The organism is Imperialibacter sp. EC-SDR9 (assembly GCF_902498805.1).
GTDB lineage: Bacteria > Bacteroidota > Bacteroidia > Cytophagales > Cyclobacteriaceae > Imperialibacter.
In genome coordinates, this window is record NZ_LR701587.1 from 57,672 (window position 1) to 115,342 (window position 57,671).

Annotated in this window: 54 protein-coding genes (2 of these 54 cut by a window edge); 10 read left to right on the plus strand and 44 right to left on the minus strand. The window is 46.8% G+C overall.

What is annotated here, in order from left to right; translation table 11 throughout:
* Nucleotides 1-351, plus strand: the 3' end of a protein-coding gene (locus GC130_RS15435; protein WP_151999289.1) for a Gfo/Idh/MocA family protein. The gene continues 948 nt to the left of window position 1, outside the view; 351 of the gene's 1,299 nt are visible here — the last part of the coding sequence; the start codon falls outside the window, past its left edge; it ends in the stop codon at nt 349-351.
* A 188-nt stretch (nt 352-539) separates the two neighbouring features.
* On the opposite strand, the gene GC130_RS15440 is transcribed toward GC130_RS15435, so the two are convergent.
* The 15 genes from GC130_RS15440 to GC130_RS15505 all read right to left on the minus strand — a co-directional run bounded on the left by GC130_RS15440 (nt 540) and on the right by GC130_RS15505 (nt 23,553).
* Nucleotides 540-2,057 (minus strand): carbon-nitrogen hydrolase family protein, encoded by a 1,518-nt coding sequence (locus tag GC130_RS15440; protein WP_151999233.1) that lies wholly within the window; start codon nt 2,055-2,057, stop codon nt 540-542.
* Nucleotides 2,058-2,119: 62 nt separating this feature from the next.
* A complete protein-coding gene (locus tag GC130_RS15445; protein ID WP_151999234.1) occupies nt 2,120-3,304 on the minus strand; it encodes an aspartate aminotransferase family protein in 1,185 nt (394 codons plus the stop codon).
* A gap of 1,194 nt (nt 3,305-4,498) precedes the next feature.
* The gene (locus tag GC130_RS15450; protein WP_151999235.1) at nt 4,499-6,532 is read right to left on the minus strand and encodes an OmpA family protein; all 2,034 of its coding nucleotides are present in this window, start codon (nt 6,530-6,532) and stop codon (nt 4,499-4,501) included.
* A gap of 307 nt (nt 6,533-6,839) precedes the next feature.
* Complete coding sequence (locus GC130_RS15455; protein ID WP_151999236.1) at nt 6,840-7,802, minus strand: transketolase family protein; 963 nt, start codon at nt 7,800-7,802, stop codon at nt 6,840-6,842.
* Nucleotides 7,799-9,199, minus strand: coding sequence for a VWA domain-containing protein (locus GC130_RS15460; protein ID WP_226940510.1), 1,401 nt, complete (start codon nt 9,197-9,199; stop codon nt 7,799-7,801). The genes GC130_RS15455 and GC130_RS15460 overlap by 4 nt, the downstream gene beginning before the upstream one ends.
* A gap of 12 nt (nt 9,200-9,211) precedes the next feature.
* On the minus strand, nt 9,212-10,063 hold the full coding sequence (locus tag GC130_RS15465) for a transketolase (RefSeq protein ID WP_151999237.1): 852 nt from the start codon (nt 10,061-10,063) through the stop codon (nt 9,212-9,214).
* Between the two features lie 170 nt (nt 10,064-10,233).
* Nucleotides 10,234-11,124, minus strand: a complete 891-nt coding sequence (locus GC130_RS15470) for a hypothetical protein (RefSeq protein ID WP_151999238.1) — start codon at nt 11,122-11,124, stop codon at nt 10,234-10,236.
* On the minus strand, nt 11,121-12,293 hold the full coding sequence (locus GC130_RS15475) for an AAA family ATPase (RefSeq protein WP_151999239.1): 1,173 nt from the start codon (nt 12,291-12,293) through the stop codon (nt 11,121-11,123). The genes GC130_RS15470 and GC130_RS15475 overlap by 4 nt, the downstream gene beginning before the upstream one ends.
* Before the next feature lie 98 nt (nt 12,294-12,391).
* Complete coding sequence (locus tag GC130_RS15480) at nt 12,392-15,259, minus strand: hypothetical protein (RefSeq protein WP_151999240.1); 2,868 nt, start codon at nt 15,257-15,259, stop codon at nt 12,392-12,394.
* A 68-nt stretch (nt 15,260-15,327) separates the two neighbouring features.
* Nucleotides 15,328-15,816 (minus strand): hypothetical protein, encoded by a 489-nt coding sequence (locus GC130_RS15485; RefSeq protein WP_151999241.1) that lies wholly within the window; start codon nt 15,814-15,816, stop codon nt 15,328-15,330.
* Between the two features lie 11 nt (nt 15,817-15,827).
* On the minus strand, nt 15,828-15,992 hold the full coding sequence (locus GC130_RS28625; protein ID WP_193217876.1) for a hypothetical protein: 165 nt from the start codon (nt 15,990-15,992) through the stop codon (nt 15,828-15,830).
* A complete protein-coding gene (locus tag GC130_RS15490) occupies nt 15,989-17,074 on the minus strand; it encodes a DUF6544 family protein (protein WP_151999242.1) in 1,086 nt (361 codons plus the stop codon). Before GC130_RS15490 ends, GC130_RS28625 begins: the two co-directional genes overlap by 4 nt.
* A 402-nt stretch (nt 17,075-17,476) precedes the next feature.
* Nucleotides 17,477-18,043, minus strand: a complete 567-nt coding sequence (locus GC130_RS15495; RefSeq protein ID WP_151999243.1) for a hypothetical protein — start codon at nt 18,041-18,043, stop codon at nt 17,477-17,479.
* Nucleotides 18,044-18,088: 45 nt separating this feature from the next.
* Nucleotides 18,089-21,031, minus strand: coding sequence for a DEAD/DEAH box helicase (locus GC130_RS15500; RefSeq protein WP_151999244.1), 2,943 nt, complete (start codon nt 21,029-21,031; stop codon nt 18,089-18,091).
* A gap of 77 nt (nt 21,032-21,108) precedes the next feature.
* The gene (locus GC130_RS15505; protein WP_151999245.1) at nt 21,109-23,553 is read right to left on the minus strand and encodes an outer membrane beta-barrel protein; all 2,445 of its coding nucleotides are present in this window, start codon (nt 23,551-23,553) and stop codon (nt 21,109-21,111) included.
* A gap of 548 nt (nt 23,554-24,101) precedes the next feature.
* Here GC130_RS15505 and GC130_RS15510 point away from each other — a divergent pair.
* The 4 genes from GC130_RS15510 (at nt 24,102) to GC130_RS15525 (ending at nt 27,799) form a co-directional block, all read left to right on the plus strand.
* A complete protein-coding gene (locus GC130_RS15510; RefSeq protein WP_226940511.1) occupies nt 24,102-25,202 on the plus strand; it encodes a sensor histidine kinase in 1,101 nt (366 codons plus the stop codon).
* 16 nt (nt 25,203-25,218) lie between these two features.
* Nucleotides 25,219-25,953, plus strand: a complete 735-nt coding sequence (locus tag GC130_RS15515) for a LytTR family DNA-binding domain-containing protein (protein ID WP_151999247.1) — start codon at nt 25,219-25,221, stop codon at nt 25,951-25,953.
* Between the two features lie 126 nt (nt 25,954-26,079).
* Nucleotides 26,080-27,024: a hypothetical protein gene (locus GC130_RS15520; RefSeq protein WP_151999248.1), complete on the plus strand. Its 945-nt coding sequence runs from the start codon at nt 26,080-26,082 to the stop codon at nt 27,022-27,024.
* A 16-nt stretch (nt 27,025-27,040) separates the two neighbouring features.
* Nucleotides 27,041-27,799 (plus strand): prolyl oligopeptidase family serine peptidase, encoded by a 759-nt coding sequence (locus tag GC130_RS15525; protein WP_151999249.1) that lies wholly within the window; start codon nt 27,041-27,043, stop codon nt 27,797-27,799.
* A 14-nt stretch (nt 27,800-27,813) separates the two neighbouring features.
* Here the strand turns inward: GC130_RS15525 and GC130_RS15530 are convergent, their stop codons facing one another.
* Nucleotides 27,814-28,743: a hypothetical protein gene (locus tag GC130_RS15530; RefSeq protein WP_151999250.1), complete on the minus strand. Its 930-nt coding sequence runs from the start codon at nt 28,741-28,743 to the stop codon at nt 27,814-27,816.
* Between the two features lie 162 nt (nt 28,744-28,905).
* Nucleotides 28,906-31,128, minus strand: coding sequence for an alpha-galactosidase (locus GC130_RS15535; protein WP_151999251.1), 2,223 nt, complete (start codon nt 31,126-31,128; stop codon nt 28,906-28,908).
* Between the two features lie 176 nt (nt 31,129-31,304).
* On the opposite strand from GC130_RS15535, the gene GC130_RS15540 reads away from it, so the two are divergent.
* Nucleotides 31,305-32,123, plus strand: a complete 819-nt coding sequence (locus tag GC130_RS15540; protein ID WP_201568357.1) for a helix-turn-helix domain-containing protein — start codon at nt 31,305-31,307, stop codon at nt 32,121-32,123.
* Nucleotides 32,120-32,536 (plus strand): nuclear transport factor 2 family protein, encoded by a 417-nt coding sequence (locus GC130_RS15545; protein ID WP_151999252.1) that lies wholly within the window; start codon nt 32,120-32,122, stop codon nt 32,534-32,536. Before GC130_RS15540 ends, GC130_RS15545 begins: the two co-directional genes overlap by 4 nt.
* Nucleotides 32,537-32,560: 24 nt before the next feature.
* Here the strand turns inward: GC130_RS15545 and GC130_RS15550 are convergent, their stop codons facing one another.
* The 18 genes from GC130_RS15550 to GC130_RS15635 all read right to left on the minus strand — a co-directional run bounded on the left by GC130_RS15550 (nt 32,561) and on the right by GC130_RS15635 (nt 49,492).
* Entirely contained in the window at nt 32,561-33,040 is a 480-nt protein-coding gene (locus GC130_RS15550; protein WP_151999253.1) for a GNAT family N-acetyltransferase, read from the minus strand.
* Nucleotides 33,041-33,074: 34 nt separating this feature from the next.
* Complete coding sequence (locus tag GC130_RS15555) at nt 33,075-33,437, minus strand: DUF1801 domain-containing protein (RefSeq protein WP_193217877.1); 363 nt, start codon at nt 33,435-33,437, stop codon at nt 33,075-33,077.
* 73 nt (nt 33,438-33,510) lie between these two features.
* Nucleotides 33,511-33,975: a hypothetical protein gene (locus GC130_RS15560; RefSeq protein WP_151999255.1), complete on the minus strand. Its 465-nt coding sequence runs from the start codon at nt 33,973-33,975 to the stop codon at nt 33,511-33,513.
* Between the two features lie 137 nt (nt 33,976-34,112).
* Nucleotides 34,113-34,577 (minus strand): hypothetical protein, encoded by a 465-nt coding sequence (locus GC130_RS15565; protein WP_151999256.1) that lies wholly within the window; start codon nt 34,575-34,577, stop codon nt 34,113-34,115.
* An 85-nt stretch (nt 34,578-34,662) separates the two neighbouring features.
* Nucleotides 34,663-36,996, minus strand: coding sequence for a GH92 family glycosyl hydrolase (locus tag GC130_RS15570; protein WP_151999257.1), 2,334 nt, complete (start codon nt 36,994-36,996; stop codon nt 34,663-34,665).
* A gap of 197 nt (nt 36,997-37,193) precedes the next feature.
* On the minus strand, nt 37,194-37,976 hold the full coding sequence (locus tag GC130_RS15575) for an ABC transporter permease (protein ID WP_151999258.1): 783 nt from the start codon (nt 37,974-37,976) through the stop codon (nt 37,194-37,196).
* A gap of 5 nt (nt 37,977-37,981) precedes the next feature.
* Entirely contained in the window at nt 37,982-38,881 is a 900-nt protein-coding gene (locus GC130_RS15580; RefSeq protein ID WP_151999259.1) for an ABC transporter ATP-binding protein, read from the minus strand.
* A complete protein-coding gene (locus GC130_RS15585; RefSeq protein WP_151999260.1) occupies nt 38,878-39,540 on the minus strand; it encodes a TetR/AcrR family transcriptional regulator in 663 nt (220 codons plus the stop codon). The genes GC130_RS15580 and GC130_RS15585 overlap by 4 nt, the downstream gene beginning before the upstream one ends.
* Before the next feature lie 382 nt (nt 39,541-39,922).
* Nucleotides 39,923-40,786, minus strand: coding sequence for a reverse transcriptase family protein (locus GC130_RS15590; protein ID WP_151999261.1), 864 nt, complete (start codon nt 40,784-40,786; stop codon nt 39,923-39,925).
* Nucleotides 40,767-41,132 (minus strand): helix-turn-helix domain-containing protein, encoded by a 366-nt coding sequence (locus tag GC130_RS29260; RefSeq protein ID WP_151999262.1) that lies wholly within the window; start codon nt 41,130-41,132, stop codon nt 40,767-40,769. Before GC130_RS29260 ends, GC130_RS15590 begins: the two co-directional genes overlap by 20 nt.
* On the minus strand, nt 41,129-41,347 hold the full coding sequence (locus GC130_RS15600) for a hypothetical protein (protein WP_151999263.1): 219 nt from the start codon (nt 41,345-41,347) through the stop codon (nt 41,129-41,131). Before GC130_RS15600 ends, GC130_RS29260 begins: the two co-directional genes overlap by 4 nt.
* A gap of 560 nt (nt 41,348-41,907) precedes the next feature.
* Nucleotides 41,908-42,402, minus strand: a complete 495-nt coding sequence (locus GC130_RS15605; protein ID WP_151999264.1) for a DUF4265 domain-containing protein — start codon at nt 42,400-42,402, stop codon at nt 41,908-41,910.
* A 216-nt stretch (nt 42,403-42,618) separates the two neighbouring features.
* Nucleotides 42,619-42,987, minus strand: coding sequence for a DUF1801 domain-containing protein (locus GC130_RS15610; protein WP_151999265.1), 369 nt, complete (start codon nt 42,985-42,987; stop codon nt 42,619-42,621).
* Nucleotides 42,988-43,064: 77 nt separating this feature from the next.
* Nucleotides 43,065-43,457, minus strand: coding sequence for a GyrI-like domain-containing protein (locus tag GC130_RS15615; RefSeq protein WP_226940512.1), 393 nt, complete (start codon nt 43,455-43,457; stop codon nt 43,065-43,067).
* 39 nt (nt 43,458-43,496) lie between these two features.
* The gene (locus tag GC130_RS15620; RefSeq protein WP_151999266.1) at nt 43,497-44,222 is read right to left on the minus strand and encodes a YafY family protein; all 726 of its coding nucleotides are present in this window, start codon (nt 44,220-44,222) and stop codon (nt 43,497-43,499) included.
* 157 nt (nt 44,223-44,379) lie between these two features.
* The gene (locus GC130_RS15625) at nt 44,380-47,628 is read right to left on the minus strand and encodes a fatty acyl-AMP ligase (protein WP_151999267.1); all 3,249 of its coding nucleotides are present in this window, start codon (nt 47,626-47,628) and stop codon (nt 44,380-44,382) included.
* Between the two features lie 128 nt (nt 47,629-47,756).
* Nucleotides 47,757-48,803 carry a fatty acid desaturase gene (locus GC130_RS15630; protein ID WP_151999268.1) on the minus strand — a complete coding sequence of 349 codons (1,047 nt, stop codon included), beginning with the start codon at nt 48,801-48,803 and terminating at the stop codon, nt 47,757-47,759.
* Nucleotides 48,804-49,108: 305 nt separating this feature from the next.
* Nucleotides 49,109-49,492 carry a DoxX family protein gene (locus tag GC130_RS15635; RefSeq protein WP_151999269.1) on the minus strand — a complete coding sequence of 128 codons (384 nt, stop codon included), beginning with the start codon at nt 49,490-49,492 and terminating at the stop codon, nt 49,109-49,111.
* A gap of 121 nt (nt 49,493-49,613) precedes the next feature.
* Between GC130_RS15635 and GC130_RS15640 the strand changes: the two genes are divergently transcribed.
* Together GC130_RS15640 and GC130_RS15645 are read left to right on the plus strand one after the other, a co-directional pair.
* Entirely contained in the window at nt 49,614-49,988 is a 375-nt protein-coding gene (locus GC130_RS15640) for a helix-turn-helix domain-containing protein (RefSeq protein ID WP_151999270.1), read from the plus strand.
* Nucleotides 49,989-50,076: 88 nt separating this feature from the next.
* Nucleotides 50,077-50,928 (plus strand): PD40 domain-containing protein, encoded by an 852-nt coding sequence (locus GC130_RS15645; protein WP_151999271.1) that lies wholly within the window; start codon nt 50,077-50,079, stop codon nt 50,926-50,928.
* Nucleotides 50,929-51,001: 73 nt separating this feature from the next.
* Here GC130_RS15645 and GC130_RS28885 read toward each other — a convergent pair whose 3' ends face one another.
* The 4 genes from GC130_RS28885 to GC130_RS15670 all read right to left on the minus strand — a co-directional run bounded on the left by GC130_RS28885 (nt 51,002) and on the right by GC130_RS15670 (nt 53,437).
* On the minus strand, nt 51,002-51,940 hold the full coding sequence (locus tag GC130_RS28885) for an SRPBCC domain-containing protein (RefSeq protein WP_201568355.1): 939 nt from the start codon (nt 51,938-51,940) through the stop codon (nt 51,002-51,004).
* A gap of 100 nt (nt 51,941-52,040) precedes the next feature.
* A complete protein-coding gene (locus GC130_RS15660) occupies nt 52,041-52,622 on the minus strand; it encodes a dihydrofolate reductase family protein (protein WP_151999272.1) in 582 nt (193 codons plus the stop codon).
* Between the two features lie 43 nt (nt 52,623-52,665).
* Nucleotides 52,666-53,115: an SRPBCC family protein gene (locus GC130_RS15665; protein WP_151999273.1), complete on the minus strand. Its 450-nt coding sequence runs from the start codon at nt 53,113-53,115 to the stop codon at nt 52,666-52,668.
* Nucleotides 53,099-53,437 carry a helix-turn-helix transcriptional regulator gene (locus GC130_RS15670; protein WP_151999274.1) on the minus strand — a complete coding sequence of 113 codons (339 nt, stop codon included), beginning with the start codon at nt 53,435-53,437 and terminating at the stop codon, nt 53,099-53,101. Before GC130_RS15670 ends, GC130_RS15665 begins: the two co-directional genes overlap by 17 nt.
* Before the next feature lie 39 nt (nt 53,438-53,476).
* On the opposite strand from GC130_RS15670, the gene GC130_RS15675 reads away from it, so the two are divergent.
* The gene (locus tag GC130_RS15675; RefSeq protein WP_151999275.1) at nt 53,477-53,923 is read left to right on the plus strand and encodes a hypothetical protein; all 447 of its coding nucleotides are present in this window, start codon (nt 53,477-53,479) and stop codon (nt 53,921-53,923) included.
* Nucleotides 53,924-53,987: 64 nt separating this feature from the next.
* Here the strand turns inward: GC130_RS15675 and GC130_RS15680 are convergent, their stop codons facing one another.
* From GC130_RS15680 to GC130_RS15700, 5 genes are all read right to left on the minus strand, one after another.
* Nucleotides 53,988-55,073 carry a peptidase M42 gene (locus GC130_RS15680; protein ID WP_151999276.1) on the minus strand — a complete coding sequence of 362 codons (1,086 nt, stop codon included), beginning with the start codon at nt 55,071-55,073 and terminating at the stop codon, nt 53,988-53,990.
* 1,101 nt (nt 55,074-56,174) lie between these two features.
* Nucleotides 56,175-56,540 carry a DUF1801 domain-containing protein gene (locus GC130_RS15685; RefSeq protein WP_151999277.1) on the minus strand — a complete coding sequence of 122 codons (366 nt, stop codon included), beginning with the start codon at nt 56,538-56,540 and terminating at the stop codon, nt 56,175-56,177.
* Between the two features lie 14 nt (nt 56,541-56,554).
* A complete protein-coding gene (locus GC130_RS15690) occupies nt 56,555-56,977 on the minus strand; it encodes a VOC family protein (RefSeq protein WP_151999278.1) in 423 nt (140 codons plus the stop codon).
* A gap of 55 nt (nt 56,978-57,032) precedes the next feature.
* Nucleotides 57,033-57,293: a hypothetical protein gene (locus GC130_RS15695; RefSeq protein WP_151999279.1), complete on the minus strand. Its 261-nt coding sequence runs from the start codon at nt 57,291-57,293 to the stop codon at nt 57,033-57,035.
* On the minus strand, nt 57,294-57,671 hold the 3' portion of the coding sequence (locus GC130_RS15700) for a VOC family protein (RefSeq protein ID WP_151999280.1). It continues 3 nt past the right edge of the window; the window shows 378 of its 381 coding nt (coding positions 4-381); its start codon lies beyond the right edge, outside the window — the gene reads right to left on this strand; it ends in the stop codon at nt 57,294-57,296.

The following is a 57,671-nucleotide window of genomic DNA, read 5'->3' on the forward strand; positions in this document are numbered from 1 at the left end:
TATGGCACGGAAGGTGTGCTGCACCTTGGCTGGACTGACGGATGGACGTTTTACCCCGTTGATAAAAACAAGGAGATTGTGCACGTAGACCCCGTACTACACGAACCCGACCAGCAGAATATTAAAGAGCTGTGGACTGACTTCCTTAAGGTGATTGAGAGCAAAGGGCAAACCATCAACCCGATGATCAATGGGCAGCTGGCTACTAATATCAGCCTGCTGGCCATGGTGTCAGCGAAGGCGGGTCGCAGCATTGAGTGGGACGGCGATAAGCAGGAGGTGATCAACGACCCTGAGGCAAATAAGCTGCTTTCGAGGGAGTATAGGAAGGGGTACGAGTATCCGGTATGACATCTGAGGCCGCCGAAACAACGTCATGCCGATTCCGAGGAACGAGGGAGGCATCCCCCTGCTGATGACAGTAAGCCGTTCTGAAAACTCTGCCATCATCAAGGAGATTCCGTTCCGGCGTCGGGTTCCACGTTGCCTCCGTTTCGCTACGAATGACGTTATATTTCCAGATTTTTTTTGAAGCTTCCTTACCTCTTAATCACATCATAAATATCAGTCCTTCTGTCCTTCAGGTTGCGCACTGAGCCAAAGTTGTGCAGCTCCTTCAGCAGGTCGAGGTCAACATCCGCTACGAGGATCATCTCTGTGTTGGGTGTTGCTTCCGCCTTGATGCCGTTAGTAGGGAAGGAGAAGTCGCTGGGCGTAAACACAGCCGACTGTGCGAATTGGATGTCCATGTTCGACACCTTAGGAAGGTTGCCTACGCTGCCGGCAATAGCCACATAACATTCGTTTTCAATCGCCCTGGCACGACAGCAGTAGCGGACCCTGCCGTAGCCATTCTGGGTGTCGGTAAGGAAAGGAACGAAAAGTATTTTCATCCCCTGAGCGGCCAGTATTCTCGAAAGCTCAGGAAACTCAGAGTCGTAGCAGATAAGCACACCAATAGGGCCGCAGTCGGTTTCAAAAACTTCTACTTTCTTCCCGCCGGTTAAGCCCCAGAACTTCGCCTCATCTGGTGTAACATGTATTTTTTCGTAGCTATCGTATGTGCCATTTCTCCTGCAAACAAAACCTTCATTAAAGAGCTTGTCGCCCCGCATGGAGGGCATGCTACCTGTGATAATATTAACATTGTAGCTTATGGCCAGCTGAATAAACCGGTCTCTGATTTCGTCGGTATGCTCGGCAAGTTTTCTTATTGCCGCCGCTTCGCTGAGGTTGTTGTGTGCTGCCATCAGCGGGGCATTAAAGAACTCCGGGAAGAGGGCGAAATCACTTTTGTACGCTGATGTGGCGTCGACAAAAAACTCTACTTGCTCAAAAAGGTCGTCGATGTCTTTGTAAAGCCTCATTTGCCATTGCACGAGGCCAAGTCTTACGATTGATTTGTCCAGGAGCTTCCTGGCACCTTTTTCGTAGTAAATATTGTCCCATTGCAGCAACACTGCATAGTCTTTCGACTCTTTGTCGCCAGGCAGGTAGTTAACCAGCACTTTCTTTACGTGGAAGTCATTGGAGAGCTGGAAGGTCAGCGTTGGGTCGTAGATCTCTTTGAACTTCACCTTTTGGATGTACTCCTTGGGGCTCAAATCCTTGGCATACTCGTGGTATTTGGGTATTCTTCCGCCAAAAATGATCGCTTTCAGGTTGAGGTCTTCGCAAAGTGACTTGCGGGCATCATAAAGCCTTCTTCCGAGCCGTAGCCCTCTGTATTCCGGCTTAATAAACAGATCAATACCATAAAGAACGTCACCCTTAGGAGTGTGGGTATTGAAAGTGTAGTTGCCCGTTATTTCCTGGTAGGTGTGCGAATCGCCGAAGTGTTCATAGGTCACAATAAGTGACAGGGCGCATCCAGCCAGCTCATCGTCAACAAAAATAGCTATCTGACCCTTTGGGAATATCCTCAGCAGAGTTTCAATGTGCTGCTCTCCCCAGAATGCTCCCGGCCAATTTGGATAGGCAGCTATCATAGAATCTTTTAATCCTTGATAGTCAGATGATTTTAGCGCACGGAGTTCTACTTTTCCTATATCTTCCATAAATAGACGAGCCTTAATGGCCAGTAATATCATTTAATGTATTGATGATAACAACACCCGGATTAGGCGTCTTTGATTGCACCCAATATTATTTCACAGGCCTCCTCGATCTGTGTGGTGTTTATGGTAAGTGGTGGAGCAATTCGCATGGCACTGTTGTTAAAAAGGAACCAGTCTGAAAGCACGCCTCGCTCGAGGCAAAGATCGAGAATTGGTTTAAGTATATCAAAACTTTCGAACTGAACCGCCATCATTAGCCCGTTGTTTCTAATTTCCTGAATAGAAGAATGCTTCAGGAGTTTTTTAAAAAGGGTTGCTTTCTTTTCAGCTTCAGTAAACAGTTTTTGTTCCTGAATTACCCCGAGGGTGGCCAGCGAAGCTGCCGCTGAAACAGGGTGCCCGCCAAAAGTGGTGATGTGCCCAAGTACGGGGTTGTCGGTAAGCACATGCATGATCTTTTTGGACGATATGAAGGCACCTATTGGCATTCCGCCTCCCATGCCTTTTGCCGCCACTACAATGTCAGGTACAATGCCGTACTGCTCAAATGCCCAGAAGCTGCCGGTTCTGCCAAAGCCGCACTGAATTTCGTCTAGTATGAGTAAAGTGCCGGTTTCGTTGCACCGCTGTCTTAAGGCTTTGAAATACTCCCGGGTAGCGGATTTTACGCCAGCCTCGCCTTGTACGGTTTCTATGATGACGGCAGCTGTCTGCTCATCGATCACCATTAGGTCTGGTATATGGTCAAACCTAATATGCTTAACGCCAGGAAGCAGTGGTCTGAATTTTTGTTTGAAAACTTCATCGCCAGTCACAGATAATGCGCCGTGGCTGCTGCCATGGTAGGAAGAGAAGCAGGAAACCAGGTTGGGTTTACCTGTGAAGCGCTTGGCCAGTTTGAGAGCACCTTCCACTGCCTCGCTACCGGAGTTGACTAAGAAGATGTTGTCGAGAGGGTCGGGGAGGGTGTCTGACAAAGCTTTGGCCAGTTTCACCTGTGGGCTTTCGACAAACTCTCCATAGACCATTACGTGGAGGTATTTGTCGACTTGATCTTTGATGGCGGCAACCACTTTTGGGTGTCGGTGCCCAATGTTGCTGACGCCGATTCCGGAAATCAGGTCAATGATTCTTTTTCCCTCTGGAGTATAGAGGTAAATGCCTTCGGCTTTTTCCACTTCGGTCATCAAAGGAAACTCTGAAGTTTGGGCGAGATGCTGCTGAAAGAGTTGTCTGTTGGAAAGCATTCGGCAAAGGTAGGGAGAATTGGGGCAATTCCGCAGGCTTACTGTCAGTCCAGGCGTCGGTACGGCGAGGAGGGATAATGCGCTGGGGCCATCAGCGCCGGGTTGCTGGTGTGAAGGCCATTATCCAGAACTTGCTCAGGGGGTAGTCCATTCGGTGTCTGACCGCTTGGGGCGGTACCGACACTGCTGATGATCGGGCCTCTGACGCTGCCAGGCGTCGGTACGGCCAGAAGAACAAAGCGTCGGGGCCGTCAGCCGCCGGGTTAATGCAAACAAGTTGCCGAGAATTTCTTATTTTAACCTACATGAAGCTGGAGCCGAATCACTTGTATCACGTTTATAATCAGGGTAATGATAGGCAGCAAATATTCTTCAGTCGAGAGGATTATCTTTTCTTCTTGAAGAAGGTGCGGAAACACATTTTGCCTGAAGCCAATGTGCTCGCTTATTGCTTAATGCCAAATCATTATCATTTTTTGATATATACTTCGGAACAATCATGCGTCAGCATAAAAGCTGGCAATATCGAAGTGCAGAGGTTGACAAGTGCAGTAAGAGTGATATCCAGCAGCTACACTAATTTCATTAATAAGAGAGATGGACGTTCAGGTTCATTATTTAGGCAACGAACAAAATTTAAGCTTCTCACCTCCAAGTAGCAGCCGCCAAACCTTGGGTCTGTATGCTTCCATTATATACATCAAAATCCTTTAAAAGCTAGAATGGTGAAAGCGATGGAAGACTGGGAATTCTCTTCGTTCCGAGACTACGCAGGGCTTCGGAATGGTACCCTTTGTGATTTTAGGTTGGCGGAGAGTATTCTTGGATTGAAGATAGAAGGCTTTATCGAGGAATCTCGAATGATAATGCGAGATGATGTTCAAAAACTGATTCATTAATAGCTTGGGGTTATGAGGTGTCGGTGTCTCACCGCTTAGGGCGGTACCGACACTGCTGATGATCGGGGGTGAGCTGTTTTCAGGCGTCGGTACGGCGAGTAGGCCATAAGAGCTGGAGCCGTCAGCCGCCGGGTTGCATGCACCAAGCCATTGGTAAAAACTTTTTCAAGCGGATGGTCGAATCGTGTCTGATCGTTAGGGGCGGTGCCGAAACTGCCTCACTGCACACAAAAAAAGAACCCCGACACTGCCGGGATCCTTTCTAGTAAACTACTCTCTTTCCATCACTGGATCTTTAATTCTTTAATACTTTAACTTCCACTCGTCGGTTAAGCTGTCTCGATTCTTCGGTGGCGTTGCTGGCTACCGGCTGACTGCCTCCGTAGCCTTTTGCCTGCAATCTTCTTGCGTCAATGCCTCTCATAGTCAGGTAGTTTTTCACTACGTCTACACGCTCCTGCGACAATTTGAAGTTTTTACTTAGATCACCCCAGCTGTCTGTATGCCCAGCCAATTCAATCACCATATTTGGGTTCTCTCTCAGCAGTGTTTCCAGCATGGCAAGGTCTGTGCCCGACTCAGGTAACAGTTCCGGTGTGGATTTGTTGAATAATATATTGTTGAATGTGATCAGGTCGCCAAGCGCTATTGGATCGAGGTAAATATCCTTGTAGAGTTCAGAATAAGTGTCGAACGACTGCACGTCAATACCAATGTCTAGCGGCATATAGCCCTCTGCGTAGGCCAGAATTCTGTATTTGTTACCACGGCTCAAAATAGCTTTGTATTCCATGGTCTTGCTGTCAGGGCTGGCCATGCCTTCCTTTTTGCCATCAAAGTAGGTTTCGAAGACAATGTCGGCCATAATAGGCTCGTTGGTTTTGCTGTTGAAGACTTTGCCTCTTACTAACATCACTGGCTCAGGCTTCAGCTCGTTTTCCAATGAAATCGAGTAGATGTCTCTAGCTCCTACGCTACTCTCGTCTCTCGACGTGAAAAACGCCTTGCTGCCATCGGCTGAGATGGAGTAGTAGGCATCCCATTCCGGTGTGTTGATGTTAGACCCCATGTTGACCGGCGTGCTCCATTTCGTCCAGCTGTCGTCCAGTCTTTTTGTGTAGAAGATGTCGCTACCACCCATGCCACCATGCCCGTTGCTGGCGAAGTACAATGTCTTGTTGTCAGGTGCAAGGAAGGGGCTGAACTCGGCTTTGTTTGTATTAAGAATTTTTCCAAGGTTCCTTGGCCTGGCGTAGGTGTTGTTGCCTTGTTTGATGCTGACATATAAGTCCTGGTCACCATATCCGCCATCTTTTGCCTGATAGGCCATGATCAACGCCTCTTCACTAGCGCTCATAAAGAAGTCTAGATATTTTCCTTTGGGCTCGAAGTTGTTTATAACTACCGGCTCTGGTGCTTCCCAGCCGTAGGGCGTTTTTCTTGAGATGGACACGCCCCGCTCGGTAGCACCCGCCTGGCTGTAGGAATTCATAAGCAGGAGAGTGTTACCATCTGGGCTAACACTACACACACCATTCGCAAACCTGTCGTTCAAAGGCTCGCCGATATTTTCGGCTTCTGTCCAGGCTCCGTTTTCAAAGTACGACACATAAATATCCTGATCGTCCGACTGGCCGCCAACATTTCCATCGCTGTTTTGTCTGGCGAAGTAGAGCGTCTTTCCATCGGCAGAAATGATTGGTTTGGCTTCAGGGAAAAGCGAGTTAACAGTGCCGCCAAGGTTTTCTTTCGCAGCAGTGAAAAAAATCTCGTCTTTAAAATTAAGCCTGCCGTATTTTTCTTGTAATGATTTTTTGATGTCTGATACCGATGCTGTGTTAGATATACCTACAGCGTCTATTTGTGCCCATCCTTCTCTCGACTCTGTGTCCACCACTATCTCAACTCTTTTTACAGCATAGTAGGTTACTGGTATGCTGATAAGCAGGGTGCGGAATCTTTCGTCAACCTCAGCTGCCTCTTTATTATAAATAGGGTACTTGTTACCAACCTCGTCCAAAAGAGCAATCTTGGTTACTCTACCTGGCATGTGGCTTTCTATTATTAATAGCTGCTGAACCGCCTGTGGCTTGTCGAACTCAAGCATCAATGAGCCGAAAGCCCTTTCGTTCTTTAATCTGAATGCTTTTGGACTTAAAAAGCCCAGAGGAAATGCATCAGGCTCTCCAGTAGCAGTGTGACCGGAATATTCTGCTTCGGCAAACTGGTTGTACTGGTAGTCAACAGTTGACGCCCATTGTATTTGTTGAGCGACTGTCGTGCTGACCGTGAGAAGAAGAATTGCAAGTGATGTAAAAAAACGATTCATATATCTGAGAGATTTGATGTCTCAAAGGTATGTCGCTCAATGGCCCTAAAAGTTGGCTTTAGGGAACCCTCCTTACTTGTGTCGGATGACTTTGGTCTTTGCTCTCACATGGCAGGTTTCTCACGTAAGAAATTAAGTGGACTTGAAAGAAAAAGTCAATGTGGAAGCAAAAGCTTGCCTTAAATCCGGTTTACGTGAAGGCTGCGGATGTAAGGTTAAGTTGGTCATGAAACGAAAAGGGCTCCAATTGGAGCCCTCTTTTGTTTCAAATAGTGAACGGAAAATTCAAAAAAGTTGATTTTACCTTCTATTTCTTACGCTTTCGGTCTATCGCTTTCAGCGCTGCTTCCACTATATGGGCTGCATTTAAGCCGTATTTTTCCATCAATTGTTCCGGTACACCGCTTTCACCAAAGCTATCTTTCACAGCAACATATTCCTGTGGAAGCGGGCTGTGTGTTGCAAGGGTTTGAGCAATACTGTCTCCGAGGCCACCATTCATTTGGTGCTCTTCGGCGGACACTGCGCAACCGGTTTTGGCCACCGAGTCAAGGATCGCTTTCTCATCCAGTGGTTTAATGGTGTGAATGTTAATGATTTCGGCGCTAATACCCTTCTCTCTTAGTATTTCTTCTGCCAGAACAGCCTCCCAAACAAGGTGACCAGTGGCAAAAATACTGACGTCGTTTCCTTCAACCAGCTTCAATGCCTTCCCAATTACGAAGGGCATGTCCTCTTTAATAAAGATTGGGACTTTCGGTCTTCCAAAGCGGAGGTATACAGGCCCTTCATATTTGGCAATAGCCACGGTAGCCTGTCTGGTTTGGTTGTAGTCACAAGGATTGATGACTGTCATTCCTGGCAGCATCTTCATCATACCAATATCTTCGAGGATCTGGTGTGTAGCACCGTCTTCTCCGAGGGTTACGCCTGCATGTGAGGCGCATATCTTCACGTTTTTCCCTGAATAGGCAATTGACTGACGAATCTGATCATAGACCCTTCCTGTAGAAAAGTTAGCGAAAGTACCGGTGAAGGGAATCTTGCCTCCGATGGTAAGGCCAGCAGCAATGCCCATCATGTTGGCTTCGGCAATGCCTACCTGAAAAAATCGTTCTGGAAACTCCTTAATAAAGGCATCCATTTTTAATGAGCCGATAAGGTCGGCACAAAGGGCAACAACATTGGGGTTTTGCTGGCCAGCCTCTAGCAAGCCTACTCCGAAGCCAGAGCGGGTGTCGTTTTTTCCGAGTATTTCAAATTTCGTCATCTACCGTATAGTTTGATGGTTTCTGTGGAACCAGTTCTTATGCTGAATTTCTTTATTTCTGTAAACTTACTGCCGTTTGCGCTTTGTGCACGAAACACAAATTTATACTCTCCGGGCTGAATAGCGCTAACAAATGAGGTGATATTTCCGGGAAAGTTACAAACCCACTCCTGCGACCCATCGGGGTTGATTTTGTAGAGACTCCCAATGCCCCGCACGCCCATAGTCAGGTTGAGAACTCCCGGCCCCGGAAGGGTAATGGAATTGTCCTGAGAAGGCTTTATAGTATAGCCCCTTATAAAGGTGCGGGGAAAAGTTTGCACTTCAATGTCGTAGGTGCCGGCCAGGTAAAGAAAGGGCTCAGTTAGTTTTTGGATATTGAGACTCTGTGTTTGACCCGGCAAGCGTACCGATGCCTGCACCGGATTACTGTACTCTGAGGCACCGGGCATTTGAAAAACCAAGTTGCCCTGGGGGGTAGGGATGTCGATTATATTGTGGATGCCACCTACAAGTGCCACATTTCTTTTTACCACAGGGGGTACTGTATTGGCCACCACGTCATAAGTGAGCACCGCATCGAGGATTACCGAGTCGGGACGTCCCAGTTTGTCCCTGTAGTGTACAAAGTCGTAAACGGACTGCCGTGTGACTGTATTAATAAAACTGACGTTCACATCGGTGACGATTGGGGCATTGTTTTCATTGAGTAGCTCCACACTGGCCGTGGTTTCCATGAGGGTTTGCCTCAGCACTTCGTTGAGAGACTTTTTGAACCTGGGTACATCGGTGGCGTCGAAGTATTTACCCAGACATTCGAAGTTCTTCTCGTATTCTAACCCCAGGCCCAGGCCAATAACGAAGGGCTTCAGGAAGATATTCTTCGACTGCAGCGCTTTGGAAACGGCACACGGATCACCTTCGCAGCTCTCAATTCCATCGGTGATAATAATGACGACATTTCTATAACCGTCGACTTTGGGGAAGTCGTTGGCGGTTTGCTCCAGCGAATAAGCAATGGGCGTGTTGCCTTGCGGTGTGAGCTGATATAGCTTGGCCCGGATGTCACGATGGTTCTTTGCTGAAAAACCCACTTCCAGCTTGGTGTCTGTGCAGTTATTATAAGCCCGGGCATATTGGTGGCCATACACTCTCAGCGCCAGTTCCACATTGGGGTTGACGCTCAATGAGTCAACAAGATCCGACAGCAGCTTTGTGGCTACATCAATTCGACGCACGCTTCCAAGCTTTGCCAGCATACTGCCGGAGGCATCAAGCAAAAACAAGATGCGTGTTTTTTCCGGCGGCTTTTGCTTGTACAACTGAGCGAACACAGGAAAGCTGAAAAGACTTAGCAGTCCCGCAATAACGGTAGCTTTCCTGAGTAGGTTTTTCAAAATGAGTTGGGTTTAGTAATCCCCTAAGGTCTCTTCGAGCTGCCCCAGAGCCTCTGCCAGTTGCTCGTCGTTGGGAGCTACACCATGCCATTTGTGGCTGCCCATCATAAAGTCGACACCGGCGCCCATTTCCGTTTTCATCAGGTTCATAACCGGCTTGCCTTTGCCAGCCAGACTTTTCGCTTTCTGAAGAGCAGCTAAAATGCCCTCCATATCGTTGCCGTTCGACTCTATTACTTCCCAGCCGAATGCCTCATATTTGGCACGCAGGTCACGCAGGTCGTTGATTTTGGCAGTGGGGCCGTCAATCTGCTGACCATTCCAGTCGATGGTAGCGATAAGGTGATCCAGCTTATGGTTAGGAGCGTACATGGCGGCTTCCCATACCTGGCCTTCCTGCTGCTCGCCATCACCCATGAGCACATAAACAAAGCTATCGTCTTTATTAAGTCTTTTTGCTTCGGCTGCACCAATGGCCACAGACATTCCCTGGCCCAGTGAGCCCGAAGCAATTCTGATACCTGGCAGGTGCTCGTGTGTGGCAGGGTGCCCTTGCAGACGAGAGTTGATCTTACGGAAAGTGGCCAGCTCTTTTACAGGAAAATAACCGCTATGAGCAAGTACGCTGTAGAAAACAGGAGAAATATGCCCGTTTGAAAGGAAAAATAAGTCTTCGCCTTTCGCATCCATGTTGAATTTTGGATCGTGGTTCATCTCATGGAAGTAGAGGGCTACAAAGAAGTCGGTGCAGCCAAGAGAACCACCAGGGTGGCCTGACTGACATGAGTGTACCATACGAACAATGTCACGACGCACTTGCGACGCTATAGCTTTCAATTCTGCAACTGATTTCTTCTCTGCCATGGATGTTTGGTCTTAAAAATGATTACGGATTCAAAGGTAATGAATGTCAGAAAATATGGAGGGATAAAGTGGGGGAAAGTTGTGGCCGTCTACGATCAGACTTCCAATTACAACAGTTAGCTTATTTCAATTCGGTTATCTGGAACGCTTTCTCACTGTGGGGCCAAAGACTAAAGTTGATAGGTAATAAGAAACTCGTCGAAGGCATTGTTTGTAAATGTCTTTTGAATAGTAGTAGCCAACAACGGTGTTATAACAAGGCCGAAATTATTGAATGCAAAAATGCTGAGAAGTGAGAATGGCTTCTCGGGATTGCAGTTGTCTTTCATTTCCTGGAAAACTTGATGTAGTGCCGCATTTAGGTGAGGCTCAGACTGATCTATCATAAAGTATACAGTAAAAGCATCGTTTATTCTAACAACGATTCTATCAACTATGCTTTGCCTTCGATACTTCAAGTTGTCTCGATTCAAGTTGCAAATTGAGATAGTGTTTGATCCTCTTTTGATTGGATCGACACCTTTTATTTTCCCCTTATTGTCAAATGAAAAGCAATTTTCTGGCCTATCTATGTCAGGGTGCAGTAAATACGGCTGCTCACCAAGAAGGTATTGTGAGTCGGCTCTACACGACGTTTTTTCAAGAGAGCCGCTGTCGAAGATTGGCAAATGAACCCGGTGTCCGATTACAGGGAATTTATTTCCTTTGCCGCCTTCCGTGTTACAGTATCTGCATGATGGAATCAAATTAGTCCATTCATAACACAACCAGTAATAGCCAGGGTGGCTCTTGACGCCAGTGACGCTTTTCTTCGGTCGGTAATGCTCAATTTCGGGTTTAAATTCGATTGACTCGCAATACACGCATTTGTTGTAATAGATTTTCTTTAGCAAATCCCTTACGATGTAAGTCTTTTTTCCATTTATTGTTTGCGTAGCATTGTAAATACTAGTGGAAATTTTTTCTGAATTGCCAGTTCTGGCAATTTCTTCCCACTCATTATTGGCGTTTGTTAGTGGAAGAGGGGGTTGGTATAAAAACCTTCTTCGGTTACCTATCATTTATTCTTTTCAGATAACGATTTTAGTAAATCTTCCTCCAGAGAAGAGCCTTTGAACTTTTTGAGCCTTTTTTGAAGCTCTTTGTTAACAACAATTTCATTGAAGGAGTCTTCCGTTCGTATTCTTGATTTTCCAGTATGAGAGGTTGGGAATATATCCTGAAGACCAAAAATTGGAGATGTTAGGATGGCGTTAGGCAAAAAGTCTTTCATCTGGCTTTCAAACTCTTCTAGTCTTTCAAGCGTAATTCCGTCGGAGGTGTTCCTATTAACTTTCAAGAAAACACTTCCAACTGGTGCCCCCAAGAGCGGAATCGGACTGTGTGTGGATGATATAAACTGTATGCCTGGAAATATCTTAGTTAAAAGACTAGGAAGTTTTTTTTGCCATTTAGGGTGGAAATGAAGGTCAAGCTCATCAATTATCACGATTCCCTTAAGCTCCGATGGTGTGTGTACTTCAGGCTGACGTTTGAAGAGCTTTAATACCATATCTCCAACCATGGAAATAATACTCCGGTAGCCAGAGGCCAATTCCTGTAAGGACATTTTCTCGTAAGGATTTCCTTCATTGTCTTGTTCAATATATAAGACCTTGTCAGTTTTGAAATCAACCTCAATGTCTTTCAGTCCCAACAGATCAATAAGTAGTTTTTTGACGGAAGTATATTTTGCCTTGAATTCAGAATCTTCTTGTTTGGAATACCACCTAGTGAATTGGTATTCAATATTTTCTAAAAGTGACTGTGAAGAATAAAGGCTAATTGTGGGTGATGATTTTACGTGAGAGCTTTCGATATATGTGTCAAGCCGTGAAGATCCATAGCATGCTAGATATCTGAAATCGGCAGACGACCATCTTTCTTTAGAAAGAAATAAATTTCCAGATATATTTTCGTTCGCAATCCCCCACTTCTCCGAGGATCCAAAAAGCTCAGATTCAATAGAGAACTCAATTTGATTGATCTTAAAAGAGGAAATATGCTCTTCCCATCCCGCAAGTGAAGAAGCAATTGCCTGTAAAATGGAAGTTTTCCCAAAACCGTTTTCTCCAGTAAGGAAAATCCAAGGTGCACCTTCTGGAAGGCCATCAAGACTAATTTCCTTAATTCCCTTGAAGTTTTGGAAGTGGATTTTCTTAAGTGAATATTTCCTTTGCGTTTCTATCATACCTATTGCTAAGATAACACAAGATTTGTTAACTGTGATGATGTTGATTACAGAGAACAGCCTTTATTGCTCAATTATGTTCTTTTTAAAACCATTTTCTATTTTATCAAATACCACACATACCCATTCGCCGGGACATCCACTTCCAACCTGATGCCATACTCCCTGTCGAGATCATAAGTCTTGGCCACTCCATCCCTTTCGCTGACAACCGCCTTTTGTGACAAGCCTGTATAATACAAAGGCACATAAATCTCTTTCTTGACGGGCACGTCCAATGGATTGTAAACCGACAGCAGCCCTTTTTCCTCACCACCTGGGTTCACATTCAGCCAGTAGTCGATGTCCCGTCCATCGGGCCGCCGCATGTGGATAATGTCTCCCTCCAGCACACTGCGATGCGCTTTGTACCAGTCCACCCAGCCTTTTACCATGACTTTGGTTTCCTCCGTGTCATAGAGCCTGGGGCCACGGTAGCAGGCTTGCACGCCGCCGCCAAGGTTGCTGGTGATCATGCCCTCATAATGATCAAGGTGTTCATTCATCGGTTCGATGGTGGCAGCGGCTCCACCGCCATGGTACTCCGTCAGCGGCACAAACATCCAGCCCATCGCTGACTGCTTGGTCCATGAACCGTCGTAAATGTTTTGTCGGGTGTGGACGAGCTGCTGAGCACGGGGAAGGCTCCAGTTGACCTCCCGGTAGCCCATCCCCAATTTGTTAGACCCGGCGAGGTAATAATAGTCGGGCACATTGAGATAAATGCCCTGGCTGCGGCACCATTGGTAGAACTCAGAGATCACCTGGTATTGGTTCCATTGCGAATCCTCGTAGCCACGATGGCCAGGATGATCGTGAGAAGTGCAGACATCGCCAGGATAGGAGCCGTCGTGCTCCAACAAGGTGAACCCGGTTTGCTGGTAGAAGTTGTAGAGTTTTTGGAAGTAGGCCTCTCCCCACTCACTGCCAATGCAGGGGGAGTTACCAAAGGTCGGTGTCATTCCCTCAGGCATCACCACATCTTGCCCGTTGCCGATTTTTCTGGAAGCGAGCAGAGAATAGCCGCCAATTTCCACGCCTTTACTTTTGGCATAGTCGGCATACTTTTTCATTTCGGCCAGGTATTCCGGGCTGTTGTTTTCAATATCGAAGCCGCTGCCGAACGTCAGGATCACCATTTCAAACCCGACCTCAGCTGCCTGATCAATAGCCACTTTCACCCGATCCCAGTCTGCAAAGCGGGCGTGCATCATCAGAGGATTCTCTGTCGTCCATGGCGCCAGTGTCCGGTACATTTTTCGCTGTGCAAGGCCTTTTCGCTCTCTGTCGTAACTGTCGAACGGCATAACGAAGGTGCGGAAAGAAGTGAAGCTCTTGCCTGGTGCGATCAACTGACCTGGCCCGACTTCCGGACTCACCTTCAACAGGCAGGGCGTCAGCTTGAGGTAGTTGACCTGGGTATTATATTCCTGATCGGGGCCCCAGTGCACCACATGATGGTTGGCATCGTCCGCATCGAAGCTGGCAAAGGCCATGTCTGTTTCCACATGGATATTGGGTGTATGTGGTAGGTATTTTCGTGCTTCGACTGCTGAGCCATCCTCCACAGCAGCAATAATTTCGCTGGTGAACCGATCCAGCGTGACTGCGGATTTGGATTGATTGTCAATGGTGATCCATTTCGCCATCACGGGAATGCCGTCGTAGAGCTCGTAGTGTACCGATACTTTGATGGCCTGGCTGGCTTCTTTTGGGGCAGCGTCAGTAGCCGTTTGGTTGTAGTCGCCGTAGGCAGCAAAGTGGGTGACATGCAGTCTCACCAACTCTCCTAAGTCATCTTTATTGTCTGTTGCCTGCCCTTTGGCATCCATCTTTCCAATTCGGACGCTTGTAGGTTTTCCCTTTTGCGGTGCCAGCTTCTCTACCAATCGCCACGTTTCGTTGGGAAGTTTGGCTTCACAATAGATACCCGACATATCCCATCTGATGCGCAAGCTGACTGCACCGCTAAACTCAGGGTTGACTCTTTCGCCAGCCGTCTTGGTCTGTTTCTCACCATCCCAAACAGAGAATAGTGACCTTCCCTGGTCGTTAACATGACCGCCGGGTGTCAAAGAAAATTTAATAATTCGGTCAGGGTAAATCAGGGCCAGACCGGGTGCCCAGTCACCACTTTGGTCTGTACCCGGGTCAATCGTTGTCTCCACCAGACGCACATCTCCCGTGAGACTTCGTTCTACAGCAACACCGGTGTTCTGCGGTGTGTAGATTTCGCCGACTTTTCCTTCGTTGATAAAAGAGCTTCTGGAGTGAGCCTTCGAAACAGTCGTTTTCCATGCTGCATCCAGCGCTTTGAAATCAGTTGCCATCAATTGCTTTCTACCATAGTCGCTGGGCAACGACTTTCCCGATTGAACCAGCTCCTCAGGTAAGGGCATGCGGTAATCCATTCGGAGATGCACGCCTTTCGGAGGCCAGTCGAGGTTTGCCGCATGATGTCGGAACTGCTTCCATTCAAAAGGTGCTTTGGGCTCGCTTACCTCATAGCCGGTAAATTGCAGAGAAGCTTGATCATTGGTCAGCTGGTCGATCCATTCCGTGCGCAGGTAAGCATAGTTTGGCTGACCTTTGAGGCCACCCACTGTGTAGGGAATGCCGTCAATGGTGATTTCAGCCTCTGGTTTTACGCCTCGCAGAAGGCTCTCGCCTGTCATCAGGTTGTCGAGGCCTACCGTGGCTGCGTTGGGAGCCAGGCGAAAGGTTCGCCGGATGAGGCCGTTGGAAAGAGCGATTTCTTTCGGCGACTGCCCCTGATATATTTCTGCTTTGAAAGCTGAATTGTCCAGCAGCCAGTCTGCGGCCGGTTTGGGTGGGTGAGGAGGCTCTGTCAGGAGGTGGGATTGTGCAGCTGCCGGAGCGAGGGAGATACATGCAAGAACTAAGAAGGCGAGGCGACCAATGAGCATAAACAGGCGTTGTTTTTTGCACTTAAATTACACAATCTACCTCCTTAAACAGCAAAGCTTCAATTTTTTCAACCGCTATTTGGAGAAGTGCCCGGAGACCGAAATTTCCAGAGATAATCCAAATTATCCTTTTTCAGAATAAACCAAGCAGATAAAGATACGGTGACAGAGAATGGAAAGGCTGAGTAGATGCCAAATGGTGCAATACATGCGAGAAACAAGATGATGCCTGAACTTGCCAACTTTATCCACCAGTTGTTAAGTAGCATGCCGATAGCAATCATTGCCTGACCAATAGCGATAATGCTGACAACTGCAGTAATGTGTTGACTGAACCATCCTGTGATGAAAACCTTGTAACACTCCAACACAGATGGTTCTGCGTACATCAGGTAGGCTTCCGGAGTAGTGTGACAGGTAAAGTAATTGAACCAGCTTGCCCCGGCAAATAATAAAACGAATAGCAATCGGGCCAGTTTGGGCCATTTTATCGCCACTAGCAAGAAGAACAAGCCCACGACATTTGAAATAGTGTAAGCTATGTAAATTGCTTCCATGGGGATTTAAGTTATTTAACTTCAATCCCCTTTCGTTTCATCTCTTCGGCCAGCCTGGCGGGGAAGCCACGGCAGGGGCAGTTTTTAATATGTTCGAGATGCCATGCCGCCCGCTGTTCAAATGTTGGTTTTGTTGGCATTGGGTTGGCGAGGTGCCATTGTTTGTTGAGCTTCATCGCTTTGTTGGGTTATATTCTACATTGATGGTGCGAAAGTTTCCATAGCAAAACTCTTTGTTGGGATACTGGTAAACCGCATCAGCATAAGCTGCCACTCTGTGACCATTAAAATCCTGATAGTCTTTCAATGGCGTTGACCATTGTCGCCTTTCCATAGAGCCATCCTCCTCACGGGCATACCGATCGTCGGATATGAAGTTGATCAGTTGTCCATCTTCATTAAAATACAGCCATGCGGAAACGGTGATATCGTCAGTGGTGAAAGACGCCTGAACATGGTTTCCCTTAACTGCCAGCCATTTTACCCGGCTGTCGATAAGTGTGGCTGGTGCCATCACGCACATATCATTGAAGAAGGTAACTGTTTCGGAAACGCCCATTTCCCATCCTGTTTCATAGGCCACCCTGATCATTGATATCAGACGGATATCCATGAAAGCCTCACCGTTTGTATACCGATGATAGCCGGCCACAGGCAGGTGCTTCATGGTGGCATTTAAAAAAAACAAACGAGTTGGCGTGTTCATAAAATTTGTTTGTTCCGAGTGGAATGACATCCAATCAGCTGTATCACTTTCCCTCAGCACACCTTCGAACGCTACTTTGAAATGAGTCACCTTAGGTTTTCCAATTGCCCCGGAATACCTGATATATTTTTGAACCGGCAAGGGTAGGCCCTCAATGTCAGTGTTGCTCAAGGTCTCTTGGGGTGCTGGTGTTAACGAGGCCATACCTTCCTTTATGTCTCTTTTATATTGATCTTCGAAATTTGATGCAGCAAGGCTCAAGAATAACCAGGGTAGAATCACCACATTCACAATGGTTCCATACTTCGCATCTTTCCAGTATTTGAAGATTAGAATTTGAGAGAAAAAAACAGACGTCATACCAAATACCCACCAGTAGAGCCAGTTTGAGAAGAGTAACCCAGAGGTAACTGACCACATGACCGCCATCGCCAGCCAGAAGACACCTGGCGACTTGACGAAATTGGAAGAGACAGCAGGTGTATTGACCCTGAAGCCAGCAAGATGAATGGCTCCATGAAGCAAGATGATTATCGCCAGAAAGTATCTCATAGTCTCTGTCTCTTTTACTAAAACTAGTAGCCTTGGAAATGTAAGACCATGACGAGCGACATGAAATGACAATGATTGTGGTCAGTGTAAAACGGGAAGGACTTGGCACTATTCTTCTAAGTCTTAAGTCTCACTTTGTTTCCAATATACTTCCTCTCACCAAAAATCTTCCGTTTATGGTGAAAGGCATTCCCTTTCCATTTAAAATAGTTCTGAGGTAAGTGCTAACCAGCCCCTGCCTTGCTGAGCCCATAGGAGCAAGATAGCCAATCCGAAGGCAAGGGTATTTAACAACCAAATCAGCATGTTGCGGTGCCAGCGAAATACCACAAGGGAAATGAGAATTGTTGGTGCTACTAAATAGAAGAGCCCTGTTAGCAGCATGGCGTCATTGGTAATGGTCTAAATTTTCTTTTCGCAAAATATCTTCCAGGTTGGATATGAAAACGATTCGCTCTTGTCCACCCATTCCCCCACCCAGTTATATCCTTTGTCGCTGATGTCAGAAAAAGTCAGCCTATAGAAGCCTGGATTGCCCTGGGGCGATGGCTGCTCACTATACAAAATGATTTTATCTTCTTTTCTGTTGCCGTACCAGGCACGCAATGAGGGAGTGGCGACGGTGGAGTAGTAATGAACATTCCATCTGGCACTGTCGGTGCTATACTGCCTGATGCTACCGGAATGAAGCCCGTCTGCTTTAATGGTTTCGTCCTGCACGGCCAGTCCATTCATGATGTATTTAAACACCCAGGTCATCTGAACTGTGTCGGCCCAGGTGTTTTGATCAATGCGGCTGACTGACTTACAATCGCACGATCCAATTAATTCTTTAAAGTCCCTGATTTCTTTCGGAGCCTTAGGATCCGGTAACCCATAAGGATTTGCGGCTGTTGGGAGATAGTCAAATTGCTGCGCCTGCAATTGAAAGCCGCCAATCGATAAAGCGATGAGTAAGAGTTTTTTCATGCTCCAAACAAGGCAGAATTGTGGGAACCACGATGTTTAATGCAGTTAAGGGCTGGGATTTTGCAGTAAGCCAAGCCAGTCTCCCTTCGTCATCGACTGAAGGAAGCCATTGCCTTCCTTCACCAGATCGCTGGCTAGCTTTGCTTTGGTTTGTTGCAACTGCTGTATTTTCTCTTCCACGGTGTTTCTGCAAATCAGCCGAATCGCAATTACCCGTTTGTCCTGCCCAATGCGGTAGCTGCGGTCAATGGCCTGGTCTTCTACTGCCGGGTTCCACCACGGGTCGACCAGAAACACATAGTCGGCTTCGGTGAGGTTGAGGCCGGTGCCGCCTGCTTTCAGGCTGATCAGAAATACCCTTGCATGTACGTCGTTCTGAAACTGGCTTACCACTTCCTCCCGGTTGGTCGTGCTGCCTGTGAGCATGGTGTAGCCAATGTGCTCTTTGGCAAGTTCTTTCTCGATCAGGTTCAACATCGAAACAAACTGCGAGAACACCAGCACCTTATGGTCACCTGTGATATTGCGGAGCTGTTCCATTAGCGTGTCAATTTTCGCTGAACTGTCTCCATATTCTTTTTCCTCGCCAAGCAGCAAAGGCGAGTTACAAATCTGACGAAGCTGGGTAATGCCTCTGAGGGCGTACATGGGTGTTTTCAGCAACTGTTCATTGTTGGTTGATTCAATCAGATCCCGAAGTTCTTTCTCACGGGCATCGTAGGTTTTTCGTTGCTCGGCTTCCATGTCGCAGTAGAGTACCATTTCTGTTTTTTCAGGTAGCTCTGTTGCCACTTCTTTCTTAGTCCGGCGGAGTATGAAAGGGCTGATGCGCTGCTGTAAGTCGAGAATGCTGTGTTTATGCTGGAATTTGTCGATGGCCATGGCATAGGTGTTGCGAAAGTAGGTGCGGGAGCCAAGCAGCCCTGGGCAAGCAAACGATAATTGGGCGTACAAATCGAAGCTGTGGTTTTCGAGTGGTGTGCCTGTAAGAATGACCCTGTTTTTTGACTTCAGCATGCGGGCGGCCTTGTTGCGCTGCGAAGCCAGGTTCTTAATGTTGTGCGACTCATCGAGAAAGGCGTAGTGAAACTGGTACTTTCTCAGGTAGGTAATGTCATTGACGAGCGTATGGTAAGTGGTGATGACGAGGTCATAGTCTTTGAATTTTGGAATTATCCGAAGCCGGTGAGGGCCATGGAACGAGACGGTTTTCAGGGTGGGGGCAAAGCGCTCGATTTCATTGTGCCAGTTGTGAATCACCGAGGTAGGGGCCACAAGAATATGGGTGGAGGAGCCATGCTTTTCTTTCAAAGCCAGGATAAAGGCAATGATCTGGATGGTTTTTCCCAGCCCCATGTCGTCAGCCAGGCAACCACCGAAGTTGAACTCATCGAGGACATTGAGCCACGTCAGACCCTGAAGCTGATAGGGTCTTAATGTGGCTTTGAGAGCAGTTGAAGGCTTTGCCGGCGTGATCTTGCCAATGCTTGAGAGCTTCTGCCGGTAGCCGCTTACTTCCTGCTGGGTTTCTTCGTCCAGCATAAACCTTTCAAAAAGCTGATTAACAGATTCGAAGTTGATTTTTGGCACCTGCACCACGTCGTCGACAATGGTACCTGCCGCAAAGTAGCCTTCGAACTTTTGCAGCCATTCTTCGGGAATCACCCCTAGTGTCCCGTCGCCCAGCGTTACGTATCGGTTCTGGTTCTTTACGGCCTTGTGGATTTGCTTGAGTGATGCTTTCTTTCTGCCAAACTTTGCTTCTATCCGGGCATTGAACCAATTGAGTCCGCTGCTGACCTGTATTGAAATATTGACTGGCTCGGGGTTGACGTCGATCCCTTTGAGCTGGCTGAAGCCAAGCACTTCCAGCCCTTCCGCCTTCCATTCTTCGTAGGCCTTCAGAAACCAGCCGTTTTGTACAAACCTGGTTTTGTGTATGTAAAAATAGAGTAGGGGATTGTTTACCTGCTCTTTAAAATGCGGGTGCTGTCGGATGAGGCGGGAAAGAAACGCCTCTTCCATTTCAGTGTCCCGCTCCAGCATTGCGGGCTCTCCCTTTAAATCTTCGATGTAGATTTGTTTGGTGGTAAGCACCGGTATTTCAGTCTTTCCATATCTTACCACGGGGTCAATCACAATATAGTCGCCGAAGTCGGACAGGTAGATCAGCCGGGTGGACTGGCTCTCATCTTCCGTCGTTGCCCTGGCTGTTTCCATGTATTCGTGCACTACCTCAACGTGGTTTTCCATTTGAGAGAGCACATCTTTCTGAAAGCGAACAAACTCTCCATGAGGCAGGCGCAGACCGTCTTCGTATTTCCTGAAGTACGACAGCACTTTTAAGGCGTCAGTTTTTTCTGCCATCAACCACTGCTCGTCAATAGTGACGAACCTATCGAACCTAACAGCCACCCTGGCAGCCGGAGTGAAGGCTCCTTCGATATACACCTCGGCTCTTACGTGGTAGACATCATTTTCCATCGAAATCCTGACCAGCACCCGGACGTCGGCTTCACGTAAAGCGATTTTGGACACTGACTTAGCACTCACCTTTTCCGAAACCGAAGCATCGTGCTGGTAAAAGGAGTAGTGCAGGGGATTGCTCACGATGGCCCGGATGGCTTCAAGGTCAGTGAGGGTGGGCTCATAAAATGCCTGAAAACGGGCAATGGCCGCATAAAACCTGAGTACTTCCGGATTTTGCGATTGCCACATGCTGTCAAGTGGATTGAGCACAGTGAGCGGATTTTTCAGCTCTCTGTTCTGGGTGAGGCCACCACGCACCAGCTGCGCACTGAACAGGTTGTAGTACCTGTGAGAACCCAGCACGACGATGGTTTTAGAGCCGCTAGTTTCCCCGGTGCCCGACTGCTCCGCCGACAGGTACTTGTCGAGAGCAACCCCGCCGGGCCTGCTTTCCCCCTTGAAGTCTTCAAAGGGTTTGCTGCTCGTTGCAACCTTATTTTCGTCTGGCTTTTTTTCCATGTGCTCTTGGGCACACAATATGCCACAACGGCCGGAAAAATGCTCAATGCTTTAGTTAAAGTTTTGTTGCGAACAGCTTACCTTCTTATCCGGTTTCGTTCTTCGTCAGCGCTGGTGTTTCTTTGCCGCAACCCGGCATCACCACCAAACGACCAGGTGTAAGTGACTTTAACAATCCGTTTCCAGGCAGATTCTGATCGATACAGCACAACGCTCGTGAGATCATAAGCCTCCCTTGTGATGGCACCAAAACCTGATCTTATTTTCATCGTTTTCAGCAAGTCGGTAACACTTAGCTGGAGAGTGCTATTGTTGTCAAATGCTTTGCTTAAACCCAGATTGAGCATTCCGAACCCCGCAACCTTTTTTGAGCCATCGTAGGATTGGGCGTTGTACCAGCCCGAAAGCTCGACAGCATAACCCCGCTTGAGGGAGAAGGTTTGTGAGCCATTGACCGACCACGTGGCATAAGTTTTAACCAGCTTTTCGTCGGTGTGGAGCAACTGAAATTTACGCCAGCCTCCCAGCATGGTGAGGTTGGTAGTCCACCAATCGGCTATTTTAAACGGCAGCGTGGCCTGAAAGGTCATATTGTCCTGATAAGAAAGGTTTACTGGCTGCACGAACATGAGATCCCTTTGGGTGTTTTCCAGCAGTTGATACCTGGCGATAGGGAATTCGTCGTGGCTCAGTAATGCTGAAAAAGTGTATCCCTGGTAGACAACCCCTGCCTTCAGGTTGGTTGTAATTGTTGGGCGAAGTGCCGGATTGCCTGTGAAAACTGAGGACGGGTCGTTGTAGCGCAGGCTGGAGGCCAGGTCGTTGTACGAAGGGCGGCTGATCCTTTTGTTGAACGAGAGCTGCACCTCGGTATCATGGCCAAGGTGTCTGGAATAGAAGAAGGTGGGGAAGAATTTGCTTATTTTCCTGCGAACCCTGTTTTCTTCACGGTCGGCGTCAATACGGGTGTCTGAATATTCGTATCTGAGCCCAGCTTGCAGCGAGTTGGCTTCATTTGGTTGCCAATGAAACGACAAGTAGATAGCCCCGATGGTTTCTTTCATATCGATACAGTTGGCTTGCTGGGCGGTATCCTGCAGCGCATCCTCTCTCAGCGTTTCAATGGACGAATTGCTGGTATTGTAGGTATGGGTAGCCTTTGCTCCTCCTTCCAGTTTGAAGGTAGAATTGAATTGATTTGTATAATCTGTTTTGGCGACAACAACCTCTATAGGAGTACTCGAACGGCCTTTTTGCTGAGAAGAGAATGCTGCCGCTGGAGGGATTACCTCTATGCCCGCACTGTCGTAAAAGACGGCGGAAGCGTCAATAGGAGAATTGTTTCGGTAGGCAAGGTAATCCAGGTCGGCGTTTAGCTTTTGCCGATCCGACAATTCCTTTTCCAGAAATAGATTGGCGACTGTGCTCTCCCAATTATTTTTGCTTACTGCCCTTAGCTGCATTCGGATGATTGAATCTGGCAATAAGCGGTAGGTTGCTTCGTTCGACGTGTTGAAGGTTGATTTACTGTTGTTGTAGGCAATGTTTCCTCTGAGAGTGGTCGTGCCCAGGTGGGTGTCAAAACCTCCGGTCAGGTTGTGATTGTTGTCAAGCCGGTCGCTGGAACTGAGAAAGTCTACGGCCAGTTTACCGCCAATAGCTGGCATGTTTTGTCCTCCGGTGGCGAACCAATTGCTATGCGAGTTGTCGTGCGAGAAGGTGTAATTGCCGTAAAAATTGGTGCGGCCTGTTCCGTGAGACAGGTCCAGGGTGCTAGTGGCTTTTTCCGCCCATCCATACCCGGCCGTAGCCGAAACTGAGCCGTGGGTTCCCACAGTACTGTTTTTCTTCAAAACGATATTGATAATGCCGGCGTTACCCTCTGCGTCGTAGCGGGCTGGTGGGCTGGTGATAAGCTCAATCTTTTCAATATTGTTGGCGCTCATGCCATTCAGCATTTGAACGACTTGGGCGACCGGTAACCTCATCAGCTTGCCATTGAGCATGATGGTGACGCCGCTTTTTCCGTAAAAGGAAATGTTGTTATCCCGCCGGTCTACTATCACACCCGGCGACCGTTCCAGTACCTGAAGAGCCGAGCTACCTTTTGTCATGATACTGCTCTCAACATTCACAATTGTTCGATCCGTTTCCTGCTGATAAAGTGGTTTTTCGGCTCTGACAACAACATATTCAAGCTGAACATCGTCGGTTAACAACGTGATGGCGCCGAGGTTGAGAGCTTCTCGGTTGCCAATGTCAATCGGCTGAGTTTCGAGTGTTTTAAATCCCACGGCGCTGAAGCGGAGAAAGTATTGCCCTCGGGGTATGCCACCTACATTGAATTTTCCAGACTCATCGGACACCGCTCCCTTGATCAGGCTGGAGTCAGCGGTGTGGAGCAGCAATACGTTAGCAAAGGGAATTCCTTCCTCATTCGCATCAATTAGTTTACCGGAAAGCTGACAAAATGCTGTGACCGAAATGTGCAGCGCCACGGCAGTGGCAATCATTTTTTTCATAAACACCCTTGATATTTGTTTGACCTGCCTGCAAACAAATGAGGGGATGTGGTGTGTTAAAATTTACTTGCCAAGAGGTTGGCTATTTTTGACGTCATGTCGATAGTGGCTGTTTTGTTGCGGGAGAGAGCAAAAAGTGCAGGACGTCAATTTTTTGTAACATGTTGTCAAGTATTCAAGGCTGCTTAGGTAGTAGCGAGGTCATTCAGGCGATTTTTACGTAATTTAACGTGGGTTCGTTCGATATAAAAATGTAGCAAAACATCACCAAAGGGCGTCATTGCGGAAATTTTCTTCAGATATTTTTCTCATCTGAAGAAAATTATCCGCAATCTCCGCCTCAAAACATTTGAGATTCCGGGCTGCCCGCCTGGGATAAATATTAGCCCATTTTTATTTTAGGCCAATATTTTCCGGAATGACGACATTTTTATATCGAACTCACGTTAATTTAGTTGTAACTCTGATCCTTAACCTTCCATATTCAAAGTCAGTTGTTAGCCGATCAATCAAAATACGCCTGGTTCTTCAAGTACAAAATCTACCATTTGCCCTTTTGGTTCGCTTACCACTGTGCATGGTGGACATTGCTCACGGGCAGTGTGCAGGATGTTGCTCATAGTATTTTGTATGCTCCTTTTGGAGTAAAGTTTTCCTTTTACGTCATTTTTCAGGCGATTGCGGTTTATTTTAACCTGTATTTTCTGATGCCTCGTTACTTTGAAAAGGGGAGGTATGCCGTCTATTTCGTTTCGCTGGCGGTCACGGTGGTGCTGGCGGCGATGGCTGTTAATTTTGGGTATTTTGTCAATGCGTGGGCGTACGACACCACGGTGCAGAAGCTGTTCAATATAGAATCGACGGATCCCTTTTACTTCTTCAAAAGAAACACCATGCCCTCGACAGTTGCCAGCACCACCCTGGGCATGAGTGTGAAGCTTGCCAAAAACTGGATCAGAGACAAAAGGAGGCAACAAGAGCTTGAAAAGGAGAAGCTGGAAACAGAATTGAAGTTTCTCAAATCACAGTTCAATCCTCATTTCCTGTTCAATACGATCAACTCCATTTTTGTACTGATCAAAAAGAACCCTGATGTGGCGTCGGAGTCGTTGGCTAAGTTTTCAGAGCTTTTGCGTTATCAGCTTTACGAATGCAATGAGCATAGGATACCGTTGGGGCAGGAGCTTGCCTACCTCGACAACTTTATTGAACTGGCCAGGCTTAGGCTTGATGTCGGGAAATTCGACTTGCAGCTTGACTTTGAAAGGGACCTCGGAGGAAATGCCATGATTGCTCCTTTCGTGCTGATGCCCTTTGTTGAAAATGCGTTCAAGCATGTAAGTCAACAAGAGGGCCGTCCCAACTGGATTCGCATGCAGCTTTCACTGAGTGATTACCTTCTCAACTTCAGCATTGCTAACAGTGTGGAGCCCGAGCAGGCCAGGGCCAAGGAGGCGGTATCTTTTGGCGGATTGGGATTGAAAAATGTGCAAAGGCGGCTTGATCTTGTTTACCCCGACAGCTACAGTTTGAGCATCGATAAAGGGAATGATGAGTTCAAAGTGTCGTTGAAGATAGATCTGACTGCGGAGCTTGTAGAGAAAACAGAAACGGTGCTGCCAGGTAAGCTTGTAGCAGCTATTGGTTAGGTTAATAACAAAAAGGATGACGCCTCTCAAATGTGTGGTTATTGACGATGAGCCTCTTGCCAGGGAATGTATTACCGGGTATGTGAACCAGGTGGATTTTATGGACCTCGCCGGTGAAGGGAACAACCCGCTTGAGCTCGACAAAATGATGAGCGCCCATAAAATCGATCTGGTGTTTCTGGATATACAGACGCCTGTTATCAACGGTATCGATTTTCTGAAAATGGCCAAAAACCCTCCCATGGTAGTTATCACCACGGCGTACCCCAGCTACGCCCTTGATGGTTATCAACTCGATGTGCTCGACTACCTGCTTAAGCCGATTACCTTCGGTAGATTTTTTAAAGCGGCTACGAAAGCGAAGGAACACCAGCTGCTCCGGGGCAAACCAGCGGTGCCCGAGGGTGGCATTGCCGTCCAGAGCCCCGATCATTTTTTTATCAAATGTGACAGTAAGTTCGAGCGCATTTACTTCGACGACATTCTTTATGTGCAAGCCCTTCAGAACTATGTGACCATTTTTACGACCAAGGGTAAATTCATCACGCTGCTGTACCTCAAGAACGTCGAGGAAAACCTTGATAGGCAGTCCTTTCTCAGGGTTCACAAGTCCTTTATCGTCTCTATTCCCAAAATTCAATCCATCGAAAACAACGAAATCATTATTGACAACTTCCGAATTCCCATCAGTCGCAATTACCGGGAGCAGGTGCTCGAAAGGGTGGTAAATGACAAGCTTTGGAAAAAATAAAAACGGCATGTAACCAAATTGCTGCCTGTCATATAGCTGACACTGCACGTCGTCAATCTAATTTCTTCATTATTGGCGACCAGGCTACCTTCAATGCATTCAAAACGATGCGTAGACAGTTATCCAATGAAAAAGACTACATTCTCTTACCTGTTATTGTCGGCCGCTCTGTTTGCCTCTTGTTCGAACCGTCAGGGAGTTGAGGATACACCGAAGACCAGCAAAGAACAGATCCAGTCCCTGACAAGCGAAATGGTTAAAGCGGAGATTACCGATAATCTGCATGCCTTTCTTTTATTTTATAATTCTGACGCTATTTCGATGCCCGAATATCAGCCTACGCTCGATGGTCTGCATCAAATCGAAGCATTTTATTCTATAATATTTCGTCGACAGGACATCGTTTCCTTTACCAAGACCACCGAAGAGATTTTCGATATAGACAATCTTATAATTGAAATAGGGTTGCTGGACAAATCATACAGGGCAGCGGTGACGGATACAATAATTAATCAGCATGGAAAATACTGGCATGTATGGCAAAGGCAACCGGACGGCAGCTTGAAAATTGAGGGGGAAGCGTTTGGCTTTTTTCATCACGTAGCCAATCCAGAGCCGCTCACGGTCACCTTCGAAGAAGTGGAATGGAACCAACAACACAATGGAACGAGACTGGGCGTAGAGTATCCCTTCGAACTCCGGGCTTATAATTCAATGATGGAAAAGGGAGTGCAAACCCGTGACGGCGAATTCAGATCCAATTACTTTACTGAAGATGGCTCTTTCAAGCCCTTTGCTGAACCGACCGTTACGGGAATGGCAGAAATCAAGCCTTATCTGATTGCCTACAGCGGAAGAGGGCAGGTGAAAATCGATTCGGTGGCAGTATTTACTTACGACTCCCGCTACCTCGATGGCTATGTACTCGAGTATGACATGTTTCGGGTACGGTGGACCAACAACGATATGCAGGGCCGAACGGAAGGCAAAGGGATTCGGCTTTGGAGGCGCATGGACGATCACTCGCTGCGGCTGTTTAGAGAAATAGGCACTCACAACTATCTGAGATAACTCAAATTTAACGTCAATGAAGAAGCCATTCAAATCAATATACCACTTTTGCTGCGTCAGCTTCCTTATCTGCCTGGTTACTTCGGCATTCCACGAAGCTGCCGCCCAACATCCTTCCGAAAAATATAAAAACTACGGAGAAGGTTATTTCAATGACCTCAGATACGGATTCTTTATACCAGCCAATTACGAATCGCAAAAGCGCTATCCTTTACTGGTGTATCTGCACGGTGCCAACGACACTGTTTCCAGAGACAGTAAATGGTACCAGCCTGCGATTCAAAACAAGCAACCCATGTTTGTGCTCACTCCCAAATGCACGGTAGCTGACCAGGGCTGGGGCAATACCTGGACTGAGGGGCATACCGAGGCCACTGCCAAAACCCTGGCGCTGATAGACTCTCTTATCAAAGTTTATCCAATAGATGTGAATCGCCTCTATATCTATGGTATTTCCATGGGTGGATTTGGCACCCTCTCAGTTCTCCAAAAAGAGCCGGGCAAGTTTGCCGCCGCCTATGTGGTTTGTGGGGGTGGTAGTGAGGAGGCCGTTAGCAACTTGCTGGATATCCCCTTGTGGATTTTCCATGGCGAAGAAGACGATATTGTCTTGATGCGGTACTCAAAGCAAGTGTACGATGAAATCGTAAAGCTGGGGGGAAAGAATGCAAGGTTTACCAGCTATCCTGGTGTGAAGCACAATAGCTGGGAAAACGTTGATAAAGAGGAGGCATTACCTGGATGGCTGTTGTCGCAAAGGAAAGGAAGTCGCTAGATGTTGAAGCTTACTTAGTTTTCCGACCAACCGGAGCTTGCGGCAACAAGAATGTCACCAAAAGTAGCCAGCTCTGTTACCGGGAATTTTTCGGGCAGTCCATTATTCGAAGGCTTCCAGCCAAGGAGGCTGTCTTTAACATAAGCGCCATCCCATTGCCCTAGAACCGCCGTGTTATCCATTTCTACCAGGCTGAAGGAGTACAAGCCCTTTGGTAGCCCCACCTGGGCGCTCAGCCACGAGTTGCCTTTGTCGGGCGATACAAATAACTCGTTGTAGGCAAGGGCGTAAATGTTGGTTCCAGCTGCGCTTATGTTGTGCAGGGAGCGGTCCTTCATCACTTTTCTCCATAATCCCTCTTTTTTATCGGCTTTGTAGATTCCCCGATTGGTGCCAATGTAAAAGTCACTGCCTAACTCTTTCATGGCATTGACTTGTAACATTTTCTCGCCATACACCAGCCCCCAACTATTTGTGATTTCGTTCAGAACAAACAGCCCTTCGTTGGTGCCTGCATAGAGTCTGTTTTCAACAGCCAAAAGCCTTCGGATGGTCAAACTGCTCAAGCCATTGTTGATGCGAGTCCATGTGTTTCCTTTGTCTGTGGAAACAAAAACTCCTTCATACTGGCTGCCAGCGAATATTTTCCCACGCAAAAAATAGAGGGCATCGATGCTGGCTGTTGAAGACGGGGTTGCCGGAAGCGGATACCACTGTTCGTTTTGGAAGTCAAAAAAGAAAATACCCTTCTGCTTTGTCGACACACCAAGAAGGTTGTCTCCAGTAGCAATATCTGTGATTCCCAGGTCGCTGGGTATACCTTTGCTAGTGTTTCTCCAGGTAGCTCCTTTGTCTGTAGAAAAGTAGATGATGCCTTTGTTGTCGTCGTCAGGTTGTACAGACATGGCAAAAAAGAAGAGTACTATCGCTATGATTGCAGGCACTGGTTTTCGTGTTTTTTCTCTATGCCCAAAATTATTATAAGTAACAGGACCAATGCAGCATCATGTGTAAAAACAGTGTAAACGGATTGTAAATTAACTGACAGCCCCAGTTTGCAACGACGAGGTGCAAGACCTGCGATTTCTTCGCAGACCAATAATGCCCTACCTCACCTCATTCACCTCCAGTACCACGCTTGTTCGGTTCAGGTTCACCAGCGGATTGAAGCCCACTTTCATCAGAAAGTCACCCGAATACGCATTTTCCGGGTTGAGCCAGGATCTGGCGCCCGGATACAGGTTGATCTCTTTCACCTGATACTTTTTGTTTGGGTCCAGGCCGTTGAGCTTGATGGGCTCCACACTGGTTTGGAGCCGCTGGCGGTAGTTGACCAAATAGTTGAAAATGATCGCTCTGGTTTTGTCAGGCTTCACATACATGATGGAGGCCATGTCATTTTCATGTGGGTTCATCAGGCGATACTGGTCGCCGTGCCACACAATGTCTTTGAAACCGTGGTAGTTGGCCACAGCCTCTTTGGCAAACTGCATGTCTTTTTCGTTCAGCTCACCTGCCACGATGTCGAAGCCTAGCTTACCCATGCTGGCTACATCCGTTCGGAACTTGAGCGGCTGCTTGCCCCAGTCTGTTACGTGGTTGTCGACGGCGATGGCAGGGAAAAAGTAGGAGTAGTCCCACTGCATGAAGATTCTTTCCAGGGGATCAGTGTCGTCGCTGGGCCAGAACTCAGTGAAATATTTCAGGAGTTCATAATCACCACGTCCACCGCCGCCCGAGCAGAGCATCATCGGTACTTTCGGGTATTTGGCCCGGATACGTTCCAGTACCTTGTAGAGGCCGTGCACGTACTCCACATAAAGATGCGACTGGGGAAGTCCCTTTTTGTTAAGATAGGCTGAGTAAGCGTTGTAGATCACAGCATTGCAATCCCACTTGATAAAGGCCAGGTCATGGTTTTTAGTAAAGAGCCCATCAACTACGCCATACACGAAGTCTTGCACTTCCGGGTTCGACAGGTCGAGCACTAGCTGATTGCGGTAGTACACCTCTGGTCTGTCCGGCTGCCGGATCACCCAGTCGAGATGGTTCTCGTAGAGCTCGCTTTTGGGGCTCACCATTTCAGGCTCTATCCAAATGCCGAACTTCACACCCTCTTTGGTTGCCTCCTCTACCAGATGCCCAATGCCATGAGGTAGTTTCTTGGTATTCTCCTGCCAGTCGCCCAGCCCGGTTTTGTCATTGCTGCGGGGGTATTTGTTGGCAAACCAACCATCGTCGAGCAGAAACAGATCAACGCCCAGGTTCCTGGCATCTTTGAAAAGTGAGGTGATTTTGTCTTCGTCAAAGTCAAAGTAGGTGGCCTCCCAGTTGTTGAGCAAGGTTAGACGCTCTCCCTGGCCATCAAGCACCCGGTATTTTCTTGCCCAGCTGTGCAGGTTGCGGCTAGCTTCACCAGTGCCGTTGTTGGAAACGGCATAGATGAGAGAGGCTGTTTTGAATGTCTGATTGGGAACCAGCGAATACTCAGATGCATAGGGATTGATGCCGGAAATGAACCGCAGGTTTTCATAGGGATCTACTTCAAACTCCATCTTAAAGTTGCCGCTCCAGGCGAGCTGACCGAGCATCACAAGCCCTTCATTTTCCGAAGCTGGTTGTCCAAACGATAAAATGAAATTGGGTGATTGCAACAGCATCGCCCTTGCACCCAGCTTGGTCTCTATCGACCGCATGCCCCGCTCCAATTTAGTTTCAGTCGGCTGCATTTCTTTTGCCCATTGGCCCTGATAGGTAGTGAGGTAGAAGTCTTTGTTAGAGAAATAGAGATCGGCTGAGGCATACTTCTCCAGAAGCACTGGTTTTTTCTCCGTGTGTCTGATCTCTGTCCATTGCTCAACCACATTTTCTTTTCTCCAGACTTTGTAGAACAATGTTACATTGAACGGGTACTTCGGATCTCTTAGTTGAATGCTTGTGACCGAAGTGTTGTCGTCAACCCGTTCCTTTTTGTGTGTCACATATTTCAACTCAAGGGCGGCATTGCCATCGCCATGTTTCACCTGAATGGCCGGCTCCACAAGGTTCCACGTCCCGGCTGGCGTATAAGCTGCATTGTGGATGCCAATATTGTCATCATCCAGCCGGGTAAGATTGGAAATGGTTGCATAGTCGATTTCGTTGGTCAGTGGCTCTCCAAAGTAAATAGTTCTTAGCCTGCTCTCGCTATCCGTTTGTAGCACGATAACGTTGCTGGCGGTTTCTATGGGAATGGTGACAGTTTGCGCCGAAAGGCTGATGACTGCCAGCATCGAACCAATGGTCAGGAATGCCTTATGAATAGCAGGTAGGGGGTGTGTTTTTTTCATTTCTTCAACTTTCTGGAATAAAGGATAAGATTAAAAAATAGTTGGAGGTAAGTCAAAGCAAAGTGTGATTTAGTGGACATTGAGGTTATGCAATGCAACACTCACGGGCTTGGATATCAAATGATATTCGATTATGTTTACATGTTACTATTTAGTAACATAATATTAAACTACTTTTGGAAACTCAAGCAACTGATAAAGAAACCGAAATCTGGAAAGCCCTTGCTGACCCTGCCCGTCGTCGGCTGATGGATTTGGTGAGGGAGTCACCAAAGACAACGGGCGAACTCGTGGAGGAGTTTGAAACCATTGGAAGGTGTGCTGTAATGAAGCACCTTTCGGTTTTGGAAGACGCCAAACTTATCTTACCGAAGAAGCAGGGGAAGTTTCGCTGGAACTTTATCAACGCCATTCCCTTGCAGGAGATTTATGAACGCTGGGTGAAAAAGTACGAAGCTCAGTGGGCTACTAATTTGCTTCAGTTGCGTGAACTGGCTGAATGCAAAGAGCATTTTGATGATTTAACTAACGACTTACTTATGAATGAGCCGACCAAGCCTGTCAATATCAGACTAGAGGTGCCGATTGATGCCAGCATTAACAACGTGTGGGAATGCCTGATCAAAGACGTTGGACTCTGGTGGAGAAAGGACTTCTACACCAGCCAAAAAACAAAAGCGTTTATCCTTGAACCCAAAGTGGGAGGGAGGATGTACGAAGACTATGGAAATGATGAGGGGCTGCTTTGGTACACAGTAATTGTGCTCAACGCTCCCCATCATCTGGAGTTGCAGGGGCACCTTACGCCGGATTATGGCGGGCCAGCCATTACGTTCCTCAAGATTACGCTGAAGGAAGACGGCAGTAAGACCATCCTGACCTTGTCGGATACGCTGATGGGCGACGTATCAGCGAAAGCAAAGGGACAAATTACCGAAGGCTGGAAGCTGCTTTTCGAGGAGGGATTCAAAAACTATATAGACAACAAGTCATGAAAAGCATTCTACTAAGCATCTCCGTATTTGTATGCGTGTCGGCTGCAAATGGACAAAATGAAGAACTTTTGAGGGTTTTCAATGATCAGGTGGCAGCTTTCAACGATGGTGACGTTGATCGGCTGACCGCAAATGTTACCGACGATTTTAAGTGGTTTTCACTCACAGCTGATACCCTTTTGCTCGAAGTGGAGGGAAAAGAGAATTTCAGGCAAAGTATGAAGTATTACTTTTCTACAGGGAAAAAATCAGTCTCGGCCATTGAACAATATGTGATCGACGGCGAAAGGATTAGTTTCAGGGAAGTAGTGAGCCACAAGAACAAAGCAGGCGAAACAGTCTCCTCTTCTGCCATGGGCATCTATCAGATTCAAAATGGCAAGATTTGCCGGGCCTGGTATTTTATTGACTGAGGCGCACAGGGTGTCGTCCAGAGGTTAGGTCGGGTTCAATTGTTTTGTCATCACTGCCGTTTTATGACTCTTATAGTCCACCTGTCCAATTTCCTTCCAACCAAGCCTTTTGTACAAAGACTCAGCCGTAAATGTGTGCAGGTATAATTGTTCGTACCCCCATTTGAGACTTTCGGCCTCGATGCGCTCCAGGAGCTGCCTGCCAAGCCCCTGATTTCTATAATCTTCCGTGGTGTACAGCAACGACACCCATGGCTTGTAAATTTGCAGGTGGGGATATGCCTCAAGCAGTCCCACGTGGTTGCTAAGACCTCCTGTGGCTGCGGGTTTGTCGCCGACCAAAAGCAGAAACTGAAAAAGCACGTCGTTATTGCCTGGATGTGTTTCGAGGCGTTTTGTTGTTCTCTCAACAGGAATCTCCCACTCGGCCAAATACCACTCAGCAATCTGCTGAATCAACCCCTGGTCGGTGGCTTGCAGTTGAAGTATTTTCTCTTGATGCATTTTATTGTTCACCCAGCTTTTTTGCAGTCGTCAGTTATTTTTTGTCCTGCATCCTTACCCATTCAATGACTATGTTTTCAAGGTCTTGCTTGCGATGCATGATTTCATCAATAGTCACAAACTTGGCCACTCGTCCTTCCTTGCCGTCGCCTTCCAGCAGACCGGATTTGTCCCTGATAAATGCTCCTTTGTGAAACATAAGGCTTACATGCTTCTTAGCATTCATAAAGTAGGAGGCCATATTTCCTTTGTATAAGAATGTCGGGCTGTTCCACTTGATAGTTTCCTCTATACCAGGATGTGCGGAGAGAATAATTTCCCTTACTTTTTCGATTTCAGCGGTCATTGGATGGGCCAGTTTGGCCAGGTATTCGTCCACTTGTGAGTTTTTGTTCATAGCCTTCATAGCCTTCAAAGCCTTGGTGCTATCCTAAATTTAGCGAAATAACCTTGTGGGCGAAAACGCCGCTCTAAAATGCGATACCAACGCTAAGATAGCCACCTTCGGGAGCTCCAATACCTGCTCTGAAAAGAAAATTGCCATCCGGTTTCTGGTACCGATAGCCCACATTGAGCGCACCCCACAGCTTGGGAACACGAGTGGGCGAAGCAACTGTAAAGCCAATACCAGCTTCGGCGTGGTGATTCCCGGACCCAAATACCAGTGTTGGCATAGCTGCAAGATAGTTCTGCCAATCACTGTCAAATAAGCCTTGATATCTTCCGCCAATTAATCGAATGTAGGGCTTGATGTTTTCCTTTTTGTGATTTAGCATTCGCTCGTAGGCGATGCTGAAAGACGGAATGCCGGGAGATAGGTATACGCCATTTCGTGGCTCATCCTGGCTATCCTGACTGTTTGCCATTAAAGGTAGCAGGGTAAAAAGTAGTGGAACGAGCAGCCACTTGTAAACGATTTTAGATGAAGTTTTCATAGTCCAAAAAAGTTGTAGAATTTAATACTGATATCATATGAACAAGCCATAAACTAAATGTTGCGGCATTTTATCACTTCTATCCCCGGTCTTTGTTTGGATTCTTGACAAAGGTCAGGTTGGAACTCATTGACTTGCTAAAATGCAAGACCGAGGCTAATGTATGCGCCTTCCGGAATGCCACCACCGGCTCTGAATATCAACGCTTCGCCGGGCTTCTGGTAGCGGTAACCCAGGTTGAGTGCAGCCCAAACTTCCGGCGAATTGGAAGGAGAAACCAATGTAAGTCCTACCCCTGTTTCGAGGTGATTGTTTCCGTTGCCAAATACCCAGGCTGGCATCACAGCCAGGTAACCGGTCCATTCCTGATTGATAAGGTCACCGAATTGTCCCGCAATCCCTCTCAAATAGAACCGTCGATTCTCTTTTTTGTGCGCCAGCTGACGTTCGTAGCTAATGCTGAGGGAAGGAATACCGGCTGTTAGCACAAGGCCATTCCGCATTTCAACAGGTTGATCCTGCCCAAAAGTCAATAAAGGTGCCGAGGCAAAAGATGAAAGTAGTGCCAACCACTTCCACCCACTTTTAGATGAAGTTTTCATAGTTAAAAAAATAGATGTGAAAGTTTAAAAAACTTTACATCTGCAAAACTTAGGCCAAAAAACACTGATAGTCAGTTGGTTGTGGTTATCGCTCCAGCCCCCATGCCTTGTTGGGGTTTTTGTCAAGTGTCAATTTTAAGTCTCCTCCTTGTGAAAATACCTCATGCGGGAAGCTGAATTTTGTCCAGTCTTTGCCGTTCAGAGAGGCTTTTTGAATGTAAATGTTGTCAGCTGAATTGTTTTCTGTTCTGATCGTGAAGGTTTTACCGGAATAGTATTTCGGATCAAGCTGGATTTCTACTTTATCGAATATCGGCGTCGTAATGTCGTAAGAAGAATTGACCGATGCGCCGCCATCCATTTGAAACAGCCCTATGGCCGTCAATACGCCGAGTGCTCCCATTTGCCCCTGGTCTTCATCGCCATTGTAGCCTCCGTACGGGGTAATGTCTGAGAACGTAATTTCTTTCACTTCCCGCACCCATTTTTGAGAAAGCCAGGGCGCTCCCGCATGATTGAAAAGGTGGGCCATTTGGCACGAAGGCTGGTTTTCGTAGTCGACCCAACTTTCGGCATGTTTGCCATGGTCGGTGATGAATTTGTTGGGCTTCGCTTTTATAAAACAGCTGTCCACATATTGAGCATACTTGTCTGTGCCGCCGAACAATGCTGCCAGTCCTTTCAGGTCATGGGGCACGTAGTTGGTGTAAATGGCCGAGTTGCTTTCCACAAAACCTAACGTGTTGAATCCTTCGCCGATTGGCGTAAAGTTTTCAATCCAGGTTCCGTCTATGTTTTTGGGATGGATAAAATGCGTCTCAGGGTTCCATAGGTTTTTGTAGTTCTGGGAGCGCTTGTCGAAGAACTCGTAGTCCTTTGTTTTTCCCAACGCATTGGCTAGCTGAGCCAGGCACCAGTCCTGGTAGGCGTATTCCATCGTCATGGCGGCCCCGTCTTTGTGTCCGCCGGGGCCGGGAATGCCCTCGGGCACATAGCCTCGCTCTACGTAATAGTTCATGCCGCCGCCCTGCGGATTGTCACGATGCTCATAGCCAGCCCGGTCTCTGATGCCGCCTGGAAAAGCATTTTTGTAGAGGCCTTCGTAGGCTTTTGCTACGTCATAGTTTCGGATGCCTTTGTTGTAAGCAGTGGCGAAAAAAGAAACAGCCGGGTCGCCTATCATCACATAGGTGTAGTTGCCTCCCGAGGGTCCTCTGGGGATCAACCCGCCATGGCGGTACATCTCCACCATGCTGGCGCAGAACTCATTCATGATTTCAGGGTAGACCATCGACCAGAGCACGTTGAGTGTCCAGTGGCTGCCCCACCACGCATCGAAATTGTACTGGTTGTGTTTTGGGTTTCTGTTTTCATCCAATGCCACCTGCCGAACGACTGGCTTCGATCCGGTCATGTCGCAGTACTTGCCGTCTACGTCGCTCACAATACGGCGACCGAGCAGTGAGTGCCAAAGGTCGGTATAGAATTTGATTTTCTGTTTTTCCGTGCCACCTTCTATTTTGATTTTGCTGAGGTAGCCATTCCATTCACTTTTGGATGCTGACACCACTTGCTCAAAATTCCAGTGAGGGAGCTCGGTATCCATATTGAGCCGGGCCTGTGCCGTGTTGGTGTAGGAAATGGCCACTTTCATTTGAATGGTTTTCGACTGCTTCTTATCAAACCTGACATAGGCCCCCACTTCTTTGCCATGGATTTGCTCTACTTTTCCGGTCTTGAGTTTTCCTTTTTCCCACGCCCCAAAAGAAGAGATGGGCTGATCGAAACGAGCAACAAAGTAGACGTAGGTGGGCTTTGGACGGCGGTGGGTAGGAGCCATGATGCTATAGCCCTCAATTTCCTTATCGCTTATTTTTACCACTTTGGCCGAATCCATGTCACCGTGACCCAGGAATGCCCCCACGTCGAAAATAATGTCCTTGTTGACATTGGCCGGATAGGTGTATTTGTGAAAACCTACCCGGGTAGTGGAGGTGAGCTCCGCTTTGATGCCGTAATCCTTCAAAAAGACGCTGTGATAGCCGGGTATAGCTTTTTCATCATCATGGCTAAAGGCCGATTTGTAAGCTTCCATGCCCAAATGCCCTTTGAATTCGCCCACGGTCGGCATCACAGGTATGCCCGACATTTGCCAGGCGTGGATGTGGGAGAAGCACCGGACATACAGGCTATCATATAGGTAGCCAGAATTCCAGCTTCCTTTTACCCAGGTGTCGGGGCTGAGGTTCACCATGCCAAAAGGCCGGGAGGCAGAAGAGAAGAAGAACCAACGTGACTTGTGGGTGTCCACAAACGGGTTGACGTAGTCGATAGGCTCTTTTGTGGACTGAGAAAATGCCGGTGCAGCACAGGTGAAGAGCAGGGCGACCAGGGAGATTCTGAAAACGAGTTTAAGCACGCTAGGTAGGTTTTGATTTCAAAGAATCCCAATATCGGAAGTTCTGATGAATAGAAGCAATCAATATTCTATGTCGATCACCGTATTAGACTACAAAAGTTTTGGCTGCCTGGCCAATAAAAAACAAAGGCTTGCCTGGGCTGGATAGCCAGCCTCCCCCTGACAATCCAAACTTTTGTAGTCTTTGCTCTATGGAGTTAATTCTGATCCGCCTGATTCCACCACCAATGACTCGCCAGATAACCCAGTACCGCTACCAGACCAACCAGACCAAAGCTGACGGCACTCAGCGAGGCCTTCATTTCGGCGCTTATACCACTGTGCAATCCTGGAACAGACCATGGAAAATACTGCCCCAGCCCAACGGCCCCTACGATTTGCGAGACGATGAGCATCAGCACCACCAGCCCGATAGGAGCGAGGTACCCTTTCCCCCATATGCCCATGAAGGAAACTGGTGTTCCAAGCAACATCACTAACACCGTGGTGATAAAATAATTGGTTAAGGTAGAGGTGATAACACTGACATCAAAGTTGTCAAGCCCCATTAAGGCACCGACGACCAAACCCAGTAGCAGGTTGGCCACCACAAGGGCGATGCACCAAACGGCGTAAACGATGAACTTTGCGTTGATGATGCTACTACGGGAAGCTGGAAGGGCAAGCAAGTCCTTGGCTGTCTTGTCCGAATACTCACGGCCAAACAACCAGCTGGCCACGAAGCCGAATACCACCACGCCGCCTACACCCACTATCTGGGTGAGCAAGCCGACGTATGAGGGCCAGTCAGCAGAGAAGTTCATCAGTTTTGCTTTTTCACTCAAAGGGGAAGACCCCATATCGCCTGCGTGACCGAGGAGGTAAAGAGAAAGCCCACCCATGACTGGGCCGAGGGCAAAAGCGGCAAAAGTGACCCACACAATGGTTGAGTGCCTGAGTTTTAAAAATTCTGGCGCAATGGCTCTCAATGAAGTTGTCATTTTACTTACTGTTGAATAGTTCTTAAAAAATAGCTTTCGAGGTCTTCTTCGAAGGTGAATAGTTTGGTGAGGCCCACGTGTTCGGCTACCACCATTTCGGCAATGCGGTCAGGCTCGCTCATCCATTGACGATCCATGATCTCTATCTCGCTGGCAGCGTTTGTCCTGAACGGAATTCCGTTTTTCTGGAGCAGGTCAGCCACCAGAACATTGTCGTGCGAATTCAGCACGAGCTTCCTTTCTATTTCATTGTGCAGCTGATTGGCCTCCAGCTCTTTAATCAGCACACCCCGATGGATAATGCCGATGGTGTCGGCCACCTTGGCAATTTCACTTAGCAGGTGACTCGAGATCAGCACGGTGGTGCCCTGTGCGCTTAGCTCCCGGAGCAGGCGACGGATTTCCACAATGCCCGCCGGATCAAGCCCGTTCACCGGCTCGTCGAGGATGAGCAGCTCGGGACTGTGCATAAGTGCTCGGGCCAGACCGAGGCGCTGCAGGTTGCCCAGCGAAAGGTGGCTGGCCTGAACGTCTCTGTACTGGTCAAGCTTCAGTCGGGCAATGACTTTGTCGATTACTTCTTTGTCGTTCAGGCCATGGTACCTGTAAAAAATGTTGAGGTTTTCCACCACCGACAAGTCCGGGTAAGCGCAGGTCGACTCAATCATGTAGCCCACTTTGTCCCATACTGATGCGTTGCCAGGCACTTTCTGACCAAAGAGAGCAACACTGCCCTCCGTTGCTTTGATCATGCCAAGCAGCATGCGCATAGTCGTTGTCTTTCCGGCCCCATTGAGGCCGAGGAACCCGTAGATCTTCCCCTGCGGAATCTGCAGAGATACCTGGTCAACCACAGTGGCACGTCCGTACCGCTTGGTCAGGTTGTTTGTTTCAACGATCATCATTTGTTCTTAAAACCGTTTTTTTGGATCTCTACAAACTGCTGAGCAATCGCAACCAGCTCATCTTCTGGCAGGTTGTAGAGTTGTTTGTTGTTTTGAATATTTTGACGGAAATCCTGCTGGTAGTGCAGCTCCATGAACTCAAAAATGGAAAGCTGTGTCTGAAGCACGTGCCAGGCCAGTATTTTGCGGTCAATGTCGTTTCGCAGCTGCCCATTTTCCACATACTGGTCCACCAGCTGATACATAATGTCCAGCGCTTTCTGCTTCCTGATGGCCTGAATATTGCCCAGCTCCTCGGTGTTTTTCTCTCGCAGCACATTGTACAGGAAGGCGCTGACCACCCCCTGCGTTTTGTCGAAGTGCACCTTCGCCCGAAAGTGCAGAATGATCAAGTCGAAAAAGTCTTCGGGCGGTTGTTTAATAAACCCCTTGTCGTTCGCCAGCCGTTGCTGAACGGCGTAGTCAAGCAGGTAGAAGTAGAGAGACTGCTTGCTTTCAAAGTAGCGGTAGAAGCTGCCTTTGGCCAGGTCCAGCTTTTTGATGATGGTGGAAAGCGAGGCAGACTGGTAATCGTTGAAGGCAAACTCTTCGAGGCAAACCCCGATGATTTCCTGCTGCCTTTCCTGTGGTAAGTTGTTGAATGTTTTTAAAGCGACCATATAGTAGCGACTATATGGTCGCTAACGAGACCTAGCTTTTAAGGTTTCGGAAACAATAAAAAAATAGAGGAGGAGGGAAAGGAGAGGGGTTTAGAAAATGCTCACGGCAATTTGCAGCACCAATCCAATGAAAAGCAGAATTGCCCAGGCAAGCAATTCACCTTTCAGAATCATGAGGTAGCCTCTGAAGAATCGTTTGATCATTACTAAAAATAGGTGAAATAGAGCAAATTACAAAAGGTCAGGTTTGAAAGGGAGGCTCTGACTACAACTGTACTGCCAATTTTCAGACGTTGATGGTGGGGTGAGAGGCGCTCGGTGAGTTGGCTTATAATTTTGGCTATGGGCGGCATACTATCCGGCTATGATTTCATACAAAATGTTATCGACTTGTTTTTTGTTTATTCGTTCGCCTGATGTTGTTGACGTAGACTGAGTAAGGCTTATATTCCGAATTGTTTCTAAACTCTAATTCTGCTTTTTCTTTTATTCGGTTCGGCGCATCGATAAAATTATTGAAAACATCAATACCAGTGATATTTTGATTGCCCGCATACCACGTTTTTCGGTAACCAACCTTAAATCCGCTGGTAGTTACTATGTCCAAAAGGGTATTCAATTTCTCCTTGAAGCAAGTTTGAGATGAAAATGTTAAATCATCAATATACCTAGTGTAGGTGAGGCTATGCAGATTGCAGTAATCAATTAATCTGAAATCAGTTTCCAGAAAAACTAAATTTGATATATGTGTGCTAGTTGGGGCTCCTTGTGGTAATTCATATTTCCACGAAGTTAATTTTGTTACCCAATGACTGTAATGATTAGAAAATCCAAGTTTCAGAAAAGCATCAAAAATTTTGTCATATTTGACGCTTGGATAGAAGTCTTTTAAGTCTGTTGTGAATTGATACTTGTTTCCTTGATGAGGTTTTGCATTTGAAATATTGCTTCTCTTTTTTACTCCACCATGTATGTGTCTCGGAAGTTTAATAGGAACAAGAATTCTATCCTTAATGCGTTGTTGAATAAACTTCAACTCTTTTAGAGACGGCCTGATAGCTCTTGTTTTTATTGTACCGTCTGCAAATGTTTTGAAGCCGCCATTTTTTTTATCCGGTTTTTTCTCCAACCACTCGTTATAATAGCTGTCAATGTTATCGACTATGAAACGAACTTTCTTAGGGTCACATCCAATATCTGAACAGAATAGTTTGAATTGATATTTCTCAAACAGCAAAGAATTCATTTACAAGAGATTTCACCGACGGACTTATTATTTCAAATGCCTCCCTTTTCCTGGGATCTATATCTTCTTGAGTTAGGGACAAAAAAAATAGGATAGGCAATGGTGTGCCGAGATTATTACTAATCGTCTTTAATGTCGAAAGATTCGGGTCTTTTGAATTACTCTCAATTTGAGATAGATATGTTTGTGTAATACCACATAAGGTAGCAAACTCAGTTTGAGTTTGGCCTTTTTGCTTTCTTATGCTTTTTATTACGTTTCCTAGATTCATGACTTTAAACTGGAAAATTTTTAAGGAGTGTTCAGATTTATGAATTGCATGGTGTTTACTCATAGCTGAAATCATGAAAAAAACTTGGCAAGTAATTCAACAACCTTCACAATCTCCTTAAGAACTTGTTCGTTTGTTTTACCTTTTTTCTTTTTCAGCATTTCAAGAGTCACTTTTGCCTCATTTAGGACTATTAAGTCCTTCTCCGAAAGAGAACACTGGTTCTTGATGACAGTTTGAATTGAACTAATCAAACTGTCAATGTTTTGACTTTGTTTTAATCTACTCATGTGACTTTATATTTAAATAATGGGACGATATTGTCCTGCGTCACTACAATTATGACCCAATCACAAGGTGTATTAAAGACTAATTACTAAATGCGTAAACAATGTTCTCGTTACACTCACTTAAATATTCCTGCGTCATATCTTTAAAAAGATACTCGCATACATAACAGGGTTAATCAAATCAGTCTATCGAATCAACGATGATAAGGTGATGCGAGAGATGAAGAGATGTGCCGTTAAGTGACCCATATGGGTTGCCTTTGCAGACTATCAAATGCACTCCATTTAGTAATTAGGCATCAAAACATGGTTTCAAAGAACTATGAAACAAAGATAATAAAAACATTACTGACAGTTAATATAAACACTGAATTTATTTTCACGGAAAACGATAAGTACATATTGTTGATATCACCTAACGTCAGTGGTGGAATGTTATGCATTTCCGTCTCCACTAGTACTTAGCCACGCCCATGAATAAAATTAACTTTTGTGGCGGACAATCCATGCCAGCGAATGCTTGAAAACCGCCGAAGTCCACATTCATTTTTAGGCCCTTGTTAGAATCTTTTTTCGTCATCTTCCTCGTCAGGACGGTCGTCAAAGCTACCTTCAACTCTAGCTTCGCATGTCTCAAACTCCAACAGACCTTGCTCTTCATATTTTGCAAGTTGATCCATTGTTGCTTGGTAGTCTCCACTAGGTTCCATGTCCAGTGCTACGTATGATTGGGTGGCTCGTTCATATGTAATACCGAAGCCGTTCAAGGAATCTAAAATGGTTTCTTGCTCAGCCTTATCAAGGGTCTTTTCGAAAATCACACGGAACGTTCGATGGCCAGCGTCTGTCACAAGCTCTCTTACCTCAGGTTTTAAGTCCTCAGAGTCTGCTGTCGCTCGGACAATATCTTGATAATTTAGCCCATAAGCGTAAAAAAGGACATTTTCTATCCGATACAGATCATTCCCTAGTGGTTCCGCCCACATCGATTCTCCGCCAGTTCCCCAATGGTTTGGCAGGTCGATGTGCAATTTGACTAGTCCGTCTTCAGCCATTTATATGGTTTAATTTTTTCTGCAAGGCCTTGAAAAGCCTGCCTGTTGCACTATGCCCGCAAGAACTAGAAAGTTTGCCAATTCTTGCGTCCTGCATTCACGTCCCACAGACATTGAGCCTAACATCTCAGTATCGGCCTGCCCCACATACTCCTTACATCTCCCCCTCAAGTTACTACCAATTTCCGAAATATGCTTTGCGAACCTTCAATGAGTTCACCCCTTAATCACTATTGTCCCGTTTCTATACAGATCCAGTGCGCTGTTCAGCAACGCTTCGATGGTTTCCACTGGCAGGTCTTCGTTGGGGTTTACTCTGAATATCTTCATACGGGAGCGCTCGCCCGATTCCAGGTTTGGATGATCGAGGTACTTTCCCTCAACGAAAAGGATATAGGGTTCTTCTGTTTTTTTGTCTGTCCACAGGTAGCAAAACATCTTTTTCCTGAAACAGAAGCAGGGCATTCCCCACTTCTGCGTTTCAGTTACGTTCGTGTCCGTAGCAAGGATCATACTGCGCAAGGCCAGCAGGCAGCTCTTGTTGGGTTCTTCCTTGTTCAGGTAGTAGTTGTCGATTTCTCGCATTTTACGTCGGGTTACTTTACGGCCACTAAAAAGTCAACTTCTGCATTCGCTGGGTTTTGTGCCTTTTCGCCAAATACTTAGAAGTCAGCCGAAAATGCCCTGTCCAAACCCATCGCCCATATTTTTATCCACTCCGAAACGATCAGTCCTTTTGTCAAGTCGCCTTTGGCGGTGATTTTCACGTAGCTGCCACCCGGAAAAGCCCTGCCTACCATCCCATCAGGAATTGTCTCCAGACTTTCTACCTTACAGCCAAGGATGGCAGTATATGGTGCCATGTGGTCGCCTTCATAGTCGGTGTAAAGTGAGTAAATGGTGCCATCCACTTTGCCGGGGATAGCATTTAGAAGTCCTTCTGAAAGGAACCTACCCCACAAGTCAGCAATGTCTTTGCCTCCACGTCCATTTTCATTGGTTGTTCTCACCGAGATTCCAATCATCTTAAAAGGGTCAATTTTTACTTTTTGCATCGCTTAAATATTTTGATTTGCAACAAAGTTAGATGGCCCTTATGCCAAGGGTATGTCAGGGGTGGTTGACCATTTTTTTCGACACTGTTCAAAATATTGTTCCAGGGTAATTTTGTGTGGCTCAAATTGGCTGTCCGTTTGCAGTAAACTTTGAATACGGTCGAGCCTGAAGGCCCTGAAGTCTTTTTTTAGCCGGCAAAAGGCAATGAGAATCCAGTTGCCCTGCGTGGTATACAGGGCGAAGGGCTCAATTTTTCGCTGGCTTTGCTGATTTTCTAACGACAGGTAATTGATCTCTACAACATGGTAGCTCGAAATAGCAGACTGGAGGTGAATAAGATGGTTGCTTGTCTTTTCATTTTCGCTGTTGTCCCGCACCTGCAATCGATCGGAGAGGAGCTCTGTCTTCGTTTTCAGTCCAAACTTTAGGATTGCCTTTATCTTGGTGGCTGCACTTTCGTAGTGCTCCACCAGCGACTGGTCCTTGTTCGCCCGAATCAATTTTTCGGCGATGACAATGGCGCTTGCTTCCTCTTCGGTAAACATCACCGGCGGTAGCTTGAAGCCGTCCATGATAGAATAACCCCTGCCTTCCTGAGTAACGATGGGAATGCCTGATTGCTCAAGGGTTCGAATGTCCCGATAGACAGTTCTTATGCTCACCTGGTGCTTTTTTGCAATGTCCGTTGCAGTTACGAGTGGTTTCGACTGCAGCTGGGTGAGAATGGCCGTCAGCCTCGCAAGTCTGGGTTTGTCATCTGCCATTTTATTCCTCCTTTCTGTAGCTCAACCTTTCCTGTCATGTAAGCCAGATCGCTGTTGGTATTAAAGGTCATCTTTTGTAGCTCTCATTCCTGCAAAAAAATGGGACGCTTGTCTCTCCCGAGGCAGGCGTCCCAAAAAAAAGAGCTGCTCGCTTCTATCAGGAAGCTATTTTCACATCCTTTTCTAATAATTCCACATCTATAATTTCCTTGCTAATCATAAATGTCAACATGCCTCTTACGGTTTCTTCAAGTGTAGGGTCGAGTACTCCGTGAGGCGACCTGACTTTGGCTTCACAATACGACTCGTTGCTATAGCGCTTGAACTCCATGGAAGAGATATTATTGACAGACCTTACCAGGAAGTCGAGCAGCGGAAACAGGAGGTCTTCCTTTCCGCATTTGCCCACAATTTCAGGCACAAACTTTGGCAGTTCAAACCCTTTGAACTCCCTGCCCGTCAGCTTGGTGATGATGTCGGTAATGTCTTTCATGCGTGCGTATTCGTCACGGGTCACATGGAAGGTTTTGTTGACCGAATCGGGCAGTTCTGAGATGGCCACCACATTACTGGCCACAATGTCCACAGGGGTAAAGCTAACCTGGTTGAACGAGTTGACAGTGATGCCGTGGTTGATCATGAAGGCAATCAGTCGGATGGAAATGTCGAAGTTGTTTCCACCGCCATACACCGAAGGGGTAATAAGCGCAGGCCTGAACACCCGTGCCTGTAGCCCCTGCTTCATGGCGTCGAACACGATTTGCTCCGACACCCATTTGGTCTGGCTGTAACCAAAGTCAAGCAGATCCAGCGAATTGCAGGTATCAGTTTCAAAAAGTGTGTCTTTTACAGCCCAGCCAAAAATGAAGGTGGTGGACACGTGATTGAGAATCTTGGGGTTGCCATCCAGCGCCAGCTTGATTATTTCGTTGGTGCCATACACATTGGTGTCCCACATTTTGTCATAGTTGAACAGGTAGTTCACAAGGGCGCCATTGTTGTAAATGGTGTGCGTGTTGGTCGCCAGATAGTCCCAGGTTTTCTTATCCAGGCCCAGCTGAGGTTTGCCCAGGTCGCCGCATACAGCCACCACCCTTTTCTCGAACTCCGCCAGGTATTCACATTCCGGAACATTCGAAAGGTCGAAGGCCTCTTTCAGTCTGGCCAGCCCTTTCTTCTCGTCGTCAGCCCTCACAAGCACATATATGGTGTCGGTGGTTTGCTGCAGCAAGCTTTTCAAAATAAACGGCCCCAGGAAGCCTGTTCCACCTGTTAGCAGGATCTTACCACTTTTCAGGTGGGCTGGGTCGTACTGAGGGGTTTTTGGCTTAAACGACAGCTTGGTATCCTGCAGCATTCGCTTCTGTTCGAAGGCATTGTGCTCTTTCTGAAGCTTGAGAATGGTCTTCTTGAGGCGGTTGATAGCGAGAATGGATGAGGTGCTGAATTGTTCCATCAAATCGAAGAATTCAGAAACACTTATTTCCTGCAGCAGGCGGGCATCAATTTCCGAGGCCAGCTGGGCCGCTCCACTATCCTTAATAAGCTCCTTCACATCGTGAATGAGCACCACCAGATCGAGAGAGTCGAGCACATGCACCAAAGAGTAGGTTTCGGTGCCGGTGAACCCATACTTTTTCAAAATCTCGTCAAATTGTGTGTTCGTTAACCGGGCTCTTGGAGCATCTGTGTTTTGCTCGACCAGGTTGTGGTTTTCAATTACCTCCAACTCACCATTGGTCCAAAGCTGCTTGGTCTTCTGGCGCATGATTTTTCCCGAGGTGGTCTTCGGAATACTTTTGGTGTTAGTGAAGGTGATTTGCGAAGGGATAATGTTTAGCCTCTCACGGATCTGGTCAGCAATTTTCTTGTGGTCAGGGATTTCATTTTTGCGTTTAAGCCCAGCCACAATCACGAGCTTTTCCTCGCCGTTTTCTTCGTTGGCAAATGCCGCCACATAACCCTCTCTAATATTGCTGCTCGATTCTTCAACAATTTGCTCAATGTCCTGCGGATAGTAATTGGCTCCACGGATAATGATCATGTCCTTGGCTCTGCCGCAGATGTAGAGCTCCTGCTCATGCAAAAAGCCCAGGTCGCCAGTTCTCAAAAAGGTGTGCGTCGCACTGCCGTTTTCACTTGCTATTCGGGCTTCAAAGTATTCTTTGTTCAGTTCAGGTTTTCCCCAATAGCCAAGCCCCTTGCTGGGGCCTGCCAGCCACACTTCACCCACCTTGTTTTCGCCAAGGTCAATACGGGAATTGGGATCCACTATTCTCACAATCTGGTCTCTGAGGGGCTTGCCGCAGCTCATGATTTGGGTTATGTCACCTGCCTGTCCGTTCTCGAATTTGAGCTCATGATTAATGAGTGAGTTGGTGAGCACCGACACTGATTTTCCGCCCCGCTGCGAAACTGCCAGTGTATTTTCTGCGAGGCCATAGGCTGCGCCCAGTGCTGTTTCTTTCAGCCCACATGCGCTGAATTTTTCAAGAAACTTATAGAAAGTGACTGCCCTGACGGGTTCTGCGGCGGTCATGAGGTTTGAAAGTGAGCTTAGGTCCAGCGAGGCGAATACTTCATCCGACACTCTGCCCGGCTGGAGCAGGTAGTCGTAAGCAAAGTTGGGTGCGGAGGAATGCGTGGCCTTGTATTTTGAAATGGTTTCGAGCCAAAGCACCGGCTTTCTGATGAAATCAAGCGTGGAGAAGCCAATAGAGGTGCCCCCTTTCATGATGATGAACAGGTGATAGCCGATCAGCCCCATGTCGTGGTATTGTGGCAGCCAGGTAACAGTTACCGGGGGCTCCGACAATACGTTCTCTGCGTTGTTCTCAAGGTTTTCATGCGAAATCATTACCCCTTTTGGATCGGTGGTAGAGCCTGAGGTGTACTGAAGAAAGAGAAACGACGACTCCCGTTCGTAGTTGGTCGCACTGGTTTCGTGTGTAAATTCAGAGGTATTGATCCACGGCAGCTTGGTCAGTATGGTTTTCTCCACAATGTTGTTTCGATCCATGTTCAACTTGAGCGACCAATAATATTCTCCATTGGTGAGGACGGCCACGGCGCCACAATCTTTGGCGATATGCTCCATTTTGTAGTACGCCGACTGGAAACCCGAAGAAGTAGGAGGGTAGGTAGGCACGGGCACCAACCCCAGGCGAACGCACGCAACAAACGAGACAATCATTTCAATGCCCGCAGGATAGGTAATCAATATCCTGTCGTCTTTTTTGAATTTGTAATTCTCGGCCAGATTGGATGCCACAATTCTTACGGCTTTTTCAAACTCTTCGTAGGTGTATTTTTCAACTGATTTTCCATTGATATCCAGAAACTCAAAAAGTAGTTTATCGGGCGTTTTCTGAACCCAATGGTTCAACTTATCGGAAAGGGTAGGCATAGATCAAGCGGTTTTTGGGATGATAATATGTTAGATAGATATAGGTTGTTAGGTATGAATATAAAAAATTGGCTTAATAGTGAGCTTCCGGTCGAAAAAAAGATGGATGTTGCGTCTGTCAAGCCTGGTTATTTTGTAGACAAGCTAAGGTTTTGCAGGTGCCCATAGTGCTCCCTGATGGCATCAAATATCGTTTTATTCTGTTTGTAAAATACACCGTGTTTTTCAGCTATCGGTTGAATCAGCTTTGTAAGCTCACGGTAGTGCGTATGGCATACACGGGGAGCCAAATGATGAGCCACGTGCATGTGCAGTCCGCCATAAAACCAATTGCCAACCGTGCTGTTCAGCGAGTGGTCGGAGGTGGTGGCAAACACATGATAGATGAAATGGTCGTACTCATCTCTGTCCAGGGGAAATTCGTTCAACCGCAATGGGTGCTCTACCTGTATGATGGTGGCTCCAATCACGCCAATCACCAATTGCCAGGCCACAAAAGAGGCGATGATCAGCCCTGTCGGCACACCTATAAAATAGATTGGCAACAATAGCACATAGCCGATGTAGGCCAACTTAAAAACAAAGAGCTTGACATACTCCACGCGGGGATGCTTCTTTCCTTTCAGGCCATTGAGGAATGGGAAGAAAAAGCATTCGAAATCTTTGATAAAAATGTAATCAAGGGAGAAGAAACTGTAGACCACAAAAAGGTAAAAATGCTGAAACCTGTGGATGAGTTTATGCTCATGATGTGGCGTGTACCGCAGTAGCCCACGAGCAACAAGCCCGTCATCTTCGCCTTTAATATTGATGAAATTGTGGTGCTGTTGGTTGTGAAGTTGGCGCCACATGTATGAGTTGATACCACAGAGGTCGAAGGTGTAGCGAAGAAGTTTTCTTACCCGTTCGTTTTCAAAAATAGACAAATGATTGGCATCGTGGGCAATATTCAGCAGGATGAATAAGTGCGAAAACAGGTGAAAGCCGTAGAGCAGCACGAACATCGAAGGCGAGGTGCTAAAAGAGTAAAGCAATACTAAACTTCCCACCCACCAAACGGCAGCGATCGCCAGCTTCGCTTTCATTTGACCATTGGCATACCTTGAAATGCCATTTTTTTCAAAATACTGGTCAATGGCTTCGTACAATTCCTTTTTAAAGGCAGTTGAAATCATGGTAGCATAAAAAGTGAAAGACCGGGCGTTAAAAAATTGCCTGGCACAATATAGGCTAACAGTTAGAGTTTTTCAACTACGGATTTAAATGGCTAGTGCACAACAATTTCTATAGGTAAAAGGTATGCCCTATATTTCAGTGGCGAGAATCTTTTTTTAAGGTGATGCACTGATGTAAGCCTAAAACGATTTTGCCTACTATTCCATATCGTATTGGCATACTATGGAACTGGCAAGCCCAATTAATATGAACAAAAAAGCCTTGACTTTCTGGCCAGGGCTTCTTGCTTTAGCTGGAGAAGAGACTAGGCAGCAACGGCCACTTTAGTTTCAGCCATTTTGCCGAGATAGATTCTCGATACCACTAAAAGGGCTAAAAATATTACCGGGCCTGCCACTACTGAACCCGGGTCACCACTTGCAGTGTGGGCAATAGCTGCTGAAATGAAGGTAATACCAAAACCGGCGTAGGCCCATTCTTTCACCCTCTGGGGAAATTGTGGAACCAGCAGCACGGTGGCACCCACTAGTTTAGCCACGCCTAACTCCATGCGGAAGTAGCCCGGAAAACCCAGATGAGTAAAACCTTCCGCCACCTCCGGATTCATAAAATACATCATGCCGCTCATCACCATCATCGCACTTACAATGCCAGTGGCAATCCAGTATATCACTTTGTCTTTTTTCATTTTGATTGTTTTAAATGTGTACTATTTGTTTGACAATGCAAACTTATCTACATTTGATATACAATATATATCACTATACTTTTGTATAGCACTAACCTTTGGTATAGTAAAGCGAAGTGACATGGAAAAACCTGAAGTATTCGAGCCCGTTGAACACCAACTAAACACGGAATCCTGCACCAGGGCACTACTTCCGGTGCGGGATGCCCTGGAAGTATTAAGCGGTAAATGGAAGCTACAGATTATTATCTCACTTTCCTTCGGAACCAAAAGGTTTAGGGAAATGGGGAGAGAAGTGACCGGTATCACCGACAAAATGCTATCGAAGGAGCTGAGGGACCTGGAAGAAAACATGCTGGTAAAGCGTACGGTCAAAGATTCATTTCCCCCGTCGGTTGAATACAATTTAACGGAGCACGGCAAAACACTCCAAAAGGTCATTGGCGAGCTTCGGGAGTGGGGGGTAATGCACAGGGAAAAGATCATGGGGGAATGAAGGTATTGTCGCTTCGTAAGTTCTTAAAGTGAGAAAGCCCATTGTTTCTAACTGCTACATCATTCTGCGATAGACAAATGTGATATTGATGAAATCTACTTTGATTTCCTGCCTCTTTTTTTTGACGCTGTGCGCAGGTTGCACCGTACCACCCTATTCTCGCCAGGATATAGAAAAACTAAGTGGGCTGCCTGTGGGAAACGGTATGACCTTGCACCCGACTGAAAAATGGATGCTGATTTCCCGCCCTTCTGAGTTTACCAATGAGGCAAATGGCAAACCATTCTACAAAATCTATTTTCTCGAACTTGGTGAGGACGGATGGGGAGAACCACAAACTGTTTCTTTTGAAAGCCGGTTCAACGACTATCACCCTGTTATCTCACCTGATGGCAAGTGGGTCTATTTCAATTCAGACCGTCCGCCTCCAGGCGAAATCCTGCCTGCCGAAAAGATGAACATATGGAGGGTAGCTATTCGCCCTAACGCATTTTCAACGCCGGAGTACCTAACGGACATCAATACTGAACACCACGAATCTTATCCCTCCGTTACTGGCGAGGACGTTCTTTATTTTAACTCCGACCGGCCCGGGGGCAAAGGATCCATGGATTTCTATCGGGCGTCGCCTATCGGTAATGGCTTTTCGGCTCCCGAATTGGTTGCGGCGTTGAATACGGCAGACAGCGAAAACGATTTAACCATCGACGCCCTTGAGCGCTTCGTTGTATTCAACCGGTACCTGTTCGACACAAACGAAGTCGACCTTTTCATTAGCAACAATCAGAACGGCTTATGGACGGATCCTGTGCCACTGGAGAGGGCTAACCAAGCGGACGTCTGGGAGCTAACGCCCACCTTGCCGCCCGGTGGCACTTATTTGCTGATAGAGGTAGATGGAAAAATTCAGGTGTCTTTGATGGATGATGTTTTAGAATAGCATAGCTAAAAGGATCGGAGACAGGATGGTCAGCTTCGGTCTTCCGACTTCGGGCTCCCGCCTCCTCACTTCCTCATCTCTTCTCGTTGCAATTAAACATCCAGTTGATGCCATACCTGTCGGTGCAGCTGCCATAGTATGCGCCCCAAAACATGTCCTGTAGTTCCATGGTTACTTCTCCACCGGCCGACAAAGCGTCGAAGAGCTTTTTGGTTTCCGCTCGGGTGTTGGGCTCCAGATTAATATGCATGTTATTGCCTGGCTTCACCTTCATGCCCATCGACTCCGGTGCATCGGTGGCCATCAGGAAATGACCGCCCAGTATCTCCAGTTCGATGTGTAAAATCAGCTTTTTGTCGGCCTCAGTCATTGGGGGAGCGCCTTCCATCGGAGGTATTTCACCGAAACGCTGGATGCCACCTTTGAATTCGGTGCCGAATACAGATTTGTAAAAAAGGAATGCCTCTTCGGTATTTCCTGCAAAATTGAGATAAGTACTTACTCTTGACATATTTGTGTTTTTTAACTGAGTCATCAAATTGATCCTCGTCTCGAGGTAGGCTGCCATCCGCTCCATGTTTTGTCGTGCCCCCTCAAACGCCCCGTGTTTATCAATCACGTAATCCAGGTCGGCTTTAGACTGGAATATGCTGCGCATGGTCAGGAGTGTTTTACCCTCCTTTTCTTCAAAGGTCACGGTGACATGAAAGTTGCCTGGAGCATCATCGCTCCCGTTGCCGTGTACATACACCAGCTTTTCCGGAACGACTACCTCTTTGAAAACAATAAGATTGGGATAGTCTGTCCCGTTGGGGCCGTGCATGGTGAGCCGGAACTTGCCACCGGGTTTGACGTTCATTTCATGAACAGTGTTGGTGAAGCCTGTAGGCCCCCACCATTGGGCGATGTGTTCCGGTTCTGTCCAAACCTTGAAAACGAGCGCACGGGGAGCATCTATAAGCCTGCTGGCAATTACTTCCCTGTCCGTTCTTTCTACATGCGTGGTGTTCATGTGTGATATCGTTTAGATGTGACGAAGTCGTTTGATAGGTTACCTGGCATCCACATTTCAGCCAGTCTCATAAATACATTCCCGCTCTTAGTGGTCACTGCTATTGGTTATCCACTATATAATTCAGTTCCGTTACCCCGGATGTAAACTGCCGGGTGTTCAATAGTTTTAGATTTATTTTGTCTTTGACGTTCACGAACAAAGGAATGCCCTTGCCAAGAATAACTGGATTAACGAATAGCCAGTAGCCGTCAATTAAGTTCAATTGCATAAGCGAATGTGTGGCTGTCGGGCTGCCAAAAACCAGGATATCTTCGCCACTGCCTTTGCGGGACTGCTTTATTTCATTTATGCTGTCCGAAAGGTTGTCGCTGATAATTGTTGTGTTGGTTAAATCTGTACCACTCATTGTTTTTGACAGAACAACTTTGTGAACCTGGCTATACCATTTAGAATGTTCAATATCGTGTTTCGTCGCCGCTGGCTTGTCTGCTGCGGTAGGCCAGTAACTTTCCATCATCTCATAAGTTGCCCGACCATACAATGCAGTATCGCCTTTGCTTATCCGTTTACCGACGTGGTCAAAAATTTCCTGATCAATTTTAATCCAGTCCATCTCCCCATTCGGCCCTGCTACAAAACCGTCAAGCGATACGTGCATAAATGAAATTAGTTTTCTCATGTGGTTTACTTTTTGTTGTTCTCCTTTCGGTAGTAAAGTGCAACTATACTTTGGAGTTGAAATGACTGGCCAGCAAGGCCTCCAGCCGGTCAAAATTCTCCTCATTGGAAGGCTCAATTATCTTCCGGGATCTTTCACATTCTTCTGCAGATTTGAAAACCATACGAAAGGTGATCAGGGTGTCTTCGCTCTGGCTATCAAAAGTCACAATCACCTGGAAGGCGTGCACAGGCTCCACGTGGTCAAATACAAGCCGTTGGTTGGGCACGATTTCCACAAAGACACACTTATTATCAAAGTTCGCTCCTTGCGGACTGTGCATAGTGAACCGCCATTCGCCACCTGGTTTCAGATCGAAGGCATGGAAGGTATTCGTAAAGCCCTTTGGGCCCCACCATTGTGCCAGCAGGTCAGGATTGCTCCATGCATGGTACACCTCAGCCTGAGAGTAGGTCACTCTTCTGGTGGAAGTAATTTCAAGATCTTTGCTCATCGCCTTTGTCTTTTGCTTGTAATTCTTTGATGTATTTTTCCATCGCATCCAGCCTTTCTTCCCATTCCTTTTTGTAGCGACTTACCCAATCCGATACTTCATGCAGTGGCTTGAGTTGTGCTTTGCAGAAGCGCTCCCGTCCCTGCTGCTCCATCATCACCAGGCCACACTCTTCCAGTATTTTCATGTGCTTCGAAATGGCCGGCCTGCTCATGTCAAAGTTCTCAGCCACTGTATTCACGTTCATCCGCTTGTAGGCAATCAGGTTAATAATCTCCCTGCGGGTGGGATCAGCAATCGCCTGGAATACGTCTCGTCTCATCTTGCTCCTTTATTAGTAACCGTTCAGTTACAAATATAAATGGAAACCGATCAGTTACGCAATTTTGTGCCGAAATTTTTTTCAACACTTTTCATTGACTTTAAGGGAGGCAGGCTCGGAATGCTTAAGACGCTTCAGAAAGATGGTTTTGCAGCTACGATGCATGCACTAGTATTCAAAATGAGCAGAATTTATGGCAAAATCTTATTGGATTTTGGGTTACTTTTTATAAGTTTGATGTATTTATTTAGTGCAATATTTTATTTAATTAATTATAAATTTATCTCACCAGCTATGAGAGCATTAAAAAGTAGAACCATTTTCTTATTCGGTGTTTTATCGATTTTTATGATCACTTCATTGGGTGCATGTACTGCCAGCCGCCCAAGCAGTGCCTGGCAGGATGTGGGCCATGCCCGTGACCTCGGTAAAAAGAAAGGTAATCATTCAAAACGAATGCAGAGAAGGCCAGCCAATCACCGGTAAAGGAGGAAGAGGAGTGTTGTTGTTCCGAATCGGAGATTTAGCACTTCTCTTTTTATTCTTTTGTCTATTTGGCTGCGTCAAAGCTTTCTTTCAGCACCTCTTTCAGCAAATTAATCGCCATGGAGATCGACTGTAAAGAGGCGGTTTCTTCAGAAGTATGGTAGCCGGTAGTGGGAATCTGAATAGTTGCCCCGCTGATGAGTCCGTCGGTTCCTTCAATGATACGGCCTAATTCGGTTCGTCCAAGCGATAGCGGCTTTTTACCGTCGACCAACCTTTGCTCATTGTGGTGCTCAATGAAAATGTCCTTATACACCGTTTTTATACCCAGCTTTTCGCTGGCTGCTGCTATTTCAGCGACCATTTTCTCGTCGAAGTCGGCAGTGGCGTCTTTGTGTCGGAGGATAATTTCGCTGTCAGATGCTTCTTTTTCGTCTTCTCCGAAGGGGCTGGTGTCGAGCACAATGAGTTTTTTAGTGGCTTGCTCCACTCTGTAAAACCAATCGGCCAGGTAACGCCAGCTACGGCCTGCTTCTTCCTGTGCTGTGAAAAAGGCCGTACCCTGGTAGCCTTGAGAAAATAGGTAAACAACCACAGCCACCATCAGTACATTGTCGAGTTGTGCAGAGACTCGACCATCGTGGATGGTGATGCGATCGGAGTAGGCTATAGGCACGCCGGGAGTTATATGCTCCAGCCCGTTGATTTCGATGATCAGGTTTTTTCGCTTCTCACTAATATAGGAGTGGTGGGTAGTGCCCTGCCCCAGGTAGGTGCCTGACCACGGCTCGTAGGCATGCACTTGCTGACCTTCAAAACGGTCGGCAATTTTTTCCAGCGTTTGCTCCGACACAGAGTTGCCATTGAGTTCGCTTCGGTTCTGGGTAACAAAGGCTGCATACTGAAACTCATTGGGGCCGGTGCAGATCAGGCCATGCCGGTCGACATGCGCAGAGAGGTAGTTGCTTGTCGGCATGCTGCCCTCTGCCACCAGCAAACCCTGATAAAGGCTGATTTTAATCCCCATTTCTTCCAGTTCCCGGCGGATCAAGCGAAAGAAAGGTTCTTCATAACCTACTACCGAGGGTTGCCGAACCAGCAACTTAAGGTAGTCGAGAAATGTGGTGAGAGAGGTGGTTGATGGCTCCACGGTTTTATATTTGGGAATGAGTGAAAACTTGAAGCGAAGCTAAGGAAAAGCCGGGGAAACAGGAAAGACAACGAGTTGATCAAAGTACCATAGACTGAAAGGGAGAGGCCTGATGTATGATAACGCTTTATGCCAGAGGCGGAGGTGTTGCAGTTGTGGGGAGGATTGTTATTGAGTGAAGGCATGAGGTTGATGGCTTTCTCAAATTGTGAAAAGCGCTGAGCTTTGGCTTAGCCCGGCTTCAATTTACCCCAACGGATCCGCAGCTAGTTTTTATTCAGTTGAAGTGATTTTGGGCTGTTTATTTCCCGCTTTATTTCGGCGAACAAGTGTTTTTTTCATAAAATTTTGATAATCAATGATATATGGATATTATCTTAATGTAATCGATGTATCCATACGACGCTAGATTAAACTATGAGCAACATCGGTATACGCCTATTTGCATGTAACTTTTTGATCTGATTTTAACTAAAATTGAAATTTTACTATTTTTTGAAGATGATCTTTTTTCTTACTTTCTTTAATTCTGTCTTTCTTTTCAAGCGCTGAAAATTTCTCTGGTGCAGGATGCAAATGTAGCTTTTAAGGCTCTGAGTGTAATTATTGGTGGTTTACTTCAAAACCACAGTTCCTTTTTTCAGACACAAGTGCGCCGGCATTTTGTTATATATAATGGGTAAAGCAGCTTTAGTATGTCATGTGTAATGACTCACGCAAAATTGACATTTTGTGATGCGTTACAATCCGTAGTTTTATCCTATAGTTTAATTATATCCAATAGCACACAACTTAAAATTTATCACCATGAGAGCTTATAAGAGTAGATCCAGAAGCAGAGCAGTTTTGTTACTCAGCATTTTAGCGATTTTTGTTATTAGTTCACTTTCTTCCTGTATGGCTCATAGAGGGAGTGGTTCATGGGATGACGTAGGACATGCCCGGTCGTTTAACCACAAAAAGGCACATCATGACCATCACAGCTCGAGCAAACAAGTGGTAAAAAACAATAAAAGCTAGAAATAGAATCTTCAATATGCCGCCCATGTGCCAACGTGGGCTTTTTTTGTGCCAATTGCCAAATGTCACCAGGCGTATCTGTCATCCACCGACTATCTGTAACCAGTCTTTAATGATTCGCTCAAGTTCAGCCTTCTTTGACGAAGCTTCTTCGGCATTTTTGATGTATACAATTCTCCGATCTTTCCAGTCACCTTCGAGGATGTCAGACTTGACGGCGACAATGGAGGGATGATGAAAAATGAGTCTGATGGCCTTTTTGTCGTGCAGGTTGAAGGTGACAAAGTCTTCCTTGTAGTAGTAGCTGGGCGCATTCCACTTGATACGCTCCGAAAGAGGGCCAGCACTCTTGATGATTGTGCGTAATGTTTCCACTTGAGGTTTCAACGGATGATCCAGGGCTGCTATGTAGGCGGCTACCTGTTCGGCTTCGGAAAGTTTAGACATAGTTTTTGAATATTTTACTGCGGGCTTGTTTCAAAGCCAATCATCCACTGAATACCAAATTTGTCTGTAGTCATGCCGAAATAGCTTCCCCAGAATGTGGCGGCCATTGGCATGGATACTTTGCCTCCGGCCGAGAGTGCGGCAAATAGTTTGTCGGCCTCAGACTTGTTTTCCGTGTCAAGATAGATGTGGAAATTGTTGCCCGACATTTCACCGAAATTCTCCGGTATGTCGCAACCCATCAGGCGGCTGGTTTTGCTTATCGGAAGAGCAATATGCATCATTCTTTTGCTTTGTTCGGCTCCTTTTGGGGCTTCTGACGGCATGTCGCTGTATTTCATTTGGCTGGTGAAGTCGCCTCCGAAGACAGTTTTGTAAAAATCGAAAGCTTCGGCACAGTTGCCATTAAAGTTGAGGTAGGTATCTGCGGATTTCATAAAGTGATAGTTTTAGTATATGTGGTGCTCTAATGACTGAGAGAATATATTCTCTTTATGCCTTTTGAAAGTATGGGTTCACGTCAACTGGTTTTAGCTCATCGTTCAGAACTTCAGCGAAGCAACCGTGGCTTATTATCAGATGAATAACGGCGCAGACGTTTACCTGACTGCCGTGACTCTCCACTCTGAGGATGCGGTCGCAGTCGCCGAGGTCAAAATTTGCACTAAAGCCAGGGAACGCACGGTGGATCGCTTCCAGCAACCTGAACGCCTGGACGTGATTGTCGACAGTAGTTTTGAACACTTCTACCATCTACATCTCTTCAAGGATAGACAAAATATTGCCGGCCGGATCCTTGAACCAGGCGATGGCAGGGCCATGGGGATTACGGCAAATTCCCTTTTCATCTGTCTTAATAGGCTCGTCGTACTGTTCAAAAACAACCCCTTTGCCTGTCAGCCAGTCAACTGTAGTCTCTATGTCCTTAATTGGGAAGTTGAGCACGGTAAAGGTGGCAGGCTCATGGTTGGGTTTCGGGTAAATGATTACTTTGCTGCCACCACTGAGGTCGAGCTGGAGCAAACCCATAGATAGTTCCTCCACTTGTAAGCCAAGCTTTCCTGAATAAAAGTCCTTTGCCTGCGAAAGGTTGCTTACCGAAAAACCAGTGAATGCTTTTGAATCTTTCAA

What these genes read in the sequence shown, in the direction of transcription:
- GC130_RS15535 (WP_151999251.1), bottom strand. Translation starts at nt 31,128, where the DNA reads ATGAAAAAAACACACCCCCTACCTGCTATTCATAAGGCATTCCTGACC.
- GC130_RS15565 (WP_151999256.1), bottom strand. Translation starts at nt 34,577, where the DNA reads ATGAAAACTTCATCTAAAAGTGGGTGGAAGTGGTTGGCACTACTTTCA.
- GC130_RS29260 (WP_151999262.1), bottom strand. Translation starts at nt 41,132, where the DNA reads ATGATTTCAGCTATGAGTAAACACCATGCAATTCATAAATCTGAACAC.
- GC130_RS15490 (WP_151999242.1), bottom strand. Translation starts at nt 17,074, where the DNA reads ATGAGATACTTTCTGGCGATAATCATCTTGCTTCATGGAGCCATTCAT.
- GC130_RS15645 (WP_151999271.1), top strand. Translation starts at nt 50,077, where the DNA reads ATGAAATCTACTTTGATTTCCTGCCTCTTTTTTTTGACGCTGTGCGCA.
- GC130_RS15670 (WP_151999274.1), bottom strand. Translation starts at nt 53,437, where the DNA reads ATGAGACGAGACGTATTCCAGGCGATTGCTGATCCCACCCGCAGGGAG.
- GC130_RS15575 (WP_151999258.1), bottom strand. Translation starts at nt 37,976, where the DNA reads ATGACAACTTCATTGAGAGCCATTGCGCCAGAATTTTTAAAACTCAGG.
- GC130_RS15580 (WP_151999259.1), bottom strand. Translation starts at nt 38,881, where the DNA reads ATGATGATCGTTGAAACAAACAACCTGACCAAGCGGTACGGACGTGCC.
- GC130_RS15635 (WP_151999269.1), bottom strand. Translation starts at nt 49,492, where the DNA reads ATGAAAAAAGACAAAGTGATATACTGGATTGCCACTGGCATTGTAAGT.
- GC130_RS15525 (WP_151999249.1), top strand. Translation starts at nt 27,041, where the DNA reads ATGAAGAAGCCATTCAAATCAATATACCACTTTTGCTGCGTCAGCTTC.
- GC130_RS28625 (WP_193217876.1), bottom strand. Translation starts at nt 15,992, where the DNA reads ATGAAGCTCAACAAACAATGGCACCTCGCCAACCCAATGCCAACAAAA.
- GC130_RS15465 (WP_151999237.1), bottom strand. Translation starts at nt 10,063, where the DNA reads ATGGCAGAGAAGAAATCAGTTGCAGAATTGAAAGCTATAGCGTCGCAA.
- GC130_RS15560 (WP_151999255.1), bottom strand. Translation starts at nt 33,975, where the DNA reads ATGAAAACTTCATCTAAAATCGTTTACAAGTGGCTGCTCGTTCCACTA.
- GC130_RS15630 (WP_151999268.1), bottom strand. Translation starts at nt 48,803, where the DNA reads ATGATTTCAACTGCCTTTAAAAAGGAATTGTACGAAGCCATTGACCAG.
- GC130_RS15545 (WP_151999252.1), top strand. Translation starts at nt 32,120, where the DNA reads ATGAAAAGCATTCTACTAAGCATCTCCGTATTTGTATGCGTGTCGGCT.
- GC130_RS15555 (WP_193217877.1), bottom strand. Translation starts at nt 33,437, where the DNA reads ATGAACAAAAACTCACAAGTGGACGAATACCTGGCCAAACTGGCCCAT.
- GC130_RS15455 (WP_151999236.1), bottom strand. Translation starts at nt 7,802, where the DNA reads ATGACGAAATTTGAAATACTCGGAAAAAACGACACCCGCTCTGGCTTC.
- GC130_RS15470 (WP_151999238.1), bottom strand. Translation starts at nt 11,124, where the DNA reads ATGATAGGTAACCGAAGAAGGTTTTTATACCAACCCCCTCTTCCACTA.
- GC130_RS15625 (WP_151999267.1), bottom strand. Translation starts at nt 47,628, where the DNA reads ATGCCTACCCTTTCCGATAAGTTGAACCATTGGGTTCAGAAAACGCCC.
- GC130_RS15620 (WP_151999266.1), bottom strand. Translation starts at nt 44,222, where the DNA reads ATGGCAGATGACAAACCCAGACTTGCGAGGCTGACGGCCATTCTCACC.
- GC130_RS15605 (WP_151999264.1), bottom strand. Translation starts at nt 42,402, where the DNA reads ATGGCTGAAGACGGACTAGTCAAATTGCACATCGACCTGCCAAACCAT.
- GC130_RS15440 (WP_151999233.1), bottom strand. Translation starts at nt 2,057, where the DNA reads ATGGAAGATATAGGAAAAGTAGAACTCCGTGCGCTAAAATCATCTGAC.
- GC130_RS15475 (WP_151999239.1), bottom strand. Translation starts at nt 12,293, where the DNA reads ATGATAGAAACGCAAAGGAAATATTCACTTAAGAAAATCCACTTCCAA.
- GC130_RS15495 (WP_151999243.1), bottom strand. Translation starts at nt 18,043, where the DNA reads ATGAAAAAACTCTTACTCATCGCTTTATCGATTGGCGGCTTTCAATTG.
- GC130_RS15615 (WP_226940512.1), bottom strand. Translation starts at nt 43,457, where the DNA reads ATGCAAAAAGTAAAAATTGACCCTTTTAAGATGATTGGAATCTCGGTG.
- GC130_RS15610 (WP_151999265.1), bottom strand. Translation starts at nt 42,987, where the DNA reads ATGCGAGAAATCGACAACTACTACCTGAACAAGGAAGAACCCAACAAG.
- GC130_RS15640 (WP_151999270.1), top strand. Translation starts at nt 49,614, where the DNA reads ATGGAAAAACCTGAAGTATTCGAGCCCGTTGAACACCAACTAAACACG.
- GC130_RS15515 (WP_151999247.1), top strand. Translation starts at nt 25,219, where the DNA reads ATGACGCCTCTCAAATGTGTGGTTATTGACGATGAGCCTCTTGCCAGG.
- GC130_RS15550 (WP_151999253.1), bottom strand. Translation starts at nt 33,040, where the DNA reads ATGCATCAAGAGAAAATACTTCAACTGCAAGCCACCGACCAGGGGTTG.
- GC130_RS15505 (WP_151999245.1), bottom strand. Translation starts at nt 23,553, where the DNA reads ATGAAAAAAATGATTGCCACTGCCGTGGCGCTGCACATTTCGGTCACA.
- GC130_RS15695 (WP_151999279.1), bottom strand. Translation starts at nt 57,293, where the DNA reads ATGGTAGAAGTGTTCAAAACTACTGTCGACAATCACGTCCAGGCGTTC.
- GC130_RS28885 (WP_201568355.1), bottom strand. Translation starts at nt 51,940, where the DNA reads ATGAACACCACGCATGTAGAAAGAACGGACAGGGAAGTAATTGCCAGC.
- GC130_RS15500 (WP_151999244.1), bottom strand. Translation starts at nt 21,031, where the DNA reads ATGGAAAAAAAGCCAGACGAAAATAAGGTTGCAACGAGCAGCAAACCC.
- GC130_RS15590 (WP_151999261.1), bottom strand. Translation starts at nt 40,786, where the DNA reads ATGAATTCTTTGCTGTTTGAGAAATATCAATTCAAACTATTCTGTTCA.
- GC130_RS15665 (WP_151999273.1), bottom strand. Translation starts at nt 53,115, where the DNA reads ATGAGCAAAGATCTTGAAATTACTTCCACCAGAAGAGTGACCTACTCT.
- GC130_RS15485 (WP_151999241.1), bottom strand. Translation starts at nt 15,816, where the DNA reads ATGGAAGCAATTTACATAGCTTACACTATTTCAAATGTCGTGGGCTTG.
- GC130_RS15600 (WP_151999263.1), bottom strand. Translation starts at nt 41,347, where the DNA reads ATGAGTAGATTAAAACAAAGTCAAAACATTGACAGTTTGATTAGTTCA.
- GC130_RS15450 (WP_151999235.1), bottom strand. Translation starts at nt 6,532, where the DNA reads ATGAATCGTTTTTTTACATCACTTGCAATTCTTCTTCTCACGGTCAGC.
- GC130_RS15685 (WP_151999277.1), bottom strand. Translation starts at nt 56,540, where the DNA reads ATGTCTAAACTTTCCGAAGCCGAACAGGTAGCCGCCTACATAGCAGCC.
- GC130_RS15445 (WP_151999234.1), bottom strand. Translation starts at nt 3,304, where the DNA reads ATGCTTTCCAACAGACAACTCTTTCAGCAGCATCTCGCCCAAACTTCA.
- GC130_RS15690 (WP_151999278.1), bottom strand. Translation starts at nt 56,977, where the DNA reads ATGAAATCCGCAGATACCTACCTCAACTTTAATGGCAACTGTGCCGAA.
- GC130_RS15520 (WP_151999248.1), top strand. Translation starts at nt 26,080, where the DNA reads ATGAAAAAGACTACATTCTCTTACCTGTTATTGTCGGCCGCTCTGTTT.
- GC130_RS15660 (WP_151999272.1), bottom strand. Translation starts at nt 52,622, where the DNA reads ATGAGAAAACTAATTTCATTTATGCACGTATCGCTTGACGGTTTTGTA.
- GC130_RS15480 (WP_151999240.1), bottom strand. Translation starts at nt 15,259, where the DNA reads ATGCTCATTGGTCGCCTCGCCTTCTTAGTTCTTGCATGTATCTCCCTC.
- GC130_RS15675 (WP_151999275.1), top strand. Translation starts at nt 53,477, where the DNA reads ATGGAAACCGATCAGTTACGCAATTTTGTGCCGAAATTTTTTTCAACA.
- GC130_RS15585 (WP_151999260.1), bottom strand. Translation starts at nt 39,540, where the DNA reads ATGGTCGCTTTAAAAACATTCAACAACTTACCACAGGAAAGGCAGCAG.